Source organism: Sphingobacterium anhuiense (genome assembly GCF_042686355.1).
Lineage (GTDB): Bacteria > Bacteroidota > Bacteroidia > Sphingobacteriales > Sphingobacteriaceae > Sphingobacterium > Sphingobacterium anhuiense.
Genome location: NZ_JBHUPE010000007.1, coordinates 519,043 through 576,713, shown reverse-complemented (window position 1 = coordinate 576,713; position 57,671 = coordinate 519,043). Strand labels below are relative to the sequence as shown.

Below are 57,671 nucleotides of genomic sequence, written 5' to 3'. Positions count from 1 at the left end.
CAGAGAAATAGTGCTCGCATCGACCGATAGTTTGTACACGGTTGATTATGATGACTTGGATATTAATCTTGCTTTGGGAAATGTAACGATAAGCAATCTGGTTTTACGCTCGGACAGCAATGTTTATGCGCGACTAGAAGGAATAAATAAAGCTCCTGATAATCGTTTTCAAATAGAAGTCGCTAAATTAAAATTTCGTAATTTCTCCATACGGGATATGCTGCTGAATAAAGAGCTTTATCTAAAGAATGTCGTTTTAGATACTCCGAGTGTCCATATGATCAATAAGTATCATTCCTATAATGATACAGCATCTACAGAAAAGAGTAAGCCCTTATACGATAAAATAAAGAATACCCTTAAAAGAATCCGCATAACCGGAATCGATTTGAATAAGGTCAATTTTAAATATTCGCAAATTCAAAAAAGTATCTACCAAGATTTTGAGATCAAGAAAGTCAATATACAGATTCAGGATGTTTTGGTAGACTCAACATCAATTTCCGATGCGACACGTTTCTATCACACCAAAATGGTTGATATAGAGGTCCCTGCATTTACTTATAGAACTCCTGATGGATTTTACAAGGTTGATTTTGATCAATTAAAAATCAATACCAGGAATCGTAATATCATGTTGACAAAGGTGGCTTACCAACCTATTTTGGGTAAGTCGGCCTATTATAAAGCAAAGGGTAAAGGAGGTAGCTATGTTGTCATGAAATTCGACACGGTCCGTTTTGAATCTTTTGATTTTAATAGTTTGTTACGTAATAAGAAGATCTATGCAGCAAAAGCGCAACTTAAAAATGGACTCCTGGATATTTATTCAGACAAGCATTATAAATCAACACCTGTAAATAAAGTTGGAAGATCTCCGCATCAAGCATTAATGCATATGAAAACGCAATTAGCAATAGATACGGTATTGGTGCAAAATGCTGATATAAGCTATTCGGAGTTAAGTGATAAATACAACCAGGTCGGGAAGATTACCTTCGATAAGAGTTATGCGACCATTAGTAACATGACCAATGATGTTTCAAGTCTGGCTAAAAATAAGTGGATGCGTGTTGATGTTCTGACAAAAGTGATGAATAGTGGGCGTTTGCATGTTTTATTCGGATTTGATATGACATCCAAAACAGGTTTTCATACGTATAAAGGAACAGTAGGAGCAATGCAGGCACCTGCCTTTAATAAAATTTTAAAACCGCTTTTAAATGTAGAATTAGCCTCTGGAAATATCAAAAAAATAGCTTTTGATATGGAAGCAACCGATCACAGAAATTGGGGAAAGTTTAATTTTGATTATGATGATCTAAAAATCACCATTTTAGAGAAGAAAGAAGATGGAACTGTTAAAAGAAAAGGTTTTATCTCTTTACTGGTGAATGAACTTTTGGTTAACGGTAGTAATCCAAACCTTTCTGGAGAATATATTATTGGAAAGGTCAATTGGCATAGGCATGCTGACCATACTTTTTTTAAGACCCTTTGGCAAAGTCTATTGGATGGAATAAAGCAATGTGTGGGGCTTAGCAAGGAGCGGGAAGCTAAATTAATGCGTACTGCTGACCGCGCACAACATACGGTAGAGAAAGCCAATACCGTTGTTGGTAAAACGAAAAGTTTTGTATCGAAGCTTTTTAAGAAGAAAAAAGGTGACGAAGAGAGCAAAGTCGCCGAATAAAAAAGAGGGTTTCACGTGAAATATCATCATCGGGTCAGGAACTTCTGTTTTTCCTAAGTTATCAGTATGTTTGTGACAGATGGGGTCAATATTGAGTTTTTTAAAATTCGTTTTTAAGTATAAGAATGGCATTGTAGATCAAATCATGTTTTATGTCAGCATGATCTGCGCTTTTGCTGTTATTTTCAATGTGGGCTATGTAAGAGATCCAAATCTTGCAAACCTACTCGATCATATCATCAATGCGATGTTCTATGTTTTGTTCATCATGACGGGACTTCGTACAGCTTCTTCTATTTTTGCGTTGAAAAGAGTTGAAGTAGAACATTATTCGGGGCTGGTGATCCTAAGCTATTTTGCTTTAATTATAATAGCGCGATTTGCAAGTGTCCCCGCGGTTGATCTTTTTGGTAAAGATCAGTGGATCTATCTGGGTATTTACCTGGTGTTTATTGCAGAGCTTTCCAAGAGTACCTTGTTTTTTGATAACTTCTATTTTAATCCTACGATTTTATTTGTTATCAGTTTTTTTGCATTGATTCTTATCGGTACTGTTTTGTTGATGTTACCCCGAACAACAATAGAAGCCCCTTTGAGTTTTATTGATGCATTATTTATGGCGACCAGTGCTGTATGTATTACGGGACTATCGGTGACAGATATTTCAACTAACTTTTCGCTCTTTGGACAAACAATTATTCTGGTGTTGATCCAGATTGGAGGATTGGGAATTATGACTTTTACCGGTTTTTTCGGATACTTCTTTTCAGGTGGTTTTTCGTTCAAGAATCAATTGATGTTTGGCGAAATTCTTGGTGAAAATAAAGTGGGATCGGTGGTTAAAACACTTCTCACGATAATTTTTATTACATTATTATTTGAACTTCTCGGTGCTTTATTAATCTTTAGCACGCTAGATGCAGCTCTTTTTCCTTCTCTGGGAAATCAGGTGTTTTTCGCTATTTTTCATTCTGTATCTTCTTTTTGTAATGCTGGTTTTTCGATCCTAACGGATGGAATCACCAATGATGGCTATAAATTTAATTACAACTTCCAATTGGCTTTGTCTGTATTATTTATACTAGGTGGATTGGGTTTTGGGATCGTACTGAATATTTATTCCTATGTAAAAGACTCTTGTATTTACTGGTATCATCGGTTGGTGACGAAGAAGAATTATAAGCATAAAGCTTGGAACTTCAGTTTTAATTCAAAATTAGTGCTCGCGTGTAATGCGGTTGTCGTTGTGTTGGCAACAGTATTCTTTTTTCTGTTAGAGCGAAACAAGACTCTTTCTTTGGAACAGGGGCAGATGGGCGAATGGATCACCTCATTTTTTATGGCTAATGCTTCGCGTTCGGCTGGATTTAATAGTGTTGATCTCTCATTTGTATCCATGCCCACAGTCTTGTTAATTATCCTGCTCATGTGGGTAGGAGCATCTCCTGGTTCCACTGGTGGTGGTGTTAAAGTTACGACCATTGCGGTGTCTATAATGAATATCATTGCTTTGGCAAGAGGAAAGGAGCATATTGAACTTTTTAAAAGACGGATCGCAGGCGAATCTGTACATAAAGCATTTGCCATTATTCTATTGTCGCTATTTACGATCGGTGTGAGTTTTATGCTACTGGTTTTTTCAGATCCTGATAAGAGTTTTAAAGCATTGTTATTTGAGGCAGTATCTGCCTATACGACCTGTGGGCTGAGCTTGGGAATTACACCATCTTTGAGTGTTGCAGGTAAATTTATTGTAATGATGACGATGTTTGTCGGTCGTGTCGGTACGTTGACATTATTGGTGGCTTTTATTAAAAATATAACACGAAGAAATTACACTTTTCCAGAGGAAAAGATACTCTATTAATCGAATTTGTATGAAATATATCGTTTTAGGATTAGGGCATTTTGGACGATCACTTGCAGTTCATTTGACAGAATTGGGGCATGAGGTGATCGGGGCAGATAAAAGTCTGATTATTGTTGAGCAATTAAAAGATAAAGTAACACATACGGTCTGTTTGGATACAACAGACCGGGAGGCAGTATCATCTTTACCGCTTAAGGACTGCCATGCCGTTATTATTGCCATTGGAGAGGATGAAGGAGCTTCATTGCTAACAGTAGCTTTAATGAAACAATTAAAAGTAAAGCGAATCATAGGCAGAATTGTTTCGGACCTTCAGAAAACAGTGCTTGAAGCAATGGAAATCGCCGAATACATTATGCCAGAGGAAGAGGCAGCTGAAAGGCTAGCGATGCGTTTGGACAATATAGATATTGTAGATTCATTCAAAGTATCTGAAAAATACAGTATTATTGAGACAAAAGTTCCATCAAAATATGTTGGAATGACCCTTCGTGAAGCTAACCTAACCAATCTTTTTAAAGTGATCGTCATGACAACACTCAAGATTACCGAGGTAAAAGATAGCATCAAAAAGAAAGAAATTAAGGAGGCTTCGGGTATAGCGACTTCGGAAACATTATTGGAAGAAGGGGATATATTGGTTCTTTTTGGTGAATTGTCCAATATTAATAAGCTTATCCAAAAAGGGGAATAGGAGAAATAAGTCTTGGGTTTGGAAAATAATATAAATTGTAAAATCAAATGTATATTTTTGGTTTTCGTAAGTTTTAATAACCTAATAATATAAATGAAAAATTGGTTTAAGGAAAATTCAGCACATCTTATCGTGATAGCGATTTTTGTAGCGCTTGTATTCTTTTATTTTACTCCAGTGTGGCAAGGGCAGACTTTGGCACAAAGTGATGTTGTGCAGGCTCAAGCTGCACAGAAGGAAATGTTCGATTATAAAGCTCAAGATGGAAAAGCTCCGTTGTGGACAAATTCAATGTTTGGTGGCATGCCCACTTATCAAATCTGGTCTGCAAGTGAAAATAATATTGGAACCTATATTTTAGCGGCGGTCAAAACCGTTTTTCCACAACCCATTGATATCGTTTTATTTTATTTATTGGGGGGCTATTTCTTATTGAGTGTGTTACGTGTTCGACCATGGCTAGCCGCTTTAGGTGCTATTGCTATTGCGTTTACATCTTATAATTTTATTTATATCGAAGCTGGACACGTCACAAAAGCGTATGCTATTGCTTTTATTCCTGCTGTCATAGGGGCGGTGATCATGTGCTTTAGAGGGAGCAGAGTTTGGGGCCCTGTTCTGTTGGCCTTATTTATGGCTCTTGAGATCCGTGTCAACCATTTGCAAATGACCTATTATATGCTTATCGCATTGATGGTTTATGTAATCTTTGCCTTGGTATACGCCATTCGTGATAAAAAGATCAAGGAGTTTTTTATTGCTTCGGGTTTACAGTTGGCTGCAGTAATTGTCGCTATTTTAGTGAATGCTTCTATTTTAATTCCGACTTATGAGTACAGTAAATTAAGTACACGTGGTCACGCCAATATTACTAAAGTGGATGCCTCGAAAGAAAAGGGATTAGATAAACAATATGCTTACGAATGGAGCCAAGGTGTAGGAGAAACATTGACATTTTTGATTCCGAATGCGTATGGAGGTGGTCAGAGAGGTATTTTGGATGAAAAGTCTAATGTCGCAAAGTTTTTGCAGTCTACTTTTGGAGCACAAATGAGTAGTGCTCAAGCTGCAGAATTCGCAGGTGGAATGCCTGTTTATTGGGGAGACAAACCTTTTACATCTGGCCCCTGGTATTTTGGAGCAGGTGTATTGTTTCTTTTCATTTTAGGTCTATTTATTGTTAACAATAGACTAAAATGGTGGATTCTTACAACAACTGTCCTTATTTTATTGCTGTCGTTTGGAAAGAATTTTACATTGGTTTCAGACATATTCTTTGACTACTTCCCGATGTACAATAAGTTCAGAGCGGTCGAGTCGATATTGGTTATCGCGGCAATTTTGATTCCATTGATGGCGGTGTTAACGTTAAACGAGTTGATCACAAAGGTTGATAAAATCGAAAAATTGGATAAAAAAGTACTGTATACTTTTATTGGATTAGGGGGTATTTGTTTGCTTGTTGCTTTTGTTCCCGATCTATTTTTAAATTTTAAAAATAAAGAACACGCACAGCTTGTTGAGACTTTCACCCAGAAAGTTGTTGGTGATCCAACAATAGCAAATCAGTTGGCAAATAGTTTAATAAAAGATCGTTCAGCAGTGGCCAGTGCAGATGCTTATCGTTCTTTTGCCATCGTTTTGATTACCTTTTTAGCAGTATGGTTTTTTATTAAGAAGAAGCTTTCTGCAAATGTTTTGATTATTGGATTGGCGGTTGTTTTTCTGTTTGATCTCTGGAGTGTCGATAAGCGCTTTTTAAATGACAAATCATTTGTAGAGAAACGCATGGTAACAGGTCAGGCTTTTCAAGAGCGGGAGGTTGATCAATTGATTCGTATGGACAAGGATTTGAGTTACCGTGTCATTGATTTAACCACAAATCCATTTTCAGATGCCCGTGCGTCATATTATCATAAATCTTTAGGTGGTTACCATGCTGCGAAATTGATGCGGTTTCAGGAGATTTTGGAAAATCAATTTAATGGCGCTATCAATGAAGACGTGTTGGATATGTTTAATGTCCGTTATGTCATTACAGGTGATGAACAAAAAGGGCAACGGATACAACGTAGAAGTTCTGCTGCTGGAAATGCCTGGTTTGTTGATCAAGTAACATTTGTTAAAGATAATGCGCAGGAGATGCAGGCGATCGGTAGTTTCAATCCTTCAAAAGAGGCTTTTGTTAGTGAAGAATTTAAAGATAAATTTGACGGTAAACGTTTAGGTTTGCCCGTTAATGCATCGATAAAGCTGACTTCTTACCATCCTGATAAAATGGTTTATGAATATTCTACTCCTACAGATGCATTTGCTGTATTCTCTGAGGTGTATTATGAAAAAGGCTGGAAGGCTTTTGTTGACGGTAAAGAGGTGCCAATTATACGTGCTGACTATATTCTTAGAGCATTACAATTACCAGGGGGGAATCATAAGGTCGAGTTTATTTTCGATCCGGCATCTCATAAGCTCGGTAATATATTGACATTAATTGCGTCCATAATTTTAGGATTAGGGATTGCTGTCGCAATTTATTTTTCAATCAAAAAGAATAAAAAAGCAACAATCTAAAAAGATTGTTGCTAAAAATATTTTTTAAAAACCTTTAGAATAATTTGAGCTGTGGATCAGTTATTCTAAAGGTTTTTCTATGATGTGGTGTTATTCCTCTGGCAACTACCGCACTCCTGTGCTTGACAGTAGGGTAACCCTTATTGTTTAACCAATCATACTCAGGATAATCTTTTGCAATATTGTCCATATAGTCATCACGGTACGTTTTAGCTAAAATGGATGCTGCCGCAATAGATAAATATTTACCGTCACCTTTAACAATGCAATTATGGGGGATTTCCTGATAGGGAATAAATTTATTACCATCGACTAAAATGTACTCGGCTTTTAATTTTAATAGATCCAGAGCTCGATGCATGGCTACATAAGAGGCATTATGAATATTTATCCGATCAATCTCTTCAGCGGAAACGCTAGCTACTGCATATGCTAAAGCCTCCTCCTCTATAATACTGCGCAACTGCATTCTTTTTTTTGCACTAAGTTGCTTAGAGTCATTTAATACTTCATGATGGTAGTCTTTGGGAAAAATTACTGCAGCAGCAAAAACTGGCCCCGCCAAACAACCTCTCCCAGCCTCATCACAACCCGCCTCTATAAACTCATCTTGAAAATATGATAATAGCATTTTATTTATTTTTGAGTAGCAAAAATACAATATATTATTAATAGCAAAAGGATGTGTTTATAGTAGCTTTATATATGAAATGTGGTATTTGATTTTTTGAACAAAATGCGAACGATTTTTTATACTTTGATTCATTTTTAAAAAGTTTTTATTAGCCCTCCAACTGTTGTGAAATTAGATTTTATTGTAACTATTATGTTAAAATTTAGGTTTTACGTTTATTAACACTACTATTTTCTTCTTTTGTATAAGTATCAAATGAATATAACCCTGTGCTGTATACGATCGTTGTTTACCTGTTGGCTCTATTCTTTATATTAGAAAGATTCAGTACAGCGTATCATGAGATGAATGGGAAGATTGGGTTGATTTATTTGAGCCTGGTGGGATTACCACACAGAATAAGAACCGATAATTACAAAAAGATGTATATGATGAGGATTACTTTCCTTTTATTTTGCAGTATGTTATTGAGCTGGGGTGCTCAAGGACAGACGAAATCCGTTCAAGGGATGTTGAAAGATGACAAGATTCGTGTTGTCGCTGGAGCTTCAGTAAAATTGATTTCAGATCAAGATTCCCTAGTTACCAGTTCTTCGATTGCCGGTATATTTATTTTTAATAATGTAAAGGCCAGTAAGTTTAAAATTTCTGTTTCAAACTTAGGTTTTGAAAGATTTGAGCAGGAGTTTACTTATCCGGAAGGAGAGAATAAGTATATTATTCCAAGCTTTACATTAAAGCCGGCCTCAGAATTATTGGAAGAAGTGGTTATTGATGGCGTGCCTACTGTTGTTGTCAAAGGTGATACATTGGAATATACCATGAAGGATCTAAAACTACGAGATGGATCCGTGGCCGAAGATGCGTTGAAGAAATTGCAGGGAGTGGAGGTGGATAAAGACGGTAATGTTACGGCTCAAGGCGAATCCGTAAAGCGTGTACGTATTAACGGTAAAGATTTCTTTGGTGGTGATGTCAAAACTGCAACACAGAATCTTCCTGCCAATATCATTGAGAAAATGCAGATTGTTGATGACTATGGAGATATGGCTAATATAACGGGGAATAAAAATGGTGATTCGGAGAAAGTTTTGAATATCCAGATTGATCCCAAATATAACCAAGGCCATATGACAACTTTACGTGCTGGCTATGGTACAGAAGATCGTTATCAAGCAACAGGAATGTGGATGGGTATGAGAGAAGGAGAGCAGATTTCTATTTTGGGAAATCTTAATAATACAAATGCACCATTATTTGATTTTAATACTACTGGTGGGGGAGCTCGCCGTCAACAAGGTGGTGGAGGTCGTCGAGGTGGCGGTATGTTTGGTGGATCTGATGGCTTGACAAAATTGGGCTCAATTGGTTTGAATGCAAGGAAAGATTTTTCGGATAAGCTGACTGTTTATGGAAGCTATAGCTACAGTCATAGTGATAATACTACTTTGTCCGAGCAATTTCAAGAGATTACCTTGAGAGGTATCACGCAAAATGATAGTATAAAGTCAAACTCAAATAATATTGGTGCCAGTCATCGTTTCGAAGCCAACCTGGAATGGAAACCATCTACTAAGGATTATATTAAAATAACACCTCAGTTTGGATTTGATGATGGCGATGCGAATACAGTGACAAATTCGATTACTTTTAGAAATGAGGAATTTAATAATTCGCAAGATCAAAGTATTTTTTCAAATTCAACGGCCCCGCGTTATGGTATAAGTGGTTTATATAATCGTAAGTTGAATGAAAATGGCCGTAATATTTTCATGAATATGAATTATAATAACGCCAAAACAGATAAGGATCAAAATGCAATATTACAACGATTATTGGAAGATCCTAATAATGCTGATGCTTCTTTAAATTCAATCTACGAGAAAACTATCCAAGAAGCAAAAAATAAGAGTTGGAATGCGGGAGGTTCATTGAACTACACCGAACCTTTGTCAAAGAATGGCAAATTGGAATTTACATATGACTTCAATAAGAATAAATATGATAATTCAAACCAGCAAAAGGGGTATGATAGAGATGAAAATGAGATTCTTAACGATCCTAAATTGAACTTTGATTATAATTATGACTACTCGTTCACAACACATAGAGTTGGAGCTAATTATTTGTATAGTGGAGATAAAGTAACTTATTCGATTGGTGCGGCCGCGCAACCGTCTCAATTAAGAGGTAGTGCCTTGAGTTCAGATTTATCTGTACCTATTCATCGTAACAACTTGAATTGGATGCCAATTGCACGGTTTGAATATAAATTTTCGCGCCAATCTAATATTTCCCTAAATTATAGTGGATCAACAACTGAGCCATCAGTAACACAGATTCTTCCGTTTGATATGAGTACCAATCGTACGAGTATTGTTATGGGGAATGCGAATCTAAATCCCGAGTTTAATCATCAAATGAATATAAGATTTCGTAAAAATGATTTTCAGAAGGGAAATAATTTCTTTGCTTTTGTCAATGCAAACTTAGCAGAAAATAAAATTGTAAGTTTAAATAAATCATATTTGGGACGTTTAAAGAATAGTAATACAGGAGGAGTCGATACTACTTTAATTTCTGAGACGCGCTATCTCAATGAGTCAAATGATCATCCATTTGGAATTAGTTCCTTCTATCATTATGGTAAATCTTTGAAAGAAAAAACGTATAACATCATGTTGATGGGAGGAATTTCTTATAATAAAAGAATAGGCTATTCATCAACAGATAGTCTTGATAATATTGGTTTGAAAAATGTGTCTAGAAATATTGTATTCAATCAAGGATTAATGTTTCGATATAATCCTTCAGAAAATCTGGAGATTAATCCTGGAGTTAGGTATCAATATAATCATACTGAAAATTCATTAACAAATAGAACGACTAATATTTCATCTTGGACACCAACCTTAATTGGTTCTGTAAATATTACCCCTACCACAATTTTCGGGGCAGATTTGTCAAAACAATTCAATCAGGGGTATGGAGATGGTATAAATGCTAATCCATTTATCATCAATACTTATGTGGAGCAAAAGTTTTTAAAAGGTCAACGTGGAACAGTGCGCTTACAGGCATTTGACCTCTTAAATGAGCAAACAAATGTTTCCAGAACAGTTAGTGAATCTATGGTTGTCGATAGTCGTACTAATAGATTGGGACGTTACTTTATGCTATTATTCACATATAAATTTCAAAAATTTGCATTAGGTTCTCCGACAGGAGATGGTGGCGGTCATGGAGGCATGCGCCCGCCACGCATGTAAGCTTACCACCTACCTATCGAAAAACGAGTGGATAAAATGGTTCTGATTGTAAGATCAGAACCATTTTTTGTTTGGTGCTCTATCCCATCCACGTCATTTTTCGACTGTTATAGAATTCGACTGTTTTTATTTAGTTATTTTTGCCACTAAACGAATGCATTATGATCACATTTGAAAAATTAACGTCTGAAAATATTGATATCATTGTTGCTATGATGCAAGATTTTTATGCAATTGATGGATATGATATCGATCCTATTGTAAGCCGAGAAAATTTTAAAATTTTTCTTGACGATGAAAAGCTGGGGCAGTCTTGGCTAATTAAAGAAAATGATTTAGTCCTGGGGTATATTATTGTTGTTTATTTCTTTAGCTTTGAATTTAAGGGAACGGTAGCTTTGCTGGACGAATTATATTTAAATGCTGATGCAAGAGGCAAAGGTTTAGGTAAAAAGGCTGTTGAGTTTGTCAAAGAATATGTTCAGGACAAGGGCTGTAAATTGGTTCTTTTAGAGGTTGAACCACATAACTTACCGGCACAAAAATTATATGAAAGTCAAGGTTTTGGTTTTCATCCTAGAAATATAATGCGATATGGCATTAAAAATAATTAAATAGAATCTCCAAATTAATATATGGAATACGAAATAATACGCTTATCCAATGGTATCCGTGTGGTTTTTCAACCGCAAAACCTACCGATTACACATGCATGTATGTTAATCAATGCAGGGTCAAGAGATGAAAAAGAAGGTAAATTTGGCGTTGCACATTTTATTGAGCACCTACTTTTTAAAAGAACTGAACGTAGAAGTACGAATCAGATTTTAAACCATTTGGAAGCTGTTGGTGGAGATCTTAATGCCTATACGACAAAAGAATATACATGTGTACATGCATCATTTTTAACCCCCTATTTGGATAAAGCTTTAGATCTATTTGAGGACATCTTTTTTCATTCGACTTTTCCTGAGGAGGAATTGGATAAAGAGAAATCGGTTATTGTCGATGAAATGGCTTCTTATCTGGACAGCCCTGAAGAATCTATTGTAGATGATTTTGAAGATCTATTATTCAAAGGAGCTGGTTTAGGACATAATATACTCGGTCTTGAGGATCAATTGTTGGCACTTACAAAAAGCGATATTCATGATTTTATTCAGTCAAATTACGATACAAATGAAATCGTGATTTCGATTACAGGAAATTATACGGTTAAACAGGTCGAAAGACTTGCCAATAAAATTTTTGCATCCGTTGCTGAAAATAAAATTCAGCGGGAGAGGAATGATGTTGTTGCGGTTCCTGTATCGCATGTAGAGATTCCTAAACCAATTAATCAGGTCCATTATATGGTCGGTGCACATGCATATAGTTTTAGAGACGACCGAAAAACAGGTTTATTGTTATTAAACAATATGCTGGGAGGAATGGGGATGAGTTCGATATTGAATCTTTCTATTCGTGAAAAATATGGAATAGCTTATACCATCGAATCTAATTATACCATGTTTTCAGATTCGGGCTTATTTAGTATTTATTTGGGAACAGATGAAGAAAAGATAGAGAAAGCAAAAAAACTTGTTTTTAGGGAGCTTAATAAATTTTGTGAAAAGGAGATGAGTGCTGTACAGCTTCAGAAAGCAAAACGCAAATTTATCGGTCAGATCGCACTTTCAGAGGAAAACAGGATGAGCATGATCATTGCCGCGGCAAAGAATGTGATGGACTACAACCAGATCATTGAACTAGATGTTATTATTGATAAAATAAAAGCGATTTCAACGACAGAATTATTGGAAACATCACGGGAGATTTTAGATCCCGCTCGCATGACATCGTTGAGTTTTGTTCCTGAATCTTAGTGTTTAATTTTTTTTATTCCATAAAGGAATTTAAGAGATGCATAAACGGATTGACTGTATACGACTTCATGAATTAAATATTAAAGTAGAGGTAACGCGTACAGCTTCTGATATTGACTTTATGATATTGTATATAAAAGACAATTTATCTAAGTTTGTGCATTAGAACAGATAATTTTAAATATGAAAACAGCATATGTATTTCCTGGTCAAGGCGCTCAATTCGTAGGAATGGGGCAGGACCTGTATAATCTGAATGAAGAAACAAAAGCTTTATTTGAAAAAGCAAACGATATATTAGGGTTTCGTATAACCGATATTATGTTTGCAGGAACTGATGAGCAGCTGAAACAGACTAACGTTACACAACCAGCGATTTTCTTACATTCAGTGATCTTAGCGAAAGCTTTGGGAGATCAATTTCAACCTGATATGGTTGCGGGTCATTCTTTAGGTGAATTTTCTGCTTTAGTATCAGCGGGAGCTTTGTCTTTTGAGGATGGATTGAAATTAGTGTCACAACGTGCTAACGCGATGCAAAAAGCTTGTGAATTGGAGCCTTCTACTATGGCAGCGATTTTAGGTCTTGAAGATGCTGTTGTGGAGGATATTTGTGCAAAAGTAGATGATGTGGTGGTTGCCGCAAATTATAATTGTCCAGGTCAATTGGTAATTTCTGGCTCTATCGCCGGAGTGGATAAAGCTTGTGCGCTTTTGACCGAGGCTGGCGCTAAACGTGCTTTGAAATTAAATGTTGGCGGTGCTTTTCACTCTCCATTGATGGAGCCGGCTAAAGTTGAGCTACAGGCAGCAATCGAAGCGGTTGAAATTAACACGCCGATTTGTCCTGTTTATCAAAATGTGGATGCAAAGCCATATACAGATGCAACAACGATAAAAGAGAATTTGATCGCTCAGTTAACTGGCGCGGTACGTTGGACTCAAACAGTTCAAAATATGTTAGCAGACGGAGCAGAAGCTTTTGTCGAAGTAGGTCCGGGCAATGTGTTACAAGGTTTGGTGAAAAAGGTAAACCGTCAGGTACAGACTTCGGCAGCAAGTATTGCGGAGTAATTACTTTAAGAATAAATAGAAAAAGTCGCCCAAAGGCGGCTTTTTCTATTTATTACGGAATAAGATATAATGATCTTTCATGACTTGATTGACAAAATCATTAGGATGCATCGTTGATTTAACATCCAGAATGTTTTCTAGTTTCTGAGTAAGGGCTAAAAGAATATTGTAGTCTTTCCTTCTGACAGCGCCATCGTAAATCTCCTTTACCTTATTTGCATCTTGATCACTCAACTTGATTACTTGCGGAAAGATGATGTCTTTTTCTGATGGAACATCCTCAAAGATGGTCTGTTGTAGGTTTAATTTTGCTTTTAAACTAATGACAGATGTTTCAGCGGATAAATCGCCAATACGTTGTCCATATTTGGATAGGGCAATTGAAGTAATTGCAATCCCGCCCATACACATCCAAATATCAACCAGAGAAAATGTCCAACGGGCAAAATATTGATAAAAGTTGGCGCGGGTTCCGTCAATCTTAACCACTTTAATTTTCATGATTTTCTTTCCTATGCTTTGTCCTGACATTGCGGTTTCCATAACAAGAGGGTAGAAGAGAGCGGGAAGTGTCAATAATGATAGAATACCAAAGAATAACCAGGAATCCCCCATATTAATATGGAAAGAGTCAAGAATGACAATTATTAAGATATAATAAACAAGAATAATAAAGTAATCAATAGCAAATGCAATAATTCTAGAACCTAATGACGCTAAATTGTATTCTATTTTTACGTTCTGTGGAGTACTTATTAATAGTTTATTCATATATTTGAAATAGCCGGTTTAAAATTTATATTCATGAGAGAAGCATCATTCATCGAGCGAAATAAGGAAAAATGGTTGTCAATTGAAAATAATTTATCCATTCATGTTGATGTTAATCCCGATGAACTGGCGTCAAATTATATTGAACTCACCAATGACTTAGCCTATGCACAAACTTTCTATCCAGAAAGTAGGACAAAAGATTATTTAAATGAGTTGGCCATTTTAGCACATCAAAAAATATATAAAGATCAGAAAGCTTCTGAAAATAAACTTAAGCATTTTTTTTCATATGAAATACCTTATGCTGTTTGGCAAATGCGGCGGCCGTTGTTGTTTTCTTTTTTGATTTTTCTTTTGGCAAGCATTATTGGGTTTTTGTCTGCTCACTATGATGAAAATTTTGTGCGGTTAATTTTAGGAGATGCCTATGTCGATCAGTCCATTGATAATATCCGAAAAGGGGATCCTGCCGCCATTTATGCATCAGGGAATAATTTTGGATCTGCACTAGCGATCACCATTAATAATGTAAGGGTAGCTTTTTTAGCTTTTACGTTTGGTGTTTTTTTTAGTGTGGGAACGGGTTATATTCTTTTCTCTAACGGTATCATGTTAGGTGCATTTCATTATATGTTTTATGAATACGGGGTTTTACAAAAGGCGATGTCTGCCATTTGGATACACGGAACTATAGAAATTTCTGTTATTATCATAGCAGGAGGTTGTGGTTTAATGTTAGGTAATAGTTTCTTGTTCCCAAAATCATATAGTAGAATGGAAGCCTTTATTCGAGCGGCAAAATTATCAATGAAGGTTTTAGCGAGTACAATTCCATTTTTTATACTTGCTGGTACATTAGAGGGGTTTGTTACCCGTTACTATCATATTTCTATGACCATGTGCTTGCTGATCATAATAATTACATTGGTGATGATTTTATATTATTATATTCTACGTCCTTTTCAATTAGCTAAAATCAATCAATGGAAATAAATTTCGAATTTCAGAAGGAACGTAAAATTGGCGATTTTTTACAGAGTTTTATCGATTTGTTAAAAATTGTTTTGGGTCATTTTGTCGGAACAGTTTTTAGTGTTTCTATTATACCCTTGAGTATCACGACAATCCTCTATTACTATTTATCTACAAAAATTACATTTTCATCCGAAAGTGATTCCTTTGAAGATCTTAACGTGTACTTATGGGTAAGTCTTCTGTGTGTTACTATCCTATTATTAGGATTATACATTTACGGTATCTGCATCGAATATTTTATTTTATTGAAGAATCAAAAAAATACGGACTTTACAGGTCGAGATTTATTGAACGCATTTCGAAACCACATCGGTATGTACGTGAAGTTTTTCTTCGCGTCTATGTTGGTCGTCGTAATAATTGGTATTCCCGCGGGAATAGCTATGATTATTCTCATGTTTATTCCTTTGTTTGGCAGCTTTGCGATTGGAATCTTTTTTTCAATAATTGGATTGTGGTTTTTCTGCTCGTTCTTGTTTTATCGGGAAGGATATTTTTCTTTGACGACGACTTTTTTAGAGACATTTAATGTCATTCGAAAGAATATTGTTCAATATGGTATTGCCACTTATATTGTTAGTTTCATTTTTCAAGTAGTCATGATGATGTTGACTTTCATTCCAGGATTAATCATCGGGCTAATTTCCTATAATTTCTTGGAATTTGATAGCTCTTTTTTCGATGGATCTTTTGGGAAAATGTTAATGACCATAGGAGCGCTCCTTGTAACTCTTCTGACAATTTTTTTATATATGGGAGGTGTTCTGGCAAATGGGATCATCTACGAAACGGCGAAAGATTTTAAATATGGCGATCGTATCTATGCGATGATTGCAAATTTGGGAGGGAAAAATGATGAATAGATATTTTTTTGTTATTCTTTTATTTTTCACGACAGCTAGCTATGCAAATAAAGACTCTATGCGTATGGCTATGCCGAGCATAGATACATTAAAACAAAGTCGCGTCGATATTTGGAACAAGAATTTGTTTCAGGAAATTCCGAAAGATAATCGTGCTGCTACAGTAACGATTACAGATTATAAAAGTGTCTTGGATCGCTATCAATCCGAAGAGTTTATCTATTCTGAGAATATTAAAGATAAAATTGGTTTTTTTGATCGTTTAATGACCCGTTTCAATCGTTGGCTAAGCAGTTTGATGCCAAATTCTTCTTTTAATTATAATGAAGAGTTTTTCTATTTCTTAGGAATATTAGGTTTAGCGGTATTGATTTATATCTTTTATAAATTAATTTATTCAAGGGATAGCTTCTTTAGAAAAGACAATAAAGAGCCTGAAACAGAGGGTGTTCAAAATTTGGGGTATGTAGAGAAGAATTTGATGAATACTGATTTAAAGCCCTATCTCGTTGATTCGATTAAGGATAGAAATTATACACTCGCTATTCGTTATATGCAATTGTTAAATATTCAAAAACTAGCACATGCTCATGTGATCAAGTGGAAGTATAGTAAAACAAATAATGATTTTGCAAATGAAATTTCAGACTCAGTTTTAAAAAATGAGTTTATTAAATGCACTCGGGTGTTTGAATATGTTTGGTTTGGTGATTTTAATTTAACTGCTGCCGATTTTGAGCGTTATCAACAAGATTTTAAAAATTTTCAATCTAAAATCTCATGAAAGGCTCGTTAAAATTTAGCGTATTTATTTTTACAATTGTATTTGGTGTAATTGGTATCATTGACCTAACGAGTAAGAAACCTATTATTTGGGACAGAACATTTGATCAAAAAGATAAAAATCCCTTCGGACTTTATGTGACCCATGAAGAGCTTCCACATATGTTTGACAAACAGGCGAAGGTTATCGATATTAAAGAAGATCTATTTACCTACTTTGAATCAGACAATAGACTTAATGCTCCAAAAGAACAGCTGTTGTTTATTTCAGAAACGTTTGAAGTTGGTGATGCTGTTAATAATAGAATATTAAAATTCGCGACAAATGGCGGCAAAGTTTTTATTGCTGCCGAGCAGATCAATCAAAAATTATTAGATACGTTACAGGTTGATTATGAATACTTCTATGATAATCAAGATGATATTGAGGAAGAAATAAAAGTTGAGCTTACCCAAGATGGGATACCTATTTCTTTTAATAAGAGTACTTTGGATTATTCGTTCACCAAACTACCAAAGTCTGCAACGATCTTAGGTGGTTTGCGCTATAAGGAACATTTGTTGCCGAACTTTATTTCTTTGAAAATAGGTAAAGGGAGCATCATGTTACATATTACACCCGAGTTATTTGGTAATTATTATTTGTTGAACAATCAAAAGCAATATCAATATGTCGCCAGAGCTTTTAGCTATTTGGATGGACAGACTATTGGGTGGTATGATTTTAAGAGTAAATATAATGAATCGAAAACACCGCTTCGTGTTCTGTTAAATCATATGGGATTGAGACAAGCATGGTATTTACTGCTAGTCAGCTTATTATTGTTTTTAATTTTTAAGAGCAGAAGAGAGCAGCGCGCTGTTAAAACAGTTCTTCCAGAACCTAATTTGTCTAAGCAGTTCTGTGAAACCATTGCAACATTATATTATGAAAATGGTTCTCCGGAAAATATGGTTCACAAAAAGATTGATTATTTTTTACATGATATTCGCAAAAAATTTCATGTTGATACATTACTTATTCATGAAGAAGAATTTTTAGAGAACTTGTCTGAACGCTCTGGTGTATCAAAAGAAATAACAGCAGAAATGATTCAATTGATAACACAATACCAAAAAGGAAGTCATTTTACAGAACAGGATTTAAGAAATGTCAATACTAAAATAGAAGAATTTAAAGTTAAAGCAGAAATGTAATGAGTGAATTTGAAAAATATATGCCTTTTGAGAATCGTTTAGATTTGACGGTTCTATATGATAAAATGGCAGCTGTAAAAGCTGAAGTAAAGAAAGTGATTGTCGGTCAGGATCAACTCTTGGATATGCTATTGATTTCGATCCTAGCATCAGGTCACTCTTTGATTGAAGGTTTGCCTGGAGTGGCGAAGACATTATCTGCGAAATTGGTTTCAAAAACAATTGCTAGTGATTTCAAACGGATCCAGTTTACACCGGATTTAATGCCTTCAGATGTCACAGGTTCTTCTATTTTGGATTTAAAGACGAATGAATTTATTTTTAAGAGAGGACCTATTTTTGCGAATATCATCTTAATTGATGAAATAAATCGTGCTCCTGCCAAAACTCAGGCATCTTTATTTGAATCTATGGCCGAACGCCAGGTGACAGTTGATGGGGAAACTTATTTTTTACCGACCCCGTTTATTGTATTTGCAACACAAAATCCAATTGAGCACGAAGGAACTTATCGACTTCCAGAGGCACAATTAGATCGTTTTCTTTTTAAAATAGATGTTCATTACCCTGATCAAGAACAGGAGTTGTTGATTTTAAAGGAGCATCACTTACAAAAGGCGCAAGATAAAGAAGCGTTGGTTCAACAGGTCGTGTCTTCGCAAGAAATTGCTGATTTTCAGCGTTTGATCAAATCCATATATGTACATGATGAAATTTTGGTTTATATCGCTCATTTAATTTCTAAGACCAGAAACAATCCTAATTTGACATTAGGTGCATCACCTCGAGCTTCAATTGCTATTTTGGAATCTGCTAAAGCTTCAGCAGCACTAAATGGTCGTGATTTTGTCACCCCTGAAGATATTAAAAAAGTTGCTTTTGCAGTTTTAGGGCACCGTGTTATGCTGACTCCTGAGAAGGAAATGGAAGGTTTCACAACAGATTACATTATTGATCAAATCATTGCTAGTATAGAAATTCCGAGATAATGAAGAAGCTCAAACAACTGTATTTCACAAATCGATTTTTTTATGGTCTGCTGACCATTGCAACATTTTTTGTTATTTCATTTTTTGTGAAAGTGTTGTTTATTCCTGTAGCTATTCTTTTTTGGATCTTAACTGCCGTGATGATCTGGGATTTGATATTTTTATTTTCTGATAAAGGGAATGTTTCTGTGATACGGAATTATCCAGAAAAATTTTCTAATGGTGACGAAAACCCACTTATTATCAGAGCCGAAAGTCGTTATCCCCGTCGGATATTTGTTCGTATATTAGAAGAATTTCCAGTGGAATTACAGGTTCGAGATAAAGATTTTGAAATTACATTATCCCCTTTCTTAGAAAAGGAAATTCATTATAGTTTGAAATTGACACGTCGGGGAATTTATTCTTTTGGAAAATGTTGTGCTATGGCTCGTTTTTTGGGTTTTTTTGAAAGAAGGTTTGCAACAAATGATACCTTAAGCATTCCATGTTATCCTTCTTTTATTCAATTACGTAAATATCAGCTTTTAGCCACGACCAACAGGTTGAATGAAATGGGTGTTAAGCGTATTCGAAGAATTGGTGCAGCCATGGAGTTTGATCATGTGCGTGATTATGTGCAAGGAGATGATTACAGAAGGATGAATTGGAAGGCTTCAGCCAAAGTTAAGAAATTGATGATAAATCAATTTGAAGAAGAAAAATCACAACCCATTTATAGTTTCATTGATACTGGACGAGCGATGCGTATGCCGTTTGAAGAGATGACATTATTGGATTATGCCATTAATGCTACTTTAGTTTTATCAAATGCGGCTATTTTGAAACATGATCGTGCAGGTATGCTTACTTTTTCAAAAGAGATCGGTAATCAGGTTGTTGCAGAGAAACGTAATAATCAAATGATGCGGATTTCAGAGGCACTCTATCACATTCAAACCGAATTTCAAGAGTCTGAATTTGGCAATTTATATACTTACGCGAATAAACATATTAATAAACGTTCTCTTATCTTTATTTACACAAATTTCGAAACTTTGGACGCTCTTAATAGGCAGTTGGCTTATTTAAAAATGCTCAATCGTTCCCATATCTTAGTGGTTATTGTATTTCAAAATACAGAATTGGATGAACTCGCGAAAAGTTCGCCTCACAGGACGATTGAAATATATAACCAAATTATTGCTGAGAAATTCATTTATGAGAAAAATCTCATTATTCAAGAATTGCATAGAAACGGAATTCAAACAATTTATACAGCACCAGAAAATCTAACCATTAATTCGATTAACAAATACTTAGAGATTAAAGCACGAGGTCTTATCTAATCTGTCTGTGGAGATATTAAACTACCATATCATAAAAACACAGCAGGCCCATCATATGATGAGCCTGCTGTATTTATGCGTGGAATTCAGTTAAATGACTATAAACCAAAAGCTGTCTTTACCTTATCAATAAAATCCAGTTTTTCCCAAGTAAATAGCTCAACTTCAACTGTTTTTTTATCACCGTTAGAATTTTCAAATTCTTTCGTTACAGTTTTAGGGGTTCTACCCATATGTCCATATGCTGCAGTTTCCGAATAGATTGGGTTTCTTAGGCCTAATCTGGTTTCAATACCGTAAGGAGTCATGTCAAAAATTTCAGTGATTTTATCGGCAATTTGACTGTCGTTTAATTCCACTTTGCTTGTTCCATAAGTATTGACATAAATTCCCATTGGATCTTTTACACCAATTGCATAAGAAATCTGAACTAAAATTTCATCTGCAATACCTGCGGCAACTAAGTTTTTAGCAATGTGACGTGTTGCATAGGCAGCAGAACGGTCTACTTTTGACGGATCTTTTCCTGAAAAAGCTCCACCTCCATGTGCTCCTTTACCACCGTAGGTATCAACAATAATTTTGCGACCTGTCAAACCGGTGTCACCATGTGGTCCACCAATAACAAATTTTCCTGTTGGGTTAATATGAAACTTGATATCACCATTAAATAATTCTTGCAGTTCTGGTTTTAATTGTGCTTTAACCCTTGGGATTAAGATATTTTTAATATCAGCTGTAATTTTTTCACGCATCTCTTCTTCTGATGAAAAATCATCGTGTTGTGTAGAGATCACGATGGTGTCGATACGTGCTGGTTTATGATCTTCCGTATATTCTAACGTTACTTGTGATTTAGCATCAGGGCGTAAATAAGTAATTTCCTTATTTTCACGACGTAATGCCGCTAATTCATAAAGTAAGCGATGCGATAAATCTAAGGCCAGGGGCATATAGTTATCCGTTTCATTGCTTGCATATCCAAACATGATTCCTTGATCGCCGGCACCTTGATCTTGTTTTGCCTTACGGTCTACACCCTGATTAATATCTGCCGATTGTTCATGGATAGCCGATAATACACCACATGAATTTGCTTCAAACATATATTCAGACTTGGTATAACCAATGCGCTCTATTACTGCACGTGTTATTTTTTGAACATCTAAATATATTTTTGATTTCACTTCACCTGCAAGTACAACCTGTCCCGTTGTTACCAAAGTTTCGATTGCAACGCGTGCATCTTCGTCCCAAGCTAAAAAATTGTCAATCAGTGCATCTGAGATTTGATCAGCAATTTTGTCTGGATGTCCTTCTGAAACAGATTCGGACGTAAATAAGTAAGCCATATTACCTTTTTTAATATTATATTATAAGGATTTGCGAGGAGAGGTTGTTTCAATAGAAAAGTACTAAATAGCCTTGCTATATGATGGTTTTAGCACTTTTTTACTGTGGTTGCAATCTCCTGTTATATTCTCATTAAGAATATACTACGCAAATCAGTCCACATTTTTTATTGTCGACACAAAACTACAATACTTTCTGTTAAGTTTAAAGATTTCTTGTAGAATAGTTTAAAATAGCTGGATCAATCTTAATGGTATTTAAGAATTTTGACATTGTTTCAAGAAATTAGTGAATAAGCGTATATTTGATTTATGGGAAAACGTAAACAAATACTGTTTGTTATCAATCCGATTTCGGGAGGGAAGCGCAAAACATCTTTTAAGAAGCAGGTGTTGGATGTGCTTGATTTACAAAAGTTTGATCCTACTTTTCAGGAGACATCCTATGCCAATCATGCGTACGAAATTGGTTTGCGAGCTGTTGAAGAAAAGTACGATGCAGTGATAGCAGTAGGAGGCGATGGAACAATAAATGAGTTAGGATCTGCATTAGCAGAGAGCGGTATACCCTTAGGTATTGTTCCTGAAGGTTCAGGGAATGGGCTTGCCTTATATCTTGGTATTCCCTTAAATGAGACTGCTGCAATTCGTCGCATAAATCGATTTGAATTTGTAGAGGTTGATTGTGGCACGATAAATAATCGCAAATTTTTTAATATTGCTGGATTAGGTTTTGATGCATCCGTTAGCGAGAATTTCGCTAATGAGAATATTCGTGGGCCTTTGGGATATTTGAAATCGGCAATAAACGTACTGAGTAAATATAAACCGTGCGACTATAAACTATGGATTGATGGTAAAGAATACGAGCGTAAAGCGTTTATGATTTCTGTCGCCAATTCACCACAATATGGTAATAACGCTTACATCGCACCACAGGCATCTGTTAATGACGGGATATTAGATGTGTGTATTGTTCATCAATTTCCAATGTATATTTTACCAAAAATGTTGTTTCATTTGTTTAATAAGTCTGCGGATCAGTCCGACTACGTCGAAATAATTCCGGGAAGAAATATTAAGATTGAAGCGATTGTAAAATCGGTAGTTCACATTGATGGTGAGCCAGTTGACTTGGGTTCAAGTCTTGATATTGGCATTATTCCTAAGGCATTGAAAGTTATTTGTTAAAAAAAGTTATGAGTAAAAATAAGAAACAGCAGTATGAAGGCGTTGTATATTCAACAGATAACAGTTTTGAATATCAATTTTCAGAATTATTAGAGGACCTAGAAACACTTCCTAATCAACAGCAACAGCTCAAAGTTCAATTGGATCGTAAGATGCGAAAAGGGAAAGTTGTCACACTCGTTACCGGATTTAAAGGTAAACAAGAAGACCTGGAAGCGTTATGTAAATTTTTAAAACAGAAATGCGGTGTTGGAGGAAGTGCTAAGGATGCTGAAATAGTTGTACAAGGAGACTTTAAACAGAAAGTTGCTGATCTGTTACTTTCTGAAGGATACAAAGTAAAATTGGTGGGAGGTTAGTATTCCATTATTTTAGCCTCAAACAGGTCATATTGAACAGGGGTGCGCGTTGTAAATGGTTGAAAATTAATAAGTAATATCCGTTTAAACATAGATTGAAAGTTTTTTGATAGATGTAGATAGGTGAGTGAGCGGTTACTTGAATTTGCAATTAAATCGTTTGTTTTCTTGCATATCAAAAAAAAAATGGTTTTCATTGTAAAAAATTTATTGCTTTCTCCTGATAAAAGGGATTAGTAGCATTAGATTGAAAGTCGGAACCGCTGAGGTGATAACTTAATATTAAGGAATTGTAAAGGGAATTTAAAGTCTCTTTTATATTTCTAATATATTTCGCTTTAAGATTTTAAATATGGCATAAAAGACTATATTTGCTTGACAAATTTTAAAACGAATACATATAACAAGCATATAATTAAAAAAAACATATTATATTTAACAACAGTAAAAAACTAAAAAATTAGAAAAATGGCAAACGCACCTAAAACAAGTCCTGCTGCAAAACAAGAGAGCAATAATTCAGGTTCTTTCTTTGCACAAGCTGCAATTATCATTTGTTTCATTCTCGGTTACCTTTTATGGAAATTTGTGATGGGTAGTCCTTCAAACTTTCTTGATAATAATCCAGAGAACCAACCTTTACCAGGTAACTATTTAGGAATGGTTTATCACGCAGGTGCTGTAGTACCGGTTTTATTAGGTTTATTCTTCATGGTATGGGTATTCTCTATTGAGCGTTTCATTGTAATTGGAAAAGCTTCTGGAACAGGAAATGTTGGTAATTTCGTAAGAAAAGTACAAGTATTAATTAATGGCGGTAATTTAGATTCAGCTATTGCTGAGTGTGACAAACAAAAAGGTTCTGTTGCAAACGTAATCAAAGCTGGTTTAGTAAAATACAAATCAGTTTCTGCTGATACTGCTGTAGATACTGAGAAAGCAACAATTGCAATTCAAAAAGAGATCGAAGAAACAACAGCATTAGAAATGCCGATGTTAGAGAAAAACTTAAACGTAATCGCTACATTAGTTTCTATCGGTACATTAACAGGTTTATTAGGTACAGTAACAGGTATGATCAAGGCCTTCAGTGCGTTAGCAACAGGTGGTACTCCTGATTCAGCTAAATTAGCAAACGGTATTTCTGAGGCCCTAATCAATACAGCGACAGGTATCGGTACTTCAACAATTGCGATTGTAATGTACAATATCTTAACAGCTAAAATTGATAAATTAACTTATTCAATCGACGAAGCTGGATTCTCAATCGTACAAACATACGCTGCGAACCACAAATAGTAATTATATGATGTTTTTGAAAATTATTTTATGGAATAATTGTTTCATTAGCATCATATAGAAAGAGATTGAATAATTAATTTATAAAGAAGTTTAAAATGGGTAAAGCAAAAATAAAAAGAGCCAGTACATCCATTGATATGACCGCGATGTGTGACGTATCATTCTTGCTTCTTTCATTCTTCGTAATGACATCTACAGCGAAACAACCGGAAGCATTCGAGGTTGATACGCCGGCGTCTACCACGAAAGATAAATTACCAGATTCAAACGTAGGTATTATTACGGTTGGGGATAAAGGTAAAATATTTTTTGGTGCGACAGACCGCGATGTTAGGGTTAAAACTTTAGAGAAAATGTCATCAAGATATGGCGTTAACTTTTCTCAACAAGATTACGACCAGTTTGCGTTGATGGAAAATGTCGGTACTCCTATGAAAGCGATCAAGCAAGTGTTGGCAATGGAGCCAAGCAAACGTCTTGAGCCTGGTGTTCAGAATGGTATTCCTGTCGATAGTACAGAAACATTATCTAATGAATTATACCAATGGATACAAACAGCACGTTTAGCTGCAGAAGAGGTAAATAAGGCAAAAGAAGGGGAAAAGGATTTTGTTTATCCAGGACCATTGAAAATTGCTATCAGAGCTGACGCAACGGAAAAGTATCCTTCAATTAATGCGGTAATCGAAACATTACGTAATCAAAAGCAAAATAAATTCAGTTTCATTACTGGTTTACGTGCTGAAGATAAATAATGTTGATTTAATAAAAAGACATAAATGGCAGAATTAAATCAAGACAGTGGTAAGGGGGGCAAAGGCGGAAAAGTAAGATCTAAGAAAAACGGTGGTAAAGTCGATTTGACAGCCATGGTAGATTTAGCATTCTTATTAATTACCTTCTTCATGTTAACTACGTCTTTAAATAAACCACAAGCAATGGACGTTGCGATGCCTGATAAAAATAAAATTAAGGATGAACAATCTGAAGTACTAACAGCAGATAACCGTTCCGTAACGATTTTATTAGGATCTGACAACAAAGTTTCTTGGTATTATGGACAGGTAAAAGCACCTATTGAAGGTCCAACGGTTACAGGGTTCGGAGCAGATGGAATACGCAAGGTTTTAATTGAGAAAAAAGCTTACGTTCCTCGTGTTTCTGGCGGAAAAGATGTAATCGTGATTATCAGACCTAGCGATATGTCTACACAAAAAGATCTTGTTGATATTCTTGATGAGATGAAGATTGTAGATATTAAGCGTTATATGATTGCGAAGATTAGTCCTGAAGAAATAGATGTTTTAAAACGTGATAATATTTATAATGACTAAGTTAGTTATTATAGAAATCACGAAAACTATAGAAATATGATTGGGTCAAAATTAGATATTTTTAAAAAGGAATGGCTTGATGTAGTATTTCAAGGCAGAAACAAGGAGTATGGTGCTTACGAGCTTCGTAAGCTTGCTCCTAAAGCTACAAACGTAGGTTTGTTGGCTGTAGTTGTTGCCGTGGTACTATTGAGTCTTCTGAAATTATTTGGAGGTAGCTTATTTCCTGATAAACCTGTTGAAGCCCCTCCAGTTGTTACTGAAGTGACTTTAGAGGATTTGGAGGAAATTAAACCACCTGAACCAGAAGAAGAAGAGCCACTTCCGATTGAGGAGGAGAAGCCTCAGCAAGTGGCGATGGACATACCAAAAGAAGATTTGGTACGTTTTCCAGAACCAAAAGTAGCTCCGGCTGCACAAGTGAAAGAAGAAGTCGCTGCTCAAGAAGAGTTTAAGGATGATAAGAAAACTCCTGCTCGTTTAACTTTAAAAGGTAGCGCAACAGGTTCTTCAGTAGCTCGTGGTGAGTTCGGTACTAAAAAACAAGATGGTGCTATTACAGGTGTTAAGAAAGGTGATCCAAATGGTGATCCAGATGGATTAATTTCCTTCAATGCTGTAGAGGTTCAACCATTGCCTCCTGGAGGTATGGCTGCTTTTATGAAGTGGGTAGGAGAAACTTATGAATATCCTTCTGGCGCTTTAGAAAATGGTATCATGGGTGTAGTTGAGGTATCTTTCGTTGTTGAAAAAGATGGTAGTTTAACAGATATTTCTGTAAAACGCGATCTTAAATACGGAACTGGTGATGCTGCAGTTAGAATGTTGAAAAAAGCTAAGAAATGGAAACCAGGTATTCAAAATGGTCGTCCTGTTCGTGTAGCTTATACATTACCTATTCGCTTAAACACACAAAATCAGTAATTAGTGGCGAACTTTAATTCGAATAATACAAATTACAGACAGAAATCGCCTATAAAGCGATTTCTGTCTATTTTAGGACTATTTATGTTTGGCTTGTATTTTGGGCTGGGCTTATTGGTTATTTTTTGGAAAGATTTACCCTTGGACATCAATCCAACGTATAGAACATTGTTTGGAGTTGTTCTGATTGTTTATTCTTTCCTTCGTTTCGTGAGATTGTGGCAAAGTAATTTTAACTAGCCTCATTACGAAATTAGAATTGCTTTAATTTTTGCAACTTATTTATTAGATGATTGCCCTATGAAAAACAGCTTAAAAATAATTTTATTTTCAATTTCTGGAGTTTTTATGTTGATGAGTTGTAATCGTAATGGCAAGCAAGCTCCAACAGCTCCCAGTGAGGATATTCTACGAGGTAAAGTAAATGTACTTGTTGATGAGACCTTGTATCCAATCATTAAAGAACAGGTTGATGTATTTCAAAGTTCATACTCAGATGCTACCATACAATTGTTGGCCAAACCTGAAATTAAAGCCATAAATGCGTTATTGGCGGATACTTCAAATGTGATTATTTTAACACGTAAGTTGACAGCTGCTGAGGGGAAAAATTTTAAGGACCGAAAAATTGTTCCAAAGGAATATCAAATAGGGAGTGATGCAATCGCTTTGATAAATAATGTTAGTGATGCAGATACTATCATCACACTTTCTGACGTTAAATCATTGTTAAACGGCACACTTAAAGGTAAGTACAAAGTAGTTTTTGATAATGCAAACTCAAGTACTTTACGATTTTTAAAGGAATATCTATCTATTGATAAAATTGATCCAACAGCGATTTCTGCCTTAGAGAATAATACTGATGTCATCAAATATGTGAGTGAGAATAAAGGAAGTATCGGAATTGTAGGTTTCAACTGGATATTGGATATGACTCAAAAAAAATCTGAATTATTGAATAAAATTCGTACATTGAGCGTAGAAAATGCTTTAGGAGCTAAGAAAGACGGTTTGTTCTACAAACCTTCGCAATCCAATATATCTTTAGGTGTATATCCTTTTACAAGACCTATATATGTATTGAATTATCAGCCGAACATGGGCTTAGGCCTGGGCTTTAGTGCCTTTTTGACAGGAGATAGAGGTCAGCGTATTTTTTTAAAAGCTGGACTTTTACCTGCAACAATGCCAGGACGTGATATTATTATTAGAGAAGAAAACAGTTTAAATTAGAGTATAAAATAGTACAACAATAGATTATGACAAACAGTAAATTATTATTTAGTCTGTTATTAGCAGGTTCTGTTGGCACAGCAAGTGCACAAAGTTTAAAGGATGCTAGAGCGGCTATTGAAACAGAAAACTACGGTAAAGCAAAAACAATTTTGCAACAATTAGTAAGTAAACAAGCTAAGGTTGGTGATAATTACTTCTATTTAGGTCAGATTTATTTAGTCAATGATAAGCCTGATTCTGCGGCAATTTTCTTCAATCAAGGTTTGACTGCTGATCCAAAATCACAGATTAATAACGTTGGTTTAGGCTACATTGATTTGTTGAAAAAAGATAAGGCTTCGGCTGAAGCTAAATTTTCTGCAGCTAGTGCAAACTTAAAGAAAAAAGATTACGAAGAATTGTTGGAAATTGGTCGTGCTTATATTAAGGCGCCAGAGCCAGACTATGCAAAAGCCTTGGATTATTTAACACAAGCTAAAGCAAAGAATGCTAAAGATGCTGCTATTCCTTTAGCATTGGGAGATGCTTACAGAGGATTGAAGGAAGCAAGTAGCGCTTACTCAAGTTATAGTGAAGCAACTGATTTGGATCCGAATTCAACTCGCGCTAAAATTGGACTTGCAGTAATTGTTCGTGGTGCACAAGCTTTTGATGAGGCAGTTGCTCAATTGACAGAGATTACTACAGCGTCACCTACTTATGCTCCGACTTACCGTGAATTAGCGGAGACTTACAATATGTGGTCAAAAGCACCTGGTACATCTGACGAGAAGTATGTGGAATTAAATAAAAAAGGTGTTGAGCAATATAAAAAGTATTTAGAAGTTAATGGTGATAACTCTTTGGAAGCAAAGATCCGTTATGCCGATTTCTTGGTTTATGCTAGACAATACGATGAGTTAGGAGCAGTTTCTGAAGAATTAGCGAAAAATCCAGATGTAGATCCTAAGATTTATCGTTATTTAGCATACAATGCATTTAGAAATAAAGACTACGCTAAAGCATCTGAGAATATACAAAAGATGTTTGCAAAAATGGATCCTCTACGTGTAATTCCTTTGGATAATATGTATGCAGGTTTATCTGATGTCGCTAATAATAAAGTTGAATCGGGTATTGTATTTATTCAAAAAGCAATTGATCAAGATAAAGAATTGTTAGCAGAAGTTGCTGAAACAGCATTTGCAAAATATCAAGATCAAGAGACTGCAACTGCAGTAGCATTATTTGAGATTATTGCTAAATATCCTGATACTGATTATTACTTCGATTCTAATTATTATGCTGGAGAAGGTAATTACCAAATTGGCTTTAAAAAAGATCAGGAAAGTAAGGATGAGGAAGGTAATGTAACCGATCAAGCTTTAAAAGATCAAGCTGTTGCCGCTTTTGTAAAATCGCAAGCACAGTTAACCGTTATCGAAAATGCGAATAAACCTGAGGTATTAGAAAAATACTTGGTTCCAGCGCTATACTACAAAGCTTTCTCTGCTTTAGGTACGGATAATTTGGAAACTCCAAAAGGTGATTTTGTGGCTCCTTTCGAAAAATTAATTAAAGTTATCAACGAAAGAGGCACACAAGAGAAAAATAAAGCATATTTAATCGATGCTTACACTTATATTGGTTTCTTCCAATACAGTAAAAATGAAATGGCTAAAGCAAAAGCTAGTTTCCAAGAAGTATTGAAATTAGATCCTGAAAATGAGAATGCTAAATCTTATTTAGAAGGTATTAAATAGACTTAGTATTTTAAAATAAAAAGGGGAGAACATTTGTTCTCCCCTTTTTTGATTTTAGGCTATTTTTTCTTAAATTTAGGTTTTACCAATATAAACATTTTTGATATGGAGCAAGTTAGTGCGAATGCACCTATTGACTATCTGCCAATTTTATTTCAGCTTATTGTTGCTGCTGGATTTGGTATTGGAACGATCATCATCACACATCTCATTGGCCCAAAAGTAAGAACTGCAAATAAGCTGAGTTCATTTGAGTCGGGTATTGAAGTTGTTGGAAATGCAAGACAGCCCTTCTCGATTAAGTATTTTCTTGTTGCTATTCTGTTTGTCATTTTTGATGTCGAAGTTATCTTTATGTATCCGTGGGCAGTTAATTTTCGAGAATTTGGATTTGAAGGTTTGATCCAGATGTTTATTTTTATGGCCATGTTGCTTTTAGGCTTCATTTATGTCATTAAAAAGAAAGCTTTGAGCTGGGATTAGAATAGTTCTAAATTGCGCTAACAGCTTGATTTTTATCTAGAAAATGTTAGTTTTGATATGTGCGATAGCACACAACTGTAAACCACTTTAAATTATATTTCCATGAGCGATATTAAGTTGGCCAAAGCACCTCCGGGAGTTGAGGGCGCTGGTTTTTTTGCCACGAGTTTGGATAAAGCGATTGGTTTGGCGCGTTCAAATTCTTTATGGCCTTTGCCTTTTGCTACTTCTTGTTGTGGGATCGAATTTATGGCTACAATGGGTTCAACATATGATCTTGCTCGTTTTGGCGCAGAAAGACCAAGTTTTTCTCCTCGCCAAGCCGATATGTTATTGGTGATGGGAACCATTGCTAAAAAGATGGCTCCTGTTTTAAAGCAGGTGTATATGCAAATGGCTGAACCTCGTTGGGTGATTGCGGTTGGTGCATGCGCCTCAAGCGGAGGGATTTTTGATACGTATTCTGTCTTACAGGGAATCGATGAAATTATTCCTGTTGATGTATATGTGCCTGGATGTCCGCCGAGGCCAGAAGCAATATTAGACGGCGTTTTACGCTTGCAGGATATTGTTAAAAATGAATCATTGAATAGGAGAAATACACCTGAATACCGCGCTTTATTAGAAAAATACGGAATTGAAACTTATGAATAAGATAGATAATACCTATTTGTGGGAGAAGTTAGGGTCTAAATTCGGTGCTGATGTGTCACAATTGGCTGATGACTATGATCTATTAACAGTGAATGTACATATTGATGCTATTCATGCTGTGTTGACTTTTTTGAAACATGATGCGGAATTGCAGTTTATTCACTTGACAGATATTACGGCAGTTCATTATCCGCAGCAGAAACAGTCATTTGAAGTGGTGTATCATCTGAATAGCCTCGTGCATAATGTTCGGATTCGGATTAAAGTGGCGATAGACGGAAAAAATCCGGAAATTCCTACGGCTACTACCATTTGGAAAGGTGCAAATTGGATGGAGCGAGAAACGTATGATTTTTATGGTATACAGTTTTTAGGACATCCAGATTTAAGGAGGATATTAAATGTAGATGAGATGGAGGTTTATCCTATGCGGAAGGAATACCCTTTAGAAGACCCCAACCGTGTAGACAAGAAAGATCTCTATTTTGGACGTTAACGTTAGAAAGGAAACCAGTTATGAACGATTATATTACCAAGATATCCCCAAATAAACCTGTTTACGATGATAATGATCCCCAGGATGAGTTGATAACCTTAAATATTGGTCCTACACATCCTGCGACTCATGGTGTATTTCAAAACGTAGTCCAAATTGATGGTGAACGTATTGTTAGCGGTGTTTCAACAATCGGTTATATCCATCGGGCGTTTGAAAAAATTGCTGAACATCGACCATTTTATCAGATTACCCCGCTCACCGATAGATTGAATTATTGTTCTGCCCCCATTAATAATATGGGCTGGCATATGACCGTTGAGAAGTTATTAAAAATAGAAATTCCAAAGCGTGTCCAGTATATGCGGGTTATCGTAATGGAATTGGCTCGTATTGCTGACCATATTATCTGTAACGGTATTCTCGGTGTTGATACGGGGGCATTTTCAGGCTTTTTGTATGTTATGCAGGAGCGGGAGTTTATATATGAAATTTTTGAAGAAATATGTGGAGCCCGTTTAACGACCAACATTGGTCGTATCGGTGGTTTTGAAAGAGACTTTAATGCTATTGCATTTGCAAAGATTGAAGAATTTTTAAAAAGATTTCCTCCGGTTCTGACAGAATTTATGGAGCTATTTGACCGAAACCGAATTTTTATAGAGCGAACATCTGGAATTGCGGCCGTTACGCCGGAAGAAGCTTTGAATTATAGCTGGTCTGGTCCTATTTTACGTGCTACAGGTGTGGATTATGATATTCGGGTTCAAAACCCCTATTGTTCCTATGATGAATTTGATTTTGATATCCCTGTAGGTACAAAAGGAGATGTTTATGATCGCTATATGGTGCGTAATGAAGAAATGTGGCAATCTTTACGCATTATTGAACAGGCTTTAGCTAAAATAGAGAAAGAACCTAAGGGAGTTTTTCATGCTGATGTACCGGAGTTTTATTTACCTCCAAAAGAACAGGTGTACACCAATATGGAAGCATTAATTTATCATTTTAAGATTGTGATGGGAGAAGTTGATACCCCTAAGGCTGAAGTTTACCACGCTGTCGAAGGTGCCAATGGAGAATTGGGATTTTATCTGGTACACGATGGTGGACGTACCCCTTATCGTTTACATTTCAGAAGGCCTTCCTTTGTCAATTACCAAATGTTTGCTCCGATGAGTGCAGGAATGTTACTTTCGGATGCGATTCTTAATATGAGTAGTCTTAACGTTATTGCAGGAGAATTAGATGCTTAGTATAAAAAATAATGAATATGTTGAATTTTCTTCAACATTGCTAAATCAATTTGCTGAAGTAGTGGGACGTTTTCCGGAAGGGAGACAGAAATCGGCATTGCTTCCTATACTGCATTTAGTACAAGCAGAGTTCGGGTGGTTAAGTCCTGATGCTATGGATAAGGTCGCTCATTATTTAAGTATAGAGCCGATTGAAGTTTATGAGGTTGCTTCTTTTTATACGATGTATCTTTTGCAACCACAGGGGAAGTATGTTTTGGAAATATGCAGAACTGGTCCCTGTTGTCTAGTCGGAGCGGAACGTATTATGAGCCATCTTGAACATAAATTGGGTGTTAAAGAAGGAGAAGTGACGGCCGATGGATTGTTTTCATGGAGAGGAGTCGAGTGTTTAGCCGCCTGTGGCTATGGGCCTGTCTTACAGATCGGACCTGAATACACTTTCTACGAAAACTTAACCGAAGATCGTGTTGATCAATTAATAGATGATTTAAGCTCAAAAACTAAATAATATGGCGCGTAAACTTTTGTTAACACATATTGATGTTCCAGGGATTCAAACTTTTGATGTTTATCGTCAACATGGTGGATATCGGGCGGTCGAAAAATCACTTAAAACGATGTCCCCAGATGATGTTGTTGAAGAAGTTAAGAAATCAGGTCTTCGTGGAAGAGGTGGAGCTGGTTTTCCTACTGGGATGAAGTGGAGTTTCTTAGCAAAACCGGAGGGTGTTCCTCGTTATTTAGTGTGTAATGGAGATGAATCTGAGCCAGGTACTTTCAAGGACCGTTATTTAATGACACATATTCCTCACGCTTTGTTGGAGGGAATGATCGTCTCTAGCTATGCTTTAGGAGCTAAGACTTCTTATATCTATGTTCGAGGTGAAATGATGCCTCAGATCCGGATTCTTGAACGTGCCATTGAGGAGGCGAAAGCTGCAGGGTTTTTGGGTAAGAATATTTTGGGGTCAGGTTATGATTTAGAGATTTATGTACAGCCTGGAGCTGGAGCTTATATCTGTGGTGAAGAGACTGCTTTATTGGAGTCTTTGGAAGGTAAAAGAGGAAATCCGAGGATAAAGCCCCCTTTTCCTGCTATAGCAGGATTATACGGCTGTCCTACAGTAGTCAATAATGTTGAATCGATTGCCGCTACTGTTCCGATTATTAATGATGGTGGAGAAGAATATGCGAAGATTGGTATTGAGCGGAGTACAGGAACAAAATTAATTTCAGCCAGTGGAAATTTAGTAAAGCCAGGTGTATATGAGATTGATTTAGGCTTATCTGTAGAAGAATTTATTTATTCAGATGAGTATTGTGGTGGTATCGCAAACGGGAAAAAGTTAAAGGCGGTAGTCCCCGGCGGTTCATCAGTTCCTATTTTACCAACGAATTTAATTTTAAAAACAGCAAATGGCAATAACCGCTTAATGACTTATGAATCATTGGCTGATGGAGGTTTCCAAACAGGAAGTTCCATGGGATCGGGCGGTTTTATTGCTTTCGATGAGGATCAGTGTATTGTGCGCAATACGTGGAATTTTAGCCGTTTTTATCATCACGAGAGTTGTGGGCAGTGCTCTCCTTGTAGAGAAGGAACAGGATGGATGGAGAAAGTGTTGCACAAGATCGAGATGGGACATGGCAATTTATCAGATATTGAATTGCTTTGGGATATTCAGAGACGTATTGAAGGAAATACGATCTGTCCGTTAGGTGATGCTGCGGCATGGCCAGTGGCTGCGGCCATACGGCATTTTAGAGATGAGTTTGAATGGCATATCAATCATCCGGAGGATGCATTGACTCGTAATTTTGGATTGGCGCATTATGCAGATCCTTTAGTACCGATTGTTTCTTAATTAGATTGTGATAAACGCGATACGAAGATGGCAGAAGAGGTTAAATTGAAAGTTATTATAGATGGTATTCCTGTAGAAGTTGCGCCAGGAACAACAATTTTGAATGCAGCACGTGAAATTGGTGGCGATATCGTTCCCCCAGCAATGTGCTATTATTCTAAGTTGGAAGGTACAGGTGGTAAATGCCGTACCTGCTTAGTGAAAGTTTCGAAGGGATCTGAAAAAGATCCACGTCCCATGCCTAAGTTGGTCGCATCCTGCCGTACGACTGTGATGGATGGAATGGAAGTAGAGAACATCACTTCTCCAGATGTTGTCGAAGCAAGAAAAGCGATTGTGGAGATGTTGCTGATTAATCACCCTCTAGATTGTCCTGTTTGTGATCAGGCTGGAGAATGTAAATTGCAAGATTTAGGTTTTGAGCACGGCTCTGCGCAGACGCGATATGAGTTTGATCGAAGAACATTTGAACGTATTGATATAGGAGATAAAATTCAACTGCATATGAATCGATGCATTTTGTGCTATCGATGTGTGTTTGTTGCAGATCAGATTACTGATAAACGCGTGCACGGTATCATTGGTCGCGGAGATCATTCCGAAATCTCAACTTATATTCAAAATGTTGTAGAGAATGATTTTTCAGGAAATGTAATTGACGTTTGTCCTGTAGGGGCTTTAACTGATAAAACATTCCGCTTTAAAAATAGGGTTTGGTTTACAAAACCGGTAGATGCTCATCGCGATTGCCCAACTTGTTCGGGCAAGGTGACTTTATGGTACAAAGGACCTGACGTGATACGTGTCACTGCACGCAAAGATGAGTTTGGAGAGGTAGAAGAATTTATTTGTAATACCTGTCGGTATGATAAAAAAGAAACCATCGACTGGAAGTTAGAGGAACCTACTCCAATAAGTGACCAGTCTGTGATTGCATCTAATCATTATACACGCTTTAATCCACCAGCTGTTATCAAAATAGATCCTGTACTGCAGGAACAAAATTTAGAACAGTTGGCTAGAACAGAAAAATTGAAATAATATGGAGTTGTCATTTGTCATAGAAAAATTCGTCCTTGTTACTTTGGTTTTTGTGATCACACTTGTGATTGCGATGTACTCAACATTGGCAGAACGTAAGATCGCTGGCTTTATGCAGGATCGTTATGGTCCTGATCGAGCGGGAATATTTGGTTTATTACAACCTTTATGTGATGGTGGTAAGTTTTTCTTTAAAGAGGAAATAATTCCCGCCGGAGCGCACAAAGCCTTGTTTATTCTTGGACCCACGATCGCTATTATTACTGCCTGTATTAGTTCTGCGGTGATACCTTGGGGGCAATCGTTAACGATTGGTGATCGCGTTATTTCACTGCAGGTTGCCGATGTCAATGTGGGCATTCTTTATATGTTTGGTGTTATTGCACTTGGCGTGTACGGTATTATGTTAGGTGGCTGGGCTTCGAATAATAAGTTTTCGCTTATGGGAGCTGTTAGAGCGGCTTCACAAAGTATCAGTTATGAGATTGCTATGGGGCTTTCGATTATAGCACTTTTGATGGTGACGCAATCGCTATCTTTAAGAGATATTGTTGCCCAGCAATCAGGTTTTTTAAATTGGAACATTTGGGCGCAACCTTTAGGATTTATCATTTTTATGGTTTGTGCTTTTGCTGAATGTAACCGTGTTCCCTTTGATTTACCAGAATGTGAGACCGAATTGGTCGGAGGTTATCATACCGAATATTCTTCCATGAAACTGGGACTGTACATGTTTTCAGAATATATCAATATGTTTGTGTCTTCAGCATTGATGGCCTCGTTATATTTCGGAGGATATAACTTCCCTTTCATGCACGACTTAGGACTGTCTGAAAATTGGATAACGATTATAGGCGTTCTCGCATTTTTCGTCAAAATATTTGCATTTATCTTCTTCTTTATGTGGGTGCGTTGGACTTTGCCACGATTCCGATATGATCAACTGATGAATTTAGGGTGGAAAATGCTGATTCCTTTAGCAATTGCAAATATTGTGTTGACGGGAATAATTACATTGATTAAGGATACATATTTTTCATAGAAAGGAATCGTTATGCAACCATTAAGTAATAGAAAAAAAGTTTTGGCACAACAACCAATGAATTTTATGGAGCGGATCTATTTTCCAGCTATTATAAAAGGTTTGTCCATTACTCTAAAGCATTTTTTTAAGAAAATACCAACTGTTAAATATCCAGAGGAACAGCGTCCTTATTCGAAGAACTTTCGAGGGCAACATTCTTTAAAGCGAGATGAAGAGGGACGTGAAAGATGTACAGCATGTGGTTTATGTGCCCTATCTTGTCCTGCGGAGGCCATTACTATGACTGCCGCCGAGAGAACTAACGAAGAAAAGGATTTGTACCGTGAAGAAAAATACGCCGCCGTGTATGAGATTAATATGTTGCGCTGTATTTTTTGTGGTCTATGTGAAGAGGCATGTCCTAAAGAAGCCATTTATTTAGATGGTCCACATGTTACTGCCGATTATCTTCGTAAAGATTTTATCTATGGTAAGGATAAACTGGTAGAGCCAAAATTTGATATTACAAAATTGAATAGTTAACCACAAACCTATGACTGTTTTTTATTTAGTTGCTTTCTTATCGATTTTTTTCGCGCTGATGACCATCTTCACGAAAAATCCTGTGCATAGTGTTTTATATCTTGTGATTACGTTTTTCACGTTTACCATTCATTATATTTTACTTAATGCACAATTCCTTGCTGCGGTTAATTTTATTGTCTATATGGGGGCTATTATGGTTCTTTTTCTATTCGTGTTGATGTTACTGAATCTGAATAAGGATACGGAACCCATGAAATCAAATCTTGTAAAAATGATGGGTGTTATTGCAGGTTGTTGTCTTGTTGTTGTTCTTTTTGGTGCATTACGAGTTTTTGACATCTCCAATCCATTGGTCGCTAAAGATCCTGATATTGGGCTAGTGAAAAATTTGGGAAAAGTATTATTTAAAGAGTTTTTGCTCCCGTTTGAATTGTCTTCAATTCTTTTGTTAACGGCTATTATTGGAGCAGTATTATTGGGGAAAAAAGAACCAAAAAAAATATAATGGAAACAGCAGTTCAACAATTACAAGGTGTTCCTATAAATCATTATTTGATTTTTTGTGGATTGATTTTCGCCATTGGCGTGATCGGAGTATTGATACGTCGTAATGTTATCATTATGATGATGTCAATTGAATTGATGTTAAATGCAGTAAATCTCTTATTAGCGGCATTCTCTGTTCATCATGGTGATGCTTCGGGACAGGTTTTTGTATTTTTTATTATGGCTCTGGCAGCAGCCGAAGTGGCGGTGGGTCTAGCTATTATTATTATGGTGTATCGCAATACGAAGTCGATAGACATTGAATCACTACATAAACTTCGTTGGTAATTTAAAGCATTAAAAAAAGAAAGATATTAGCTATGCGTGATTTAATTTGGTTAATTCCTTTATTGCCGTTGATTGGTTTTGTCATCAATGGAATAGGACGACAGGTGCTTTCAAAAAGTTTAGTTGGATTTATCGGTAGCGGTACCGTATTTATTTCGTTTTTATTGAGCTGTACTCTTTTTGTATCCATTTATGAGGCGCGTGCACTTGGTGAAACAGGTAGGATTAGCCAACATATATTTGATTGGATTAAAATCGGGAATTTGGAAGTCTCACTTTCCTTTTTAGTGGATCCTCTAAGTGCGATTATGTTATTGGTAGTAACAGGTATTGGCTTTTTGATACATATCTATTCGATAGGTTATATGCAACATGATGGAGGATTTGCAAAGTACTTCGCTTATTTAAATCTCTTTATCTTTTTCATGTTGGTCTTAGTCATGGGATCCAATTATTTGGTCATGTTTATTGGTTGGGAAGGTGTTGGACTTTGTTCTTATTTACTGATCGGGTTTTGGTATAAAAACAGTGATTATGGTGCAGCGGCTAAGAAAGCCTTTGTGATGAATCGTATCGGAGATTTAGGTTTCCTAATTGCGATCTTTTTTATCTTAAATACTTTTGGATCCTTGGAATTTTCCACCGTGTTTGAGTCTGCAAAAAGCTTTCCTGTAGGAGATCTGACGATCTTAACCATTACGCTATTACTCTTTGTAGCAGCAACCGGTAAATCGGCTCAGATTCCTTTATTTACCTGGTTGCCCGATGCGATGGCTGGTCCAACTCCCGTTTCTGCTTTAATACACGCAGCAACGATGGTCACCGCAGGGATTTACATGATTGCCCGTTCAAATATCTTATTTGTATTATCACCTTTGACGCTTCAGATCATTGCGATAATAGGCGTTTGTACCGCTCTATTTGCTGCAGCAACTGCACTGACACAGAACGATATTAAAAAAGTGTTAGCCTATTCTACAGTTTCCCAATTGGGTTATATGTTCTTGGGATTAGGAGTTGGTGCATTTACTGGTGCTTTCTTTCATGTTTTAACACATGCCTTTTTTAAGGCTTTACTCTTCTTGGGTGCAGGCTCGGTGATACATGGCATGAGTGATGAGCAAGATATGCGAAAAATGGGAGGTCTTAAAAAGGCTTTACCCATCACGTATATGACCATGCTGATCGGGACTATTGCCATTTCCGGTATACCTCCATTTTCTGGTTTTTTCTCTAAAGATGAAATTTTAGCATATGCTTTTGCTGCTAATCCAGTTTATTGGGTATTGGGATTTATTGGGGCATTGATGACTGCCTTCTACATGTTTAGGTTGATTTATTTAACTTTCTTTGGTTCTTTTAGAGGTACGGACGAGCAGAAACATCATCTTCATGAATCGCCTAAATCCATGACTTTACCATTGATCGTGTTGGCTGTGCTGTCTATCTTTGGTGGTATGCTTAATCTTCCTGAGGTATTGGGAGGTCAGGCTTGGCTAGCAACATTTCTGTCTCCTGTTTTTGCTGATGGAGCAAGTTTGCAACACATGCATACAATAACCCACAGTACTGAATATATGTTAATGGGAGTTTCTGTAGTAGGGGTTTTGGTTATGGCATTTGTTGCCTATAACAAATATGTGAAGCAGGGATCGGTGCCTGAACATGATCAAGTGAGCAGAACAGGCCTTGCAAAACTTTCTTACCATAAGTTTTATGTGGATGAGATTTATGAATTATTAATTATAAAACCGATTAATTGGCTTTCCGTATTTCTAGCAAGAATAGTTGATAGCTTAGGAATAGACGGTTTAGTCAATGGAATTGGTAAATCGTCCTTTATGACTGGAAAAGGAGTTCGCCTTTTACAAAGTGGAAATGTGGGTTTCTATCTTTTACTGATGGTCGTTGGAGCGATAGCCATCTTTTTATACGGTTTATTGAGTTTTTAACATTGTAATAGCTATTTGATCATCAATGGATAACCTATTTTTACTTATTCTAACTCCTATTATCGGTGCTATTTTTTTGTCCTTTGTATGTGAACATACATTAGCGAAAAGAGGAGCACTGGTTCTGTCTTTGATTACACTGGGTCTGACTATTCCTTTTATCTGTCAATTCAATCCTGAAGGCGACTTTAATTATGAACAGTCTTATCCTTGGATAACTGCTTTTGGTGTTAACTTCCATATTGGGGTTGATGGTATTAGCTTGCCTTTGTTAGCACTAACTAATTTTTTAGTCCCACTCATTGTTCTGACCACTTTTAAAAAAGCCTTTAAAGGCAATTTCTATGCTTTAATGTTTTTCATGCAAAGTGGTTTGATGTTGGTTTTTTCTGCTATGGATGCTTTCACATTTTATGTGGGCTGGGAGGTTGCCTTGATTCCGATCTATTTTATCTGTGCTCTCTGGGGAGACGGGGACCGTATCCGGGTCAATTTGAAATTCTTTATCTATACTTTCTTTGGCAGTTTATTGATGCTGGTAGCGATTTTATATCTACATCAGCAAGTCGCGACCAATGATTTTGAATGGCATTCATTTGTTTCCTTAGATTTAGATGCCTCGACGCAAAGGTGGATATTTTGGGCCTTCTTTATTGCTTTTGCAATAAAAATTCCAATTTTTCCTTTCCATACATGGCAGCCAGGAACTTATACTCATGCTCCTGCGGCGGGAACGATGCTCTTGGCCGGAATTATGTTAAAAATGGGTATTTATGGTCTGATGCGCTGGCTTTTACCTGTTGTACCTGAAGCGGTTGCTATTTACGGTCAGCTGGCAATGATTTTATGTGTTTTTGCAGTTGTGTACGCGTCTATTATTGCGATACAACAACAAGATTCGAAACGACTGATTGCTTATTCTTCTATTGCTCACGTTGGACTAATTAGTGCTGGGGTATTTACTTGGAATGTGACCGGAATGAGTGGTGCCATGATCCAAATGATCAACCATGGAGTTTCTGTCGTTGGATTATTTTTTGTGCTTGATATTATTCAGGATCGTACCGGATCAAGAGATTTGCGAGACTTAGGCGGCATAGCCAAGAAAGCGCCGCGCTTAGCGATCGTATTTTTAATTATTATCATGGGCGCGATTGGTTTACCACTGACAAATGGTTTTATTGGAGAGTTTTTGCTTTTAAAAGGAATTTATGAATATGGCGTTTGGTTCGCTGTTTTTGGTGGATTAACACTTATTCTTGGAGCTGTTTACATGCTTCGTTTATATCAAAGAACAATGCTTGGCACAACTTCCGAACGAACAGCACATTTTGTTGATATTTCAGGTGTCGAATTGTATACTTTGATCATTATCTCAGCAGTGATTATTTATTTAGGAATTTTTCCAAACAGCTTATTGCATATTTCTTCAGCGTCTGTATCCGTTTTGGCTACATTCCTGGGGAGATAATTTTAGACTTAAACTTTACGAATAATAGATTCGATTATGGGGGCGATTATTACTTTATCAATATTAGCATTATTGGTACTATACTTAGGATTATTTAAAGCAAATAAATCATTATTACCGGTAGGTTTAGTGGGCTTGCTTGTTGTTAGTGGACTATTAATTAAAGATTGGCAAATAGATGCCTCTCCATTATACAATGGGATGATTTTATTTGATCATTATGCGATAGCCTTTTCAATATTATGTACTTTCGTAACAATATTGATTTTTATACTATCTAAAGGTTATTTCACGTCTTCAAGTGATCATGTGGCTGAATATTATACTTTATTGTTGTTCTCATTGCTTGGAGCTGTTCTGGTTAGTAGTTATCATAACTTAGCCTTACTTTTTTTGGGGATCGAGATTATGTCTGTCGCACTTTATATCCTGGTCGGAATACGTAAGAAAGATCCATCCTCCAATGAAGCAGCGATCAAGTATTTTATCATGGGGGCATTCTCGACAGGCTTTTTATTATTGGGAATAACCCTCTTGTATGGCGCATCTGGATCTTTTGATCTGATGATGATTAGAGACTATGTAACCATGCATCCGGGTGCGATATCACCTTTATTTTACGGAGGAGTGTTGTTGATGATTATCGGTCTGACTTTTAAAGTTGGTGCCGCTCCTTTTCACTTCTGGACGGCAGATGTATATGATGGGGCACCGATCTTAATTACGAGCTTTATGAGCACAGTGGTTAAAGTAGCGTCCTTCGCTGGCCTATTAAGATTATTTACCTTTTCGCTTTTGCCACTACAAGATTTTTGGACACCTATATTCTTAGGAATTGTCGTGCTTACATTATTTATTGGTAATCTTTCAGCTTTAATGCAATCCTCATTTAAGAGGATGTTAGCTTACTCAAGTATTTCACATGCAGGTTATATGCTTTTTGCTGTGATTGGTATTGGAGCTAGCTCTGCGAATTCAATTTTTGTTTATGGAGCTTCTTATTCTTTGGCTACTGTTACTGCCTTTGCAGCTTTGATTTTAGTAAAACGGGCTGTTGGCTCAGATCATTTCGAATCATTCAATGGATTGGCGAAAAAGAATCCTTATTTAGCAGCAATCCTCACTATTGCTATGCTGTCTTTAGCTGGTATTCCGTTAACAGCAGGTTTTATTGGTAAGTTTATGATGTTCAGTTCAGTAATGGCACAGTACCATATTTTACTTTTGTTCATTGCGGTTATTAATGCAGCGATCGCGGTATATTATTATTTAAAAGTGGTTGTATCGATGTATTTCAGGACTGCAGAGGGGAAAAGTATTCCAATAAATTCCAATTACGTTATTCTATTTATTGTGACTACTTTTTTAACGATTTTAATCGGAGTCTATCCGAATTGCTTTATGGAGTTAATTTAAAGGGAGTTTAATTAATATACTTAATGCATAGTTTGTAAAAGCTATGCATTTTTTATTTTGATTTCATGCCTTATAATTTAAAGACAAATTGTATATTGTCAGTAGGAATAAGTAATTGCTGATATTCATGAAGTTTTTAATACCGATTATAACTACAATAAAAAGACTTTTTATTATTGCTGTTGTGCTGGGTATTTTAACAAGCCTAGGATTTGCACAGCGAAATGTTAAAGGTCGTGTCATTGACGGTAAAACTGGAAAAGGAATTCCTTTAGCTAGTATCTCCTGGAGTGGTCATAGTGGAGGCACTTCGGCAGATACCCTTGGCAATTTCAGTATTGTCCTCCGGAATGAATATGACCAGATTGCCTTTCGGGCCGTCGGTTATGAGATTAAATTAATTGATCTTAATACGGTTCAAGATTCGGTATTAAATGTATTACTTTTTGGTAAAGACAATAAAATTGGGGAGGTGGTTGTCAATGCCAAAGGTCGTAAATATAAAGATCCTGCCTTAGCACTGATTGAAAATGTCATTTCGCATAAGGATGCAAATCATATCTCCAGATTAAATCATATTCAATATGAGGAGTATGAAAAATCACAATTTGGTACGGTAGATTTTAAAGTAAAGCCAGGAAGATTGCCAGGTAAATTAAGATTTTTGTTTGAAAATAAAGATACAGTGAGTATACCTGGTAGTTCTATTTTACCTTTTTTCTTAGAAGAAAGTGTCTCGGAAGTCTATTCTACCTTCAAACCTTCGCGGAAGAAAAAGATTATTACAGGACATAAGGTTACAGAATTAAACAAGCGTTATATCAATAATGCCAATATCCAAAGTTATTTTCAAGATCAATTTCGAAATATTGATCTCTACGAGAATAATATCCAGCTGATAAGTAAAGCCTTTTTAAGTCCGATAGCCGGTAATGCTCCTTCTTATTATAAGTATACAATAAGGGATACGTTAGTTAAAGATGATGTACGCTATATCGAATTGCATTTTGAAGCAAAATCAAAGATGGACGTGCTGTTTAAGGGATCAATATGGGTCTCCGATGATGACCGTTATGCCGTTTATTACGCAGAAATGGAACTTGGTGAAGAGGCCAATATTAATTGGGTTAATGGAATTAATATAGGTCTTGAGTTTGAAAAGCATCCTGCAGGACAAATGTTGCCAAAACGCGCTAACCTACAGATCTTATTCGGTACAGATAAGGGGAATGCACTGTACGGGAAAAAGGAAACTTATTTCTCAAAATATAAAGATGAAGCGATAAATGATGAGCTATTTAAAGGTATTCCGATTGAAAAGCGCTATCTGGAACAAAAAGATTCTGTACAATGGGATCGGGTTAGAGTAGTGCCGCTTACAGAAACTGAAGCTAAGACTTACGTCAATATTGATTCTCTTTCAGAAATGAAATCGATTAATCGATTAATCTCAATTGGATATTTTTTAGTAAGAAGTTATTATAATGTTGGAAAATTTGAATTTGGTCCTTTAGAATATACCTACAGTTTTAATGAAATAGAAGGAAGTAGAATTCGATTAGGGGGTAGAACAACGGAATTGCTTTCGAATAAATTCTTTTTTGAGGGGTATGTTGCCTATGGTACACGAGATCAAGAATTTAAATATTACCTCAATGTAGCGCAATCTTTAAATGGAAAATCTATCGTACAATTTCCTGCACATTATCTTTCGGCAACGATTCAACATGATGTTATGGAACCTGGTCGAGGTTTAAGCTATCTGAAAGGCGATGGTTTTTTTCAGTCCTTTCGAAAGAATAAACCTACAAAATGGTTATGGAATGATATCTACCGTCTTGAGCATTTAATTGAATTTGGAAATCATTTTAGTGTGAGTACCATGTTGACAAGAAATGAAAGACAGGCCGCTGGGACCTTGTCTTTTGTCACAGGAAATGCTTCGCCAGATACGATTGCTGCGATCAACACAAATGATATACAGATCAAGTTACGTTGGGCACCTGGAGAACAGTTTTATTATAGAAATTTAGAGCGAACGCAGATCCGGAATAAATTTCCGATTCTGACTTTGCAATATAACAAAGGATTAGATGGTTTCTGGAATGCAAATCAACGTTATGATGCTTTAAGGTTCAAGATCTTTAAAAAGATATTTATGTCTCCTGCAGGAACAGCAGATATCGAATTTAGCGCTGGTAAGATATGGGGCACGGTCTATTATCCACTATTAGAGATGCCAGATATTCAAACGGATAAATCGGGGCCTTTGCAAAATTTTGATTTGATATCAAATATGGAATTTGTTGCAGATCGTTTTGTGAAGCTTGCTTATTACCACCATTGGGATGGCTACATATTCAATAGGATCCCTTTATTGCAACGTTTAAAGTGGCGCGAGGTAACAGGTTTCAAGTTTTACTATGGACAAATCAGTGATCGAAATAATCCGGAATTTAATAAAAATCAGATTCAGTTTGACCGTGATGACGATGGTCTTGTTAAAACGCGGGTTATGGGCAATCAACCTTACATGGAAGGAATAGTAGGCATTGACAATATTTTTAAAATTTTTCGAGTTGAATATAAAAGAAGATTAACGTATTTAAATTATCCAAATGTATCCCGTGATACCTATGGTGTATCACTTCATTTAAATTTTTAGAATTTATGGAATATCAACATCTCTTATATCAAGTGGATAAGCATATTGCTTACATTACAATCAACAGAGCATCTGCATTGAATGCTTTGAACCAACAAACATTGACAGAGCTAGAGGCAACGCTTCTCGAAGCAAAGAAGGATCATGATGTCAAAGGAATTATTATTACCGGCGCAGGTGAAAAAGCATTTGTAGCAGGAGCTGACATTAAAGAATTTGTAGATTTAAGTGAAGCCGAAGCGAAACTTCTTTCACAAAAGGGGCATTATATTTTTACGGAATTGATCGAACAATCACCGAAACCTGTCATCGCCGCAATAAATGGATTCGCGCTCGGCGGAGGTTTAGAATTAGCGCTTGCCTGTCATATGCGCTTTGCTTCAGCAAACGCAAAATTGGGTCTTCCAGAAGTTTCTTTAGGTCTTCTTCCGGGTTATGGCGGCACACAAAGATTGACGCAATTGGTAGGACGTGGACGTGCATTACAGATGATCCTGACAGCTGATTTGATCAGTGCTGAAGAAGGGCTGAGAATCGGGCTTATTAATGAAGTGCTGGATGCCGCTGATTTAATGAACCGAGTGGAAGAGGTTTTGGAACGTATATTTTCAAGATCAGGAACGGCGGTAACAGCAGCAATTGATGCGGTTAATGCATCAAACGAACAAACAAGGGATGGCTATCAGGTGGAGATTAATCATTTTGCTGAACTTTTTGTAACGCGTGATTTTAAAGAAGGTGTTGATGCCTTTTTAACCAAGAGAAAGCCAAACTTCTAGTTATTATTTGCTTCTTCATATCGCGTTTTAAGCTATTATATTTATTGATCATCGTCTCAAATCATTTTATCCATCCGCGTTGTTACCAAAGTAATCAATGCCTTGCCTGTAGTTCACAAGACGTTGTCTGGATGATCAGTCCTTGTTTGATGGATAACTGTATGATTTTAGCTGGAGCAGTATTTTTCTTTTCTTCTGTGGACGTTTGTTTTATAGGTATATAGCGTGGCGGTATCGCATATTGACAGGTATGACCATGGTGACCATGCTGTCGTATCTCAACAAACAAAAGCCAAGGTTATTTAAAAGATAGCGGGATTGCAAGTTGGTGTCGAGGTAGCAATGGCCAATAGCGTCTTGAAGGTTGTCGAGATCGATGTCGATCTAAACGTTATTGCGCAACGGGAGTGTGGCTTCGCACTATGGCGGCAAGCTTTCGGCATAGGACGAAACGACTCTGCTATGTGGGGAACTGACACAGACATAGGTCGAAAAGATTTCGCCACTTGGGGAAATGATGCAGACAGAAGAAGAAGCTATTCTACCATGTGGGGAACTGACACAGACGGTTGTCGAAATGATTTTGCCACGCGGGGAAATGAATAAGACGGTTATCGAAACGATTTCGCCGCACGGGGAAATGACGCAGACGGAGGTCGAAACGATTTCGCCATAGCGCGAAATGACCCAGACATTCTGGAGATTCTTTCCGCCATAGCGCGAAATGAAGGTTTCATGAAATTAAACGCGTTCTTAATTTATACTTATAGTCTCTTTTCTAGGAATGATAACCTGGTTTTACGGTATGATAGTAGTGATGAAATTTATCCCAAAAAATTAAATATTCTATTTTACATGAGCCCAAAAATGGCTAAAGTGACCGAATTATATCAAAAATAATCAAAATGGAAGCTCATAAAATACTAAAAAATACGCGTCCCGATTTTTTCTACAAGGTAGATATTGTTGTTATTGGTGCAGGGCAGGCGGGTTTGTCTGCGGCCTATTATCTGAAAAAAGCAGGAATCGAACCTGGAAAAGGTTTTGTCGTTTTGGATGATGAGTTTGCTGCAGGTGGCGCTTGGCAACATCGCTGGGACTCATTAACGCTTGATAATGTTAATGGGATTAATGATCTCCCAGGAATGGGATTTTCAGATGCCGTGGATACCACGGATACTACACTGCAAGCGAATACCGCTATTCCGAAATATTACGAGCTGTATGAAAAAAAGTTTGAACTTCCGATTATTCGTCCTATAAGGGTGAGTGAAGTAACAGCGCGTAATGGACGATTTATGATACATACAAATGGTATTCAATTTAGTGCTCGCGGATTGATAAATGCAACCGGAACTTGGAAAACTCCCAATTGCCCCAAGTATCCGGGCTGGGAAAAGTTTAAAGGCAGACAGTTACACACTGGAGAATATATAAATGCGGATGAGTTTGTTGGAAAGCATGTTATCGTTGTAGGTGGCGGAATCTCAGCCATTCAACTGCTGGGTGAAATTTCTCAGGTTACCCGGACCACATGGGTAACCCGTAAACCTGTAGATTTTAGAAAAGATGAATTCACGCCCGATGCGGGAAGGGCGGCTGTTGCTCTGGTAGAAAAAAGAGTACGTGAAGGTTTGCCTCCAAACTCGGTTGTATCGGTCACAGGCTTGCCTCTTACACCAGCTATTGAAAAAATGTTACGTGATGGGGTTCTGGATCGTAAGCCAATGTTTAAAGAGATTACCGAAACAGGTGTCAGATGGGAAGATGGAACGACTTTGGATGCTGCTGTTATTTTTTGGAATACCGGTTTTAAACACTCTCTGGATCACCTTGCTCCACTGGGTTTGATCAACGATAAGGGGGGTATCGAGCTATCAGGAAGACTGGCCACGCAGGTTACAAAAGATCCACGCATTCACTTAACGGGCTACGGTCCGTCAGCTTCTACAATTGGAGCTAATCGTGCTGGAGGGGCAGCTGCAAGAGAGTTAATTGCATATTTAAAGTTGTGAACGACTATTTGACCTAGCAAAGAGTAATACAAGATGTTATGAAAGTATATACCATCTAAAAAAAGCGACGGTTAGGTCGCTTTTTTTATGGGTAAGTTGAAGATTGGAACTTCTTTCCTAATACTATCTTTTGTTGATGCGGTCTTTAAATTGGCTAAAACCATCCATAAAGGCTTCCACAATTATTCTTCCTGCAGGGAGGTGTTTAAGATCATAGTCGAATGTAGCATTTATAATAGCTTTATACTCATGTTTCTGCCATACGGTGCCATCAACAGTGATTTGCACGGTCATATCGCTTGGTTTATTGGATACGACATTCAATTGCGTATGGTCCACTACCGATCTTGGGTATAGAGAAAAGGCGTATCTGCCTGTTGTGGTATCTAGTTCTAACCCCTTCACAGCATTGAAACTGAACATTTCACCGATCCCGCAATCGCTTTCGAATGCATGGATCAAATTTCCTTTTAGATCAAATATGCGAAGATGACCATCTCCATTTGCCGGCTGTGCCCAGAATTGTAATCCATTGCCTGCAGTATCGATGAGACGTAGTGCATGTTTACCTTCCGAGAGGTGTATCGTATCTGTGTATAGGGTCACAGGTTCTAACTGCGCTGCGGTTTTTTGAAAGATCGTATCTTGTTTAGCATTTAAAAGGAAAATGTTATTGTCTTTAGGCTTATTATTCGTTAATAATTGTAGGACAAAAGTTGCTGGAAATTTCTGTGCAGCAGTAAAGATCGCTTGCATGTTATTGTCTCCGGACCAAGCATCTTTCTTTCCGTTGGGTTGATTAAGCGTGACAAGAAATACATTTTCGCCATCTTTTTCCTGAATCTCCCCGGGGAGTATCACTTCGGCCACTTGATTGAAAGGAAGATTTCCTTTCCAATGGAATGTTTTAGTCGGAAAACCCTGTGTTCCATATACAATAGTGAGTGAACGAACAGGGTCTGATCCTAAGTTTCTAAACATTATACGAGGGCCTGAGCTAGCCGGATTTAAACGGGAAAATCGTTGTTCATCATTGGGAACCATTATAGCTTCCACAGCGACATCTGTTTTTTGATTCGGGGCGGTGTACTCAAACAAATACGCGGCTATATTTTCAGCAGCCTGTATGTTGTCGATGGCTGTATAAGGCTCCATTAATAAAGATACTTGATGACTGCCTAGCTTTGTCCATACATCGATCACATCAGGTTGTTGTAGGTCGCCCGGACACCAGTACGCCCGGTCAAATATCCAGGTACCACCTTGTGGGTAAAGTGGGTTGTCGCCACATTTTTTCCACATATCACGTTTATCAACGATTTTTCCGTCCACAGAAATTTCGCGCCAGCGGCTGCAAAACTCACTGCAGCCACGTGGTTTGTCCATACCGTGACCGGTGTGCTGTATGCGTATTCTGCTTAATGCCGCTCCAGCTGTAGACTGATAATTTACCGGTAAAAGGTTATCCTCAATCTTCTCGTTGGGATCTCCATATTTATAGGCCTTATTCCATAAAGGTTTTATACCAAGTGGTGTAACAACAGGAGGACCGGATAAGATTTCAAAATCTATCGTAAGCGCCCAACCGACTGTTTTATCTTCAAAGCCTGAATGCACATATACAATTTCCACACTATCTCGGAGAAACGGAGCGAAGTCTGTGACATCAACCTGCCATTTCCAGTTCCATCCTTTGTTATAAATACTGCCATATGGTGTAAGCATCCTACCCAGTTCATAGTTAAGCTCAGAACCATTTGTACCGCCTTTGCGACGCAATATAATATGATCCAAATAATCCCAGTGGGCAGTATGGAGACTATCGGGGCTTCCCAAGGTAACATGCATGGTTACTTTTCTGATGGAAGCATCTGTTTTAGGAAATAGACCCCATGCAGGGTATGGCTTTTCACCTTTAATGGGATCGCAAATAATAGTAGCACGGTTATGCGTAACAATGTGGCTTATCGCTGGTTTTTGAGCAACTGCTCGATAACAGATGATGAGTGCAAATAGGGTTAGGAAAGATTTTATGTTCATTAATTTGAAAAAATATTATTTAAGAAACTGCATAAAGATAAGATGTTTTACGCAATCTTATTATGAGGAAGGTGTGGCATTATTTGTATCTCAAATTTTGATCAATAAAAAAAGCGACTCTTTTGAAGTCGCTTTTCGTAGCCCGTAGGGGAATCGAACCCCTGTTTCTAGAATGAAAATCTAACGTCCTAACCCCTAGACGAACGGGCCATTTGTTTATTAATGTGATGCAAAGATAAGCGCATTTTTTACTCTTGCAAAATAAATGTGGTCCCTTTTACGTAACTCTTTGAATTTGAATAAAATTATTTTTTTACAAGGTCTTTATTTGAGGGTAAATCAAGCTTATTCGACCACATAAGCTAGTAAATACGCATTGAACTTCTCATAATGAACATCGAAGTGACAATCATGATATTCACTTTTTAAATGTAATTTCAAAATTCCTTCATCCTGATATTGAAAAGGAGCAATGGTCATATTATGAAGAAAGGAGACGCCGCTATTACCCTGCAATTTATACACAGCCTCTTTAGCACTCCAACAAGCATAGAGCTGCGCTATGCGGTTTTCGCCTGAGGTAATGAAGTCAAGTTCTTCTTCTTTTAAGAATTTATGCGCAATGCGCTCCACTTTGGATTTGATAAGCTCCATATCAATACCTACCTCGCCCACCGAACTGATAATCGCTCCTGCATAATCAAAAGAATGAGTGAGTGATATTTTTTGCGGAAAATTGGCTAGGTATGGTTTTCCGTTTGCATCAGAAGGACAATCAATATAAGCAGTCGTGTTTAATAACGTGCGTAAAAGGACGCGTGTAGCGAGCCAATGTAAACGACGCTTACCATTGGATAGGCTGATGAGTTTCTGTTCTTCTAATGCGTCTAATTGCAGTTGATTAGACAATGTTTGTTCATCTTCTTCAATACGCCAAATTGCAAATTTGGTATGCTGATCCAATTCTCGTAGGTATACTAAGCTCATAATCAAACTTAGTTAAATTTGTTTTCATTTAAAAGGAGCTTCGTCTGTAAATAAGCGGTTTTTCAGCTTTATTTTTTGATATGAACTTACTACGACCTGATGAAGCATGATAAAAATTAATACCTAATATTTCCAGAAGAAATATTAGGAAATGCTGTAAAATATCAACGATTACCGTATTTTTGAAAAAAATGGTTGCTGTTCACTTTTCTAAACGATTGGGAGTCAACTTTAACCTATACAAATATTGAATAATCATGATTTTATCGGATAAACGTATACTAGAAGAAATTGAAAATGGCAATATCGTTATTGAACCATATGATCGTAAATGCTTGGGGACAAACTCGTACGATGTTCACTTAGGTAAACATCTGGCGACCTATAAAAACCGTGTTTTAGATGCGAAACATCATAATGAGATAGATCATTTTGAAATTCCGGAAGAGGGATTTGTTTTAGAGCCTAATACATTATACCTCGGGGTTACGTTAGAATATACCGAAACGCATAAACATGTTCCCTTCTTAGAAGGAAAATCGAGTACGGGTCGTTTAGGTATCGATATTCATGCTACTGCTGGAAAGGGTGATGTTGGATTTTGTAATACGTGGACATTGGAAATTTCATGTGCACAGCCTGTTCGCATCTACGCAGGAATGCCAATAGGACAACTTATTTATTTCGTAGTTGAGGGAGAGGTGGAAACTCTTTATAATACAAAGGGAAATGCAAAATATAATACCAAGACGACCAAGCCTGTGGAGTCTATGATGTGGAAAAACTCATTTTAAAATAAAAAAGAGCAAAGACTTTAAAATCTTTGCTCTTTTCGTTTGAAATCTGCTTAACCTCCAAATTCCATTAAATAGGCTTTTAAGAATTCGTCCAAGTCACCATCTAGCACAGATTGTGTATTAGAGGTTTCGTAATTGGTTCTTAAATCTTTAATTAATTTATAGGGATGTAATACATAGTTTCTTATTTGAGATCCCCACTCGATTTTCTTTTTATTACCCTCGATTGCGTCCGTTGCCTCTTGGCGTTTCCGCATTTCGATTTCATACAGTTGTGATTTCAAAAGTCGAAAGGCATTTTCTTTATTTTGTAATTGTGATCTAGATTCCTGATTCTTAATAATAATACCAGTTGGCTTATGGTGTAATCGTACTGCAGTTTCTACTTTATTTACGTTTTGACCTCCAGCACCACCTGCACGGAAAGTATCCCACTCAATTTCAGAATCTTTGACCTCGATTTCAATGTTGTTGTCAATTAAAGGGTAGACATAAACAGAGGCAAATGAAGTATGACGCTTGCCGTTTGAATCAAAGGGCGAAATACGAACTAAACGGTGTACACCATTTTCACCTTTTAGATAACCATATGCAAAATCTCCGGAAATTTGGAGCGTGACAGTTTTTATTCCTGCAACTTCTCCTTCTTGCGAATCCTGTTCAGTTACTTTATAACCATTTTTCTCACCCCACATGATATACATACGCATCAACATGGCCGCCCAGTCACAACTTTCTGTTCCGCCGGCTCCAGCAGTAATCTGCAGAATGGCGTCTAGCTGATCTTCTTCGGCGCTTAGCATGTTCTTGAATTCTAATTCTTCCACCGCTTCTAAAGCAATATGATACTGTTCATTGAGCTCCGCTTCCGTAGCGTCGCCGGCTTGATAGAATTCATATAATACACCCGTATCATCGACAGCTGCGGCGACCGAATCAAAGTGATCCGTCCATACCTTCTGTACTTTGATAGACTGTAATATTTTTTCTGCAGCTTTTGAGTCGTCCCAAAAATTAGGCTGTAAGGTAATTTCTTGGTCTTTTTCTAGCAGTTCTTTTTTGACATCGATGTCAAAGATGCCTCCTCAGGGAAGTTACACGATCCCTCAAATCTTGAATTTGTTCTTTGGTCATAATAACAAAGATACGGCTTTCTGTAGGAAATGCCCAAAAAGCTGCGGTATGAACTTCGGTTATCGGAGTAAATTTTTATATTTCCTCAATAGTATAGTTTTTAATGGAAGAGGAGAAATCAATAACTTTGTTTATAGATATGGTACAATTAACATTGTAAATAAAACAAATTTATCTAAGTTTGATTAAAATAGAAAAATATGTTACCAAAAATAGATTTTACTCAGACAGCGGCTTACCGCTATTTAGCCGATCATTATATTCGTATAAACGAGCATAGCTTAAAAGATTTATTTGCTGCAGATGACTTTAGATTTGAGAAATATAGTATAGAATTTAATGATTTGCTTTTAGATTATTCAAAAAATAGAGTGAACGATGAGACGTTAGCTTTATTACGCCAGTTGGCCAAAGAGTGCCAATTAAGCGAAGCTATAGAAGCAATGTTTCAGGGAGAAAAAATCAATGAAACAGAAGGCCGTCAGGTATTGCATACAGCTTTGCGCAATCAATCTGGAAAAGCAATATTTGTTGACGGTCAAGACGTCATGAAAGATGTAAATGCTGTTTTGGCACAGATGGAGTCATTCACGAACCGCATTCTATCCGGTGAATGGAAAGGCTATACTGGAAAAGCGATTACCGATGTGGTGAATGTAGGTATCGGAGGATCTGATTTAGGTCCAGTAATGGTGACGGAGGCTTTAAAGGCTTATCGCACACATTTAAATATGCATTTTGTATCTAATGTGGATGGAACACATATTGCAGAGGCTATTAAAAACCTTGATCCAGAGACAACCTTGTTCCTGATTGCATCAAAAACTTTTACAACACAGGAAACGATGGCAAATGCAAATACTGCTCGGGATTGGTTCTTAGAGAGTGGGGCACAACAGACTGATGTGGCGAAGCATTTTGCAGCGTTGAGTACGAATACCGCTGCTGTTGCCGCATTTGGTATCGATACTAAAAATATGTTCCAATTTTGGGATTGGGTTGGTGGACGTTACTCGCTATGGTCTGCGATCGGTTTATCGATCAGTTTAGCTGTTGGTTTTGATCATTTCAAAGAATTATTAACGGGCGCATTTGAGGCCGATGAGCATTTTAGAACAGCAGCATTTGAAGAGAATATTCCGGTTACTTTGGCATTGTTAGGTATTTGGTATAATAATTTTTTTGAAGCAGAAAGTCACGCAATCTTACCATATGATCAATATTTACATCGCTTTGCAGCGTATTTCCAACAGGGAGATATGGAAAGTAATGGTAAGTGTGTGGATCGTAACGGTAATGCTGTGGATTATCAAACAGGTCCAATTATCTGGGGTGAGCCTGGTACAAATGGACAGCATGCTTTTTATCAATTGATACATCAAGGAACTAAATTAATCCCTTGTGATTTTATTGCACCTGCTATTAGCTTAAATCCTATAGGCAAGCATCATCAGATGCTACTTTCTAATTTTTTCGCCCAGACAGAAGCATTAATGAATGGAAAATCTGAGGAAGTTGTTGTTGCTGAACTAAAAGCCGCGGGTAAATCGGAAGAAGAAATTGAAAAGCTGAAAGCATTTAAAGTGTTTGAAGGAAATAGACCTAGTAACTCTATATTACTTAAAAAAGTAACACCACGTTCTTTGGGTACTTTGGTTGCGCTCTATGAGCATAAGATATTTGTACAAGGGATTATCTGGAATGTCTTTAGTTTCGATCAATGGGGGGTAGAATTAGGGAAGCAGCTTGCGGGTCAGATTTTACCAGAATTAGAGTCAGAAGATATCATTACGACACATGATTCGTCGACAAATGGTTTGATTAATCAATACAAAGCTTGGCGTTTATAAATGTTAAGGAAATAAAAAACCCGGGGTTAATGTTTTAACTCCGGGTTTTTTTATGTTGTTATTTTTATAAGGATAGAATTTCAACTATCCTTAATAAATCCTGATTGATTGAATCAATGTGTTTAATTGCTTTTTTGAAAGATATAAATTGTACTTCGCCATGCACTAAACCCGCCATTTCACCTTTGCGCCCCTCTAGGAGAGCCTCTACAGCGGCAACACCTAATCTACTGGCCAATACTCTATCCATGCAAGTTGGGCTTCCGCCACGTTGTATATGACCTAATATCGATAAACGAACATCATATTTAGGAAAGTTTGCTTTGATTCTTTCTGACACAACCATTCCACCTTCCGAATCGCCTTCGGCAACAATGATGATACGTGAAGATTTGCTTTTGCGTGTTTTATCTAAGCGTTTCATGATGGCGTCGTAATCCACATTAAACTCAGGGATTAAAACGGCTTCAGCACCTGTGCTGATACCCGATCTTAACGCAATCAATCCCGAATCTCTACCCATCACTTCAATTACAAAAAGACGGTCATGAGATTCTGCTGTATCTCTAATTTTGTCAACAGCCTGTATAACGGTATTTATAGCCGTGTCGTAACCTATTGTAAAGTCAGTACCAGCAAGGTCATTGTCAATTGTACCTGGAAGACCGATGATAGGAATATCAAATTCTTCTAGAAATTTGGATGCACCTGTAAAAGTTCCATCGCCACCAATAACAACAAGAGCATCAATACCAGCAGCTTTTACATTTTCATAAGCTTTCTGACGACCTTCAATAGTTCTGAATTCATCACTTCTTGCTGTTTTTAAAATGGTACCACCGCGTTGTATGATGTTCGCGACAGATTTAACGTCCATGGCATACATATCGCCACTGACCAGGCCGTCATAGCCTCTTTTAACACCAAAAACATTTAAACCATTATATATACCTGCTCTAACTACCGCGCGAATGGCAGCATTCATTCCTGGAGCATCTCCTCCAGAAGTTAATACTGCTATATTTTTAATATTACTCATAATTCAAACTTAATAAATCTTATTTCGGTTTGCAATATAAACCAGTTGAATGAAAAAAACAACTTATTTGGGTTATCTATTTGTAAATTGATCACCCAAATAAGTTGCGATTGCTTTTATTCTTTGCTCGTACTGGATTCGATTCAACAAAATCAACGCCCCATGGAGTCTTTATTTTTTTGCATGGAACGCATCTATACCACTTTGTAAGTATTGCGCATAGGCAACAGGATCGTAATTTGCTCCTGAAGGTGGAACCAAAACGTTTCCTTGCGTATCGACAATCACATAAAGAGGCTGTGAATTACTATTAAATTTCGAAGCTTGAAAATCTGAATTTTTGTTTCCGATATTCTTGATTCTCTTTCCTGAATAAGTTGAAATAATTTGTTCTTCTTTAGGTAATTCAGTACGGTCATCCACAAATAGCTCTGCCATTACAAAACCTTCTTTTAATAATTTTGCCACCTTAGGATCTGTCCAGACGTTTGCCTCCATCTGTCTGCAATTAACGCAATTCCATCCTGTAAAATCAATTAGAACTGGTTTGTTCAATTCTTTAGCAGTTTCTAATGCTTGGTCGTAGTCATAGTAAGGATCAAATCCTTTAGGAGTACCACGTTTATGGAATATCTCCGCATATTTTTTCACTTTACCATCCGAGTGTGCCGGAGCGCTTGCTATTCCTGCAGATAAATCAAAATCCTGAGTTGCAGATGGTGGTAAAAATGCGGATATAGATTTCAAAGGAGCTCCCCATAGTCCCGGTATCATGTACATCACAAAAGCAAAGACTGTGATCGCTAAAAATGTACGTGGTACGGATAAGAATTTGAGCTCACTATCATGAGAAAACTTAATTTTACCAATCAGATAGAGTCCCATTAAACCGAAAATAACGATCCATAAAGAAAGGAATACCTCGCGATCAAACCAATTCCAATGGTAGGCGAGATCAACATTTGATAAGAATTTTAAGGCTAAGGCCAACTCCAAAAATCCGAGGACTACTTTGACACTATTTAACCAGCCTCCAGATTTTGGAAGGGATTTTAATAATGAAGGGAACATTGCGAACAATGCAAAAGGAATTGCTAAAGAAATAGAAAAGCCAAGCATACCGATTGCTGGGCCTAAGCGCTCGCCTTTAGAGGCTGCTTCCACCAACAAGGTACCTATAATCGGTCCTGTACAGGAAAAGGAAACTAAAGAAAGGCTAAATGCCATGAAAAATAGACCTAC

General features: G+C 36.9%; 51 protein-coding genes and 1 tRNA gene (2 of these 52 only partly in view). 42 read left to right on the top strand and 10 right to left on the bottom strand.

Annotated features, from left to right (window positions below):
* From ACFS6I_RS19095 to ACFS6I_RS19080, 4 genes are all read left to right on the top strand, one after another.
* Positions 1 to 1,693, top strand: the 3' portion of a protein-coding gene (locus tag ACFS6I_RS19095) for a hypothetical protein (protein ID WP_380923033.1). The gene continues 113 nt to the left of window position 1, outside the view; the window shows 1,693 of its 1,806 coding nt (coding positions 114–1,806); the start codon falls outside the window, past its left edge; the stop codon is at positions 1,691 to 1,693.
* Positions 1,694 to 1,838: 145 nt separating this feature from the next.
* On the top strand, positions 1,839 to 3,560 hold the full coding sequence (locus ACFS6I_RS19090) for a TrkH family potassium uptake protein (protein ID WP_380923031.1): 1,722 nt from the start codon (positions 1,839 to 1,841) through the stop codon (positions 3,558 to 3,560).
* A 10-nt stretch (positions 3,561 to 3,570) separates the two neighbouring features.
* Positions 3,571 to 4,257: a potassium channel family protein gene (locus tag ACFS6I_RS19085; RefSeq protein WP_132770008.1), complete on the top strand. Its 687-nt coding sequence runs from the start codon at positions 3,571 to 3,573 to the stop codon at positions 4,255 to 4,257.
* A 93-nt stretch (positions 4,258 to 4,350) separates the two neighbouring features.
* A complete protein-coding gene (locus ACFS6I_RS19080) occupies positions 4,351 to 6,828 on the top strand; it encodes a YfhO family protein (protein WP_380923028.1) in 2,478 nt (825 codons plus the stop codon).
* A 34-nt stretch (positions 6,829 to 6,862) separates the two neighbouring features.
* Here the strand turns inward: ACFS6I_RS19080 and ACFS6I_RS19075 are convergent, their stop codons facing one another.
* Positions 6,863 to 7,459 (bottom strand): ribonuclease HII, encoded by a 597-nt coding sequence (locus tag ACFS6I_RS19075; protein ID WP_380923026.1) that lies wholly within the window; start codon positions 7,457 to 7,459, stop codon positions 6,863 to 6,865.
* Positions 7,460 to 7,890: 431 nt separating this feature from the next.
* Here ACFS6I_RS19075 and ACFS6I_RS19070 point away from each other — a divergent pair, with 431 nt between their 5' ends.
* From ACFS6I_RS19070 to fabD, 4 genes are all read left to right on the top strand, one after another.
* Positions 7,891 to 10,731, top strand: coding sequence for an outer membrane beta-barrel protein (locus ACFS6I_RS19070; protein WP_380923024.1), 2,841 nt, complete (start codon positions 7,891 to 7,893; stop codon positions 10,729 to 10,731).
* A 161-nt stretch (positions 10,732 to 10,892) separates the two neighbouring features.
* Positions 10,893 to 11,345, top strand: coding sequence for a GNAT family N-acetyltransferase (locus ACFS6I_RS19065; protein ID WP_132844382.1), 453 nt, complete (start codon positions 10,893 to 10,895; stop codon positions 11,343 to 11,345).
* A 21-nt stretch (positions 11,346 to 11,366) separates the two neighbouring features.
* Entirely contained in the window at positions 11,367 to 12,596 is a 1,230-nt protein-coding gene (locus tag ACFS6I_RS19060; RefSeq protein WP_132844380.1) for a M16 family metallopeptidase, read from the top strand.
* Between the two features lie 183 nt (positions 12,597 to 12,779).
* Positions 12,780 to 13,670, top strand: a complete 891-nt coding sequence (gene fabD, locus ACFS6I_RS19055; RefSeq protein WP_380923021.1) for an ACP S-malonyltransferase — start codon at positions 12,780 to 12,782, stop codon at positions 13,668 to 13,670.
* 45 nt (positions 13,671 to 13,715) lie between these two features.
* Here the strand turns inward: fabD and ACFS6I_RS19050 are convergent, their stop codons facing one another.
* Positions 13,716 to 14,441, bottom strand: coding sequence for an RDD family protein (locus ACFS6I_RS19050; RefSeq protein WP_380923019.1), 726 nt, complete (start codon positions 14,439 to 14,441; stop codon positions 13,716 to 13,718).
* 33 nt (positions 14,442 to 14,474) lie between these two features.
* On the opposite strand from ACFS6I_RS19050, the gene ACFS6I_RS19045 reads away from it, so the two are divergent.
* Genes ACFS6I_RS19045 through ACFS6I_RS19020 form a run of 6 tightly spaced genes read left to right on the top strand, consistent with a single transcriptional unit; the run spans position 14,475 to position 20,639 of the window.
* On the top strand, positions 14,475 to 15,437 hold the full coding sequence (locus ACFS6I_RS19045; RefSeq protein ID WP_132844376.1) for a stage II sporulation protein M: 963 nt from the start codon (positions 14,475 to 14,477) through the stop codon (positions 15,435 to 15,437).
* Entirely contained in the window at positions 15,428 to 16,342 is a 915-nt protein-coding gene (locus ACFS6I_RS19040; RefSeq protein WP_380923017.1) for an ABC transporter permease, read from the top strand. Before ACFS6I_RS19045 ends, ACFS6I_RS19040 begins: the two co-directional genes overlap by 10 nt.
* On the top strand, positions 16,332 to 17,126 hold the full coding sequence (locus tag ACFS6I_RS19035) for a DUF4129 domain-containing protein (protein ID WP_132769994.1): 795 nt from the start codon (positions 16,332 to 16,334) through the stop codon (positions 17,124 to 17,126). Before ACFS6I_RS19040 ends, ACFS6I_RS19035 begins: the two co-directional genes overlap by 11 nt.
* On the top strand, positions 17,123 to 18,322 hold the full coding sequence (locus ACFS6I_RS19030; protein ID WP_380923015.1) for a DUF4350 domain-containing protein: 1,200 nt from the start codon (positions 17,123 to 17,125) through the stop codon (positions 18,320 to 18,322). The genes ACFS6I_RS19035 and ACFS6I_RS19030 overlap by 4 nt, the downstream gene beginning before the upstream one ends.
* Positions 18,322 to 19,311: an AAA family ATPase gene (locus ACFS6I_RS19025; protein WP_021190716.1), complete on the top strand. Its 990-nt coding sequence runs from the start codon at positions 18,322 to 18,324 to the stop codon at positions 19,309 to 19,311. The genes ACFS6I_RS19030 and ACFS6I_RS19025 overlap by 1 nt, the downstream gene beginning before the upstream one ends.
* A complete protein-coding gene (locus ACFS6I_RS19020) occupies positions 19,311 to 20,639 on the top strand; it encodes a DUF58 domain-containing protein (RefSeq protein ID WP_380923013.1) in 1,329 nt (442 codons plus the stop codon). Before ACFS6I_RS19025 ends, ACFS6I_RS19020 begins: the two co-directional genes overlap by 1 nt.
* Before the next feature lie 98 nt (positions 20,640 to 20,737).
* Here ACFS6I_RS19020 and metK read toward each other — a convergent pair whose 3' ends face one another.
* Positions 20,738 to 21,991 (bottom strand): methionine adenosyltransferase, encoded by a 1,254-nt coding sequence (metK, locus tag ACFS6I_RS19015; protein WP_021190713.1) that lies wholly within the window; start codon positions 21,989 to 21,991, stop codon positions 20,738 to 20,740.
* 312 nt (positions 21,992 to 22,303) lie between these two features.
* Between metK and ACFS6I_RS19010 the strand changes: the two genes are divergently transcribed.
* The 24 genes from ACFS6I_RS19010 to ACFS6I_RS18895 all read left to right on the top strand — a co-directional run bounded on the left by ACFS6I_RS19010 (position 22,304) and on the right by ACFS6I_RS18895 (position 46,567).
* Positions 22,304 to 23,182 (top strand): diacylglycerol/lipid kinase family protein, encoded by an 879-nt coding sequence (locus ACFS6I_RS19010; protein WP_132844369.1) that lies wholly within the window; start codon positions 22,304 to 22,306, stop codon positions 23,180 to 23,182.
* A gap of 8 nt (positions 23,183 to 23,190) precedes the next feature.
* Complete coding sequence (locus ACFS6I_RS19005) at positions 23,191 to 23,541, top strand: translation initiation factor (RefSeq protein WP_031288702.1); 351 nt, start codon at positions 23,191 to 23,193, stop codon at positions 23,539 to 23,541.
* A 468-nt stretch (positions 23,542 to 24,009) separates the two neighbouring features.
* Positions 24,010 to 24,840, top strand: coding sequence for a MotA/TolQ/ExbB proton channel family protein (locus tag ACFS6I_RS19000; RefSeq protein ID WP_132769984.1), 831 nt, complete (start codon positions 24,010 to 24,012; stop codon positions 24,838 to 24,840).
* Positions 24,841 to 24,938: 98 nt separating this feature from the next.
* Positions 24,939 to 25,598, top strand: coding sequence for an ExbD/TolR family protein (locus ACFS6I_RS18995; protein WP_021190709.1), 660 nt, complete (start codon positions 24,939 to 24,941; stop codon positions 25,596 to 25,598).
* Positions 25,599 to 25,622: 24 nt separating this feature from the next.
* The gene (locus tag ACFS6I_RS18990; protein WP_021190708.1) at positions 25,623 to 26,177 is read left to right on the top strand and encodes an ExbD/TolR family protein; all 555 of its coding nucleotides are present in this window, start codon (positions 25,623 to 25,625) and stop codon (positions 26,175 to 26,177) included.
* A gap of 36 nt (positions 26,178 to 26,213) precedes the next feature.
* Positions 26,214 to 27,101, top strand: coding sequence for an energy transducer TonB (locus tag ACFS6I_RS18985; protein WP_132769982.1), 888 nt, complete (start codon positions 26,214 to 26,216; stop codon positions 27,099 to 27,101).
* Positions 27,102 to 27,401: 300 nt separating this feature from the next.
* Positions 27,402 to 28,337: a PstS family phosphate ABC transporter substrate-binding protein gene (locus ACFS6I_RS18980; protein WP_132769980.1), complete on the top strand. Its 936-nt coding sequence runs from the start codon at positions 27,402 to 27,404 to the stop codon at positions 28,335 to 28,337.
* Positions 28,338 to 28,363: 26 nt separating this feature from the next.
* Positions 28,364 to 30,082 carry a tetratricopeptide repeat protein gene (locus tag ACFS6I_RS18975; RefSeq protein ID WP_132769978.1) on the top strand — a complete coding sequence of 573 codons (1,719 nt, stop codon included), beginning with the start codon at positions 28,364 to 28,366 and terminating at the stop codon, positions 30,080 to 30,082.
* Positions 30,083 to 30,187: 105 nt separating this feature from the next.
* Positions 30,188 to 30,565 carry an NADH-quinone oxidoreductase subunit A gene (locus ACFS6I_RS18970; protein WP_031288696.1) on the top strand — a complete coding sequence of 126 codons (378 nt, stop codon included), beginning with the start codon at positions 30,188 to 30,190 and terminating at the stop codon, positions 30,563 to 30,565.
* A 102-nt stretch (positions 30,566 to 30,667) separates the two neighbouring features.
* Positions 30,668 to 31,219 carry an NADH-quinone oxidoreductase subunit B gene (locus ACFS6I_RS18965; protein ID WP_132769974.1) on the top strand — a complete coding sequence of 184 codons (552 nt, stop codon included), beginning with the start codon at positions 30,668 to 30,670 and terminating at the stop codon, positions 31,217 to 31,219.
* A complete protein-coding gene (locus tag ACFS6I_RS18960; protein ID WP_380923008.1) occupies positions 31,212 to 31,715 on the top strand; it encodes an NADH-quinone oxidoreductase subunit C in 504 nt (167 codons plus the stop codon). The genes ACFS6I_RS18965 and ACFS6I_RS18960 overlap by 8 nt, the downstream gene beginning before the upstream one ends.
* 20 nt (positions 31,716 to 31,735) lie before the next feature.
* Positions 31,736 to 32,971, top strand: coding sequence for an NADH-quinone oxidoreductase subunit D (locus tag ACFS6I_RS18955; RefSeq protein ID WP_380923006.1), 1,236 nt, complete (start codon positions 31,736 to 31,738; stop codon positions 32,969 to 32,971).
* Complete coding sequence (locus ACFS6I_RS18950) at positions 32,964 to 33,482, top strand: NADH-quinone oxidoreductase subunit NuoE family protein (protein ID WP_380923004.1); 519 nt, start codon at positions 32,964 to 32,966, stop codon at positions 33,480 to 33,482. Before ACFS6I_RS18955 ends, ACFS6I_RS18950 begins: the two co-directional genes overlap by 8 nt.
* Before the next feature lies 1 nt (position 33,483).
* A complete protein-coding gene (gene nuoF, locus ACFS6I_RS18945) occupies positions 33,484 to 34,839 on the top strand; it encodes an NADH-quinone oxidoreductase subunit NuoF (protein WP_380923002.1) in 1,356 nt (451 codons plus the stop codon).
* 27 nt (positions 34,840 to 34,866) lie between these two features.
* On the top strand, positions 34,867 to 35,880 hold the full coding sequence (locus tag ACFS6I_RS18940) for a 2Fe-2S iron-sulfur cluster-binding protein (protein ID WP_132769966.1): 1,014 nt from the start codon (positions 34,867 to 34,869) through the stop codon (positions 35,878 to 35,880).
* Between the two features lies 1 nt (position 35,881).
* Positions 35,882 to 36,922 (top strand): NADH-quinone oxidoreductase subunit NuoH, encoded by a 1,041-nt coding sequence (nuoH, locus tag ACFS6I_RS18935; protein WP_021190698.1) that lies wholly within the window; start codon positions 35,882 to 35,884, stop codon positions 36,920 to 36,922.
* Positions 36,923 to 36,934: 12 nt separating this feature from the next.
* The gene (locus ACFS6I_RS18930) at positions 36,935 to 37,447 is read left to right on the top strand and encodes a NuoI/complex I 23 kDa subunit family protein (protein WP_021190697.1); all 513 of its coding nucleotides are present in this window, start codon (positions 36,935 to 36,937) and stop codon (positions 37,445 to 37,447) included.
* Between the two features lie 10 nt (positions 37,448 to 37,457).
* A complete protein-coding gene (locus ACFS6I_RS18925; protein ID WP_132769965.1) occupies positions 37,458 to 37,955 on the top strand; it encodes an NADH-quinone oxidoreductase subunit J family protein in 498 nt (165 codons plus the stop codon).
* Positions 37,955 to 38,284 (top strand): NADH-quinone oxidoreductase subunit NuoK, encoded by a 330-nt coding sequence (nuoK, locus tag ACFS6I_RS18920; RefSeq protein ID WP_132769964.1) that lies wholly within the window; start codon positions 37,955 to 37,957, stop codon positions 38,282 to 38,284. The genes ACFS6I_RS18925 and nuoK overlap by 1 nt, the downstream gene beginning before the upstream one ends.
* A 32-nt stretch (positions 38,285 to 38,316) precedes the next feature.
* Positions 38,317 to 40,236: an NADH-quinone oxidoreductase subunit L gene (nuoL, locus tag ACFS6I_RS18915; RefSeq protein ID WP_380922998.1), complete on the top strand. Its 1,920-nt coding sequence runs from the start codon at positions 38,317 to 38,319 to the stop codon at positions 40,234 to 40,236.
* A 25-nt stretch (positions 40,237 to 40,261) separates the two neighbouring features.
* Complete coding sequence (locus tag ACFS6I_RS18910; RefSeq protein ID WP_380922996.1) at positions 40,262 to 41,707, top strand: complex I subunit 4 family protein; 1,446 nt, start codon at positions 40,262 to 40,264, stop codon at positions 41,705 to 41,707.
* A 36-nt stretch (positions 41,708 to 41,743) separates the two neighbouring features.
* Positions 41,744 to 43,123 carry an NADH-quinone oxidoreductase subunit N gene (locus tag ACFS6I_RS18905; protein WP_380922994.1) on the top strand — a complete coding sequence of 460 codons (1,380 nt, stop codon included), beginning with the start codon at positions 41,744 to 41,746 and terminating at the stop codon, positions 43,121 to 43,123.
* A 127-nt stretch (positions 43,124 to 43,250) separates the two neighbouring features.
* A complete protein-coding gene (locus ACFS6I_RS18900) occupies positions 43,251 to 45,788 on the top strand; it encodes a DUF5686 family protein (RefSeq protein WP_380922992.1) in 2,538 nt (845 codons plus the stop codon).
* Between the two features lie 5 nt (positions 45,789 to 45,793).
* Positions 45,794 to 46,567: an enoyl-CoA hydratase/isomerase family protein gene (locus tag ACFS6I_RS18895; RefSeq protein ID WP_380922991.1), complete on the top strand. Its 774-nt coding sequence runs from the start codon at positions 45,794 to 45,796 to the stop codon at positions 46,565 to 46,567.
* A gap of 94 nt (positions 46,568 to 46,661) precedes the next feature.
* On the opposite strand, the gene ACFS6I_RS18890 is transcribed toward ACFS6I_RS18895, so the two are convergent.
* Positions 46,662 to 46,856 (bottom strand): hypothetical protein, encoded by a 195-nt coding sequence (locus ACFS6I_RS18890; RefSeq protein WP_380922989.1) that lies wholly within the window; start codon positions 46,854 to 46,856, stop codon positions 46,662 to 46,664.
* Between the two features lie 29 nt (positions 46,857 to 46,885).
* On the opposite strand from ACFS6I_RS18890, the gene ACFS6I_RS18885 reads away from it, so the two are divergent.
* Together ACFS6I_RS18885 and ACFS6I_RS18880 are read left to right on the top strand one after the other, a co-directional pair.
* Positions 46,886 to 47,173 carry a hypothetical protein gene (locus ACFS6I_RS18885; protein ID WP_380922987.1) on the top strand — a complete coding sequence of 96 codons (288 nt, stop codon included), beginning with the start codon at positions 46,886 to 46,888 and terminating at the stop codon, positions 47,171 to 47,173.
* A gap of 299 nt (positions 47,174 to 47,472) precedes the next feature.
* Entirely contained in the window at positions 47,473 to 48,582 is a 1,110-nt protein-coding gene (locus ACFS6I_RS18880; protein ID WP_380922985.1) for an NAD(P)-binding domain-containing protein, read from the top strand.
* A gap of 123 nt (positions 48,583 to 48,705) precedes the next feature.
* On the opposite strand, the gene ACFS6I_RS18875 is transcribed toward ACFS6I_RS18880, so the two are convergent.
* The 3 genes from ACFS6I_RS18875 to ACFS6I_RS18865 form a co-directional block, all read right to left on the bottom strand.
* Positions 48,706 to 50,622: a peptide-N-glycosidase F-related protein gene (locus ACFS6I_RS18875; RefSeq protein ID WP_380922983.1), complete on the bottom strand. Its 1,917-nt coding sequence runs from the start codon at positions 50,620 to 50,622 to the stop codon at positions 48,706 to 48,708.
* A gap of 138 nt (positions 50,623 to 50,760) precedes the next feature.
* A tRNA-Glu gene (locus tag ACFS6I_RS18870) sits at positions 50,761 to 50,832 on the bottom strand.
* 135 nt (positions 50,833 to 50,967) lie between these two features.
* Positions 50,968 to 51,609, bottom strand: coding sequence for a 4'-phosphopantetheinyl transferase family protein (locus ACFS6I_RS18865; RefSeq protein WP_021191394.1), 642 nt, complete (start codon positions 51,607 to 51,609; stop codon positions 50,968 to 50,970).
* Between the two features lie 257 nt (positions 51,610 to 51,866).
* On the opposite strand from ACFS6I_RS18865, the gene dcd reads away from it, so the two are divergent.
* Positions 51,867 to 52,403: a dCTP deaminase gene (gene dcd, locus ACFS6I_RS18860; RefSeq protein WP_021191395.1), complete on the top strand. Its 537-nt coding sequence runs from the start codon at positions 51,867 to 51,869 to the stop codon at positions 52,401 to 52,403.
* A gap of 53 nt (positions 52,404 to 52,456) precedes the next feature.
* Here the strand turns inward: dcd and prfB are convergent.
* A protein-coding gene (gene prfB, locus ACFS6I_RS18855; RefSeq protein WP_132769946.1) for a peptide chain release factor 2 occupies positions 52,457 to 53,540 on the bottom strand; the annotation gives its coding sequence in 2 pieces (ribosomal slippage) (positions 52,457 to 53,479 and positions 53,481 to 53,540; 1,083 coding nt in all).
* A gap of 200 nt (positions 53,541 to 53,740) precedes the next feature.
* On the opposite strand from prfB, the gene pgi reads away from it, so the two are divergent.
* Complete coding sequence (gene pgi, locus ACFS6I_RS18850; RefSeq protein WP_380922980.1) at positions 53,741 to 55,390, top strand: glucose-6-phosphate isomerase; 1,650 nt, start codon at positions 53,741 to 53,743, stop codon at positions 55,388 to 55,390.
* Between the two features lie 64 nt (positions 55,391 to 55,454).
* On the opposite strand, the gene pfkA is transcribed toward pgi, so the two are convergent.
* Both pfkA and ACFS6I_RS18840 read right to left on the bottom strand, forming a co-directional pair.
* On the bottom strand, positions 55,455 to 56,429 hold the full coding sequence (gene pfkA, locus ACFS6I_RS18845; protein WP_208700860.1) for a 6-phosphofructokinase: 975 nt from the start codon (positions 56,427 to 56,429) through the stop codon (positions 55,455 to 55,457).
* Positions 56,430 to 56,600: 171 nt separating this feature from the next.
* A protein-coding gene (locus tag ACFS6I_RS18840; RefSeq protein ID WP_380922978.1) for a protein-disulfide reductase DsbD family protein crosses the window boundary here: on the bottom strand, positions 56,601 to 57,671 show its 3' portion. 621 nt of this gene lie beyond the right edge of the window; only the last 1,071 of its 1,692 coding nucleotides appear in the window; its start codon lies beyond the right edge, outside the window; it ends in the stop codon at positions 56,601 to 56,603.

Excerpts from the sequence above, each read along its gene's own strand:
- ACFS6I_RS18975 (WP_132769978.1), top strand. The coding sequence starts at position 28,364 with ATGACAAACAGTAAATTATTATTTAGTCTGTTATTAGCAGGTTCTGTT.
- metK (WP_021190713.1), bottom strand. The coding sequence starts at position 21,991 with ATGGCTTACTTATTTACGTCCGAATCTGTTTCAGAAGGACATCCAGAC.
- ACFS6I_RS18910 (WP_380922996.1), top strand. The coding sequence starts at position 40,262 with ATGGATAACCTATTTTTACTTATTCTAACTCCTATTATCGGTGCTATT.
- ACFS6I_RS19035 (WP_132769994.1), top strand. The coding sequence starts at position 16,332 with ATGATGAATAGATATTTTTTTGTTATTCTTTTATTTTTCACGACAGCT.
- ACFS6I_RS18925 (WP_132769965.1), top strand. The coding sequence starts at position 37,458 with ATGACTGTTTTTTATTTAGTTGCTTTCTTATCGATTTTTTTCGCGCTG.
- ACFS6I_RS19000 (WP_132769984.1), top strand. The coding sequence starts at position 24,010 with ATGGCAAACGCACCTAAAACAAGTCCTGCTGCAAAACAAGAGAGCAAT.
- ACFS6I_RS18940 (WP_132769966.1), top strand. The coding sequence starts at position 34,867 with ATGGCAGAAGAGGTTAAATTGAAAGTTATTATAGATGGTATTCCTGTA.
- ACFS6I_RS18990 (WP_021190708.1), top strand. The coding sequence starts at position 25,623 with ATGGCAGAATTAAATCAAGACAGTGGTAAGGGGGGCAAAGGCGGAAAA.
- ACFS6I_RS19075 (WP_380923026.1), bottom strand. The coding sequence starts at position 7,459 with ATGCTATTATCATATTTTCAAGATGAGTTTATAGAGGCGGGTTGTGAT.
- fabD (WP_380923021.1), top strand. The coding sequence starts at position 12,780 with ATGAAAACAGCATATGTATTTCCTGGTCAAGGCGCTCAATTCGTAGGA.
- ACFS6I_RS19060 (WP_132844380.1), top strand. The coding sequence starts at position 11,367 with ATGGAATACGAAATAATACGCTTATCCAATGGTATCCGTGTGGTTTTT.
- ACFS6I_RS18875 (WP_380922983.1), bottom strand. The coding sequence starts at position 50,622 with ATGAACATAAAATCTTTCCTAACCCTATTTGCACTCATCATCTGTTAT.
- ACFS6I_RS19025 (WP_021190716.1), top strand. The coding sequence starts at position 18,322 with ATGAGTGAATTTGAAAAATATATGCCTTTTGAGAATCGTTTAGATTTG.
- ACFS6I_RS19005 (WP_031288702.1), top strand. The coding sequence starts at position 23,191 with ATGAGTAAAAATAAGAAACAGCAGTATGAAGGCGTTGTATATTCAACA.
- ACFS6I_RS18970 (WP_031288696.1), top strand. The coding sequence starts at position 30,188 with ATGGAGCAAGTTAGTGCGAATGCACCTATTGACTATCTGCCAATTTTA.
- ACFS6I_RS18960 (WP_380923008.1), top strand. The coding sequence starts at position 31,212 with ATGAATAAGATAGATAATACCTATTTGTGGGAGAAGTTAGGGTCTAAA.
- ACFS6I_RS18930 (WP_021190697.1), top strand. The coding sequence starts at position 36,935 with ATGCAACCATTAAGTAATAGAAAAAAAGTTTTGGCACAACAACCAATG.
- ACFS6I_RS18905 (WP_380922994.1), top strand. The coding sequence starts at position 41,744 with ATGGGGGCGATTATTACTTTATCAATATTAGCATTATTGGTACTATAC.
- ACFS6I_RS19030 (WP_380923015.1), top strand. The coding sequence starts at position 17,123 with ATGAAAGGCTCGTTAAAATTTAGCGTATTTATTTTTACAATTGTATTT.
- ACFS6I_RS19040 (WP_380923017.1), top strand. The coding sequence starts at position 15,428 with ATGGAAATAAATTTCGAATTTCAGAAGGAACGTAAAATTGGCGATTTT.
- ACFS6I_RS19090 (WP_380923031.1), top strand. The coding sequence starts at position 1,839 with ATGTTTTATGTCAGCATGATCTGCGCTTTTGCTGTTATTTTCAATGTG.
- pfkA (WP_208700860.1), bottom strand. The coding sequence starts at position 56,429 with ATGAGTAATATTAAAAATATAGCAGTATTAACTTCTGGAGGAGATGCT.
- ACFS6I_RS18955 (WP_380923006.1), top strand. The coding sequence starts at position 31,736 with ATGAACGATTATATTACCAAGATATCCCCAAATAAACCTGTTTACGAT.
- nuoH (WP_021190698.1), top strand. The coding sequence starts at position 35,882 with ATGGAGTTGTCATTTGTCATAGAAAAATTCGTCCTTGTTACTTTGGTT.
- ACFS6I_RS19050 (WP_380923019.1), bottom strand. The coding sequence starts at position 14,441 with ATGAATAAACTATTAATAAGTACTCCACAGAACGTAAAAATAGAATAC.
- ACFS6I_RS18880 (WP_380922985.1), top strand. The coding sequence starts at position 47,473 with ATGGAAGCTCATAAAATACTAAAAAATACGCGTCCCGATTTTTTCTAC.
- ACFS6I_RS18900 (WP_380922992.1), top strand. The coding sequence starts at position 43,251 with ATGAAGTTTTTAATACCGATTATAACTACAATAAAAAGACTTTTTATT.
- ACFS6I_RS18950 (WP_380923004.1), top strand. The coding sequence starts at position 32,964 with ATGCTTAGTATAAAAAATAATGAATATGTTGAATTTTCTTCAACATTG.
- ACFS6I_RS18865 (WP_021191394.1), bottom strand. The coding sequence starts at position 51,609 with ATGAGCTTAGTATACCTACGAGAATTGGATCAGCATACCAAATTTGCA.
- dcd (WP_021191395.1), top strand. The coding sequence starts at position 51,867 with ATGATTTTATCGGATAAACGTATACTAGAAGAAATTGAAAATGGCAAT.
- ACFS6I_RS18895 (WP_380922991.1), top strand. The coding sequence starts at position 45,794 with ATGGAATATCAACATCTCTTATATCAAGTGGATAAGCATATTGCTTAC.
- ACFS6I_RS19080 (WP_380923028.1), top strand. The coding sequence starts at position 4,351 with ATGAAAAATTGGTTTAAGGAAAATTCAGCACATCTTATCGTGATAGCG.
- ACFS6I_RS18985 (WP_132769982.1), top strand. The coding sequence starts at position 26,214 with ATGATTGGGTCAAAATTAGATATTTTTAAAAAGGAATGGCTTGATGTA.
- ACFS6I_RS18965 (WP_132769974.1), top strand. The coding sequence starts at position 30,668 with ATGAGCGATATTAAGTTGGCCAAAGCACCTCCGGGAGTTGAGGGCGCT.
- ACFS6I_RS19020 (WP_380923013.1), top strand. The coding sequence starts at position 19,311 with ATGAAGAAGCTCAAACAACTGTATTTCACAAATCGATTTTTTTATGGT.
- nuoL (WP_380922998.1), top strand. The coding sequence starts at position 38,317 with ATGCGTGATTTAATTTGGTTAATTCCTTTATTGCCGTTGATTGGTTTT.
- ACFS6I_RS18995 (WP_021190709.1), top strand. The coding sequence starts at position 24,939 with ATGGGTAAAGCAAAAATAAAAAGAGCCAGTACATCCATTGATATGACC.
- ACFS6I_RS19045 (WP_132844376.1), top strand. The coding sequence starts at position 14,475 with ATGAGAGAAGCATCATTCATCGAGCGAAATAAGGAAAAATGGTTGTCA.
- ACFS6I_RS19085 (WP_132770008.1), top strand. The coding sequence starts at position 3,571 with ATGAAATATATCGTTTTAGGATTAGGGCATTTTGGACGATCACTTGCA.
- ACFS6I_RS19010 (WP_132844369.1), top strand. The coding sequence starts at position 22,304 with ATGGGAAAACGTAAACAAATACTGTTTGTTATCAATCCGATTTCGGGA.
- pgi (WP_380922980.1), top strand. The coding sequence starts at position 53,741 with ATGTTACCAAAAATAGATTTTACTCAGACAGCGGCTTACCGCTATTTA.
- ACFS6I_RS19070 (WP_380923024.1), top strand. The coding sequence starts at position 7,891 with ATGATGAGGATTACTTTCCTTTTATTTTGCAGTATGTTATTGAGCTGG.
- ACFS6I_RS19065 (WP_132844382.1), top strand. The coding sequence starts at position 10,893 with ATGATCACATTTGAAAAATTAACGTCTGAAAATATTGATATCATTGTT.
- nuoF (WP_380923002.1), top strand. The coding sequence starts at position 33,484 with ATGGCGCGTAAACTTTTGTTAACACATATTGATGTTCCAGGGATTCAA.
- ACFS6I_RS18980 (WP_132769980.1), top strand. The coding sequence starts at position 27,402 with ATGAAAAACAGCTTAAAAATAATTTTATTTTCAATTTCTGGAGTTTTT.
- nuoK (WP_132769964.1), top strand. The coding sequence starts at position 37,955 with ATGGAAACAGCAGTTCAACAATTACAAGGTGTTCCTATAAATCATTAT.